At 74.2% G+C, this 55629-nt stretch carries 51 protein-coding genes (2 of these 51 running past the window's edge); 24 read left to right on the top strand and 27 right to left on the bottom strand.

The genetic code is table 11. The features are described 5' to 3' along the window. From ACIRRS_RS06690 to ACIRRS_RS06680, 3 genes are all read right to left on the bottom strand, one after another. Window positions 1-1076, bottom strand: partial view of a BTAD domain-containing putative transcriptional regulator gene (locus ACIRRS_RS06690; RefSeq protein ID WP_402966063.1) — the 5' end (the start) only. It extends 1774 nt beyond the left edge of the window; 1076 of the gene's 2850 nt are visible here — the first part of the coding sequence; the start codon lies at window positions 1074-1076; its stop codon lies off the left edge, out of view. A 95-nt stretch (window positions 1077-1171) separates the two neighbouring features. Beyond that, window positions 1172-2398 (bottom strand): glycosyltransferase, encoded by a 1227-nt coding sequence (locus ACIRRS_RS06685; protein WP_402966061.1) that lies wholly within the window; start codon window positions 2396-2398, stop codon window positions 1172-1174. 33 nt (window positions 2399-2431) lie between these two features. After that, on the bottom strand, window positions 2432-2950 hold the full coding sequence (locus tag ACIRRS_RS06680) for an SRPBCC family protein (RefSeq protein ID WP_402966059.1): 519 nt from the start codon (window positions 2948-2950) through the stop codon (window positions 2432-2434). Between the two features lie 109 nt (window positions 2951-3059). Here ACIRRS_RS06680 and ACIRRS_RS06675 point away from each other — a divergent pair, with 109 nt between their 5' ends. The 4 genes from ACIRRS_RS06675 to ACIRRS_RS06660 are packed head-to-tail and all read left to right on the top strand — an operon-like array spanning window position 3060 to window position 5496. Continuing rightward, a complete protein-coding gene (locus ACIRRS_RS06675) occupies window positions 3060-3476 on the top strand; it encodes a hypothetical protein (RefSeq protein ID WP_402966057.1) in 417 nt (138 codons plus the stop codon). A gap of 28 nt (window positions 3477-3504) precedes the next feature. Continuing rightward, the gene (locus tag ACIRRS_RS06670) at window positions 3505-4161 is read left to right on the top strand and encodes a formylglycine-generating enzyme family protein (RefSeq protein WP_402966055.1); all 657 of its coding nucleotides are present in this window, start codon (window positions 3505-3507) and stop codon (window positions 4159-4161) included. Next, complete coding sequence (locus ACIRRS_RS06665) at window positions 4158-4907, top strand: hypothetical protein (protein ID WP_402966053.1); 750 nt, start codon at window positions 4158-4160, stop codon at window positions 4905-4907. The genes ACIRRS_RS06670 and ACIRRS_RS06665 overlap by 4 nt, the downstream gene beginning before the upstream one ends. Before the next feature lie 40 nt (window positions 4908-4947). Then, complete coding sequence (locus tag ACIRRS_RS06660) at window positions 4948-5496, top strand: GNAT family N-acetyltransferase (RefSeq protein WP_402966051.1); 549 nt, start codon at window positions 4948-4950, stop codon at window positions 5494-5496. A 218-nt stretch (window positions 5497-5714) separates the two neighbouring features. Here the strand turns inward: ACIRRS_RS06660 and ACIRRS_RS06655 are convergent, their stop codons facing one another. Both ACIRRS_RS06655 and soxR read right to left on the bottom strand, forming a co-directional pair. Then, a complete protein-coding gene (locus ACIRRS_RS06655) occupies window positions 5715-6638 on the bottom strand; it encodes a phosphotransferase family protein (RefSeq protein ID WP_402966049.1) in 924 nt (307 codons plus the stop codon). Window positions 6639-7108: 470 nt separating this feature from the next. Then, on the bottom strand, window positions 7109-7651 hold the full coding sequence (soxR, locus tag ACIRRS_RS06650; RefSeq protein WP_402966047.1) for a redox-sensitive transcriptional activator SoxR: 543 nt from the start codon (window positions 7649-7651) through the stop codon (window positions 7109-7111). A 56-nt stretch (window positions 7652-7707) separates the two neighbouring features. Here soxR and ACIRRS_RS06645 point away from each other — a divergent pair, with 56 nt between their 5' ends. Next, on the top strand, window positions 7708-8409 hold the full coding sequence (locus ACIRRS_RS06645) for a transketolase (protein WP_402966045.1): 702 nt from the start codon (window positions 7708-7710) through the stop codon (window positions 8407-8409). 99 nt (window positions 8410-8508) lie between these two features. After that, window positions 8509-9423, top strand: coding sequence for a transketolase family protein (locus ACIRRS_RS06640; protein ID WP_402966043.1), 915 nt, complete (start codon window positions 8509-8511; stop codon window positions 9421-9423). On the opposite strand, the gene treZ is transcribed toward ACIRRS_RS06640, so the two are convergent. From treZ to glgX, 3 genes are all read right to left on the bottom strand, one after another. Then, a complete protein-coding gene (gene treZ, locus ACIRRS_RS06635) occupies window positions 9411-11174 on the bottom strand; it encodes a malto-oligosyltrehalose trehalohydrolase (RefSeq protein WP_402966041.1) in 1764 nt (587 codons plus the stop codon). The two genes, ACIRRS_RS06640 and treZ, sit on opposite strands and share 13 nt — an antisense overlap. 2 nt (window positions 11175-11176) lie before the next feature. Beyond that, window positions 11177-13582 carry a malto-oligosyltrehalose synthase gene (gene treY, locus ACIRRS_RS06630; RefSeq protein WP_402966039.1) on the bottom strand — a complete coding sequence of 802 codons (2406 nt, stop codon included), beginning with the start codon at window positions 13580-13582 and terminating at the stop codon, window positions 11177-11179. A 73-nt stretch (window positions 13583-13655) separates the two neighbouring features. Continuing rightward, window positions 13656-15809, bottom strand: coding sequence for a glycogen debranching protein GlgX (glgX, locus tag ACIRRS_RS06625; protein WP_402966037.1), 2154 nt, complete (start codon window positions 15807-15809; stop codon window positions 13656-13658). A 389-nt stretch (window positions 15810-16198) separates the two neighbouring features. Here glgX and ACIRRS_RS06620 point away from each other — a divergent pair, with 389 nt between their 5' ends. The 6 genes from ACIRRS_RS06620 (at window position 16199) to ACIRRS_RS06595 (ending at window position 22230) form a co-directional block, all read left to right on the top strand. Next, complete coding sequence (locus ACIRRS_RS06620) at window positions 16199-17473, top strand: SAV2148 family HEPN domain-containing protein (RefSeq protein WP_402966035.1); 1275 nt, start codon at window positions 16199-16201, stop codon at window positions 17471-17473. A gap of 43 nt (window positions 17474-17516) precedes the next feature. Beyond that, entirely contained in the window at window positions 17517-18041 is a 525-nt protein-coding gene (locus ACIRRS_RS06615; RefSeq protein ID WP_402966033.1) for a GNAT family N-acetyltransferase, read from the top strand. Between the two features lie 38 nt (window positions 18042-18079). Continuing rightward, entirely contained in the window at window positions 18080-18847 is a 768-nt protein-coding gene (locus ACIRRS_RS06610; RefSeq protein WP_402966031.1) for an ABC transporter ATP-binding protein, read from the top strand. Further along, the gene (locus ACIRRS_RS06605; protein WP_402966029.1) at window positions 18844-20769 is read left to right on the top strand and encodes an FtsX-like permease family protein; all 1926 of its coding nucleotides are present in this window, start codon (window positions 18844-18846) and stop codon (window positions 20767-20769) included. Before ACIRRS_RS06610 ends, ACIRRS_RS06605 begins: the two co-directional genes overlap by 4 nt. A 257-nt stretch (window positions 20770-21026) precedes the next feature. Further along, window positions 21027-21728 (top strand): exonuclease domain-containing protein, encoded by a 702-nt coding sequence (locus ACIRRS_RS06600; RefSeq protein WP_402966027.1) that lies wholly within the window; start codon window positions 21027-21029, stop codon window positions 21726-21728. A gap of 19 nt (window positions 21729-21747) precedes the next feature. Further along, entirely contained in the window at window positions 21748-22230 is a 483-nt protein-coding gene (locus ACIRRS_RS06595; RefSeq protein ID WP_402966025.1) for a GNAT family N-acetyltransferase, read from the top strand. On the opposite strand, the gene ACIRRS_RS06590 is transcribed toward ACIRRS_RS06595, so the two are convergent. The 4 genes from ACIRRS_RS06590 to ACIRRS_RS06575 all read right to left on the bottom strand — a co-directional run bounded on the left by ACIRRS_RS06590 (window position 22227) and on the right by ACIRRS_RS06575 (window position 27523). Then, window positions 22227-23093: a DUF3592 domain-containing protein gene (locus ACIRRS_RS06590; RefSeq protein ID WP_402966023.1), complete on the bottom strand. Its 867-nt coding sequence runs from the start codon at window positions 23091-23093 to the stop codon at window positions 22227-22229. The genes ACIRRS_RS06595 and ACIRRS_RS06590 overlap by 4 nt on opposite strands. A 104-nt stretch (window positions 23094-23197) precedes the next feature. Continuing rightward, a complete protein-coding gene (locus ACIRRS_RS06585) occupies window positions 23198-24136 on the bottom strand; it encodes a polysaccharide deacetylase family protein (protein ID WP_402966021.1) in 939 nt (312 codons plus the stop codon). A 157-nt stretch (window positions 24137-24293) separates the two neighbouring features. Further along, window positions 24294-25187, bottom strand: coding sequence for a phosphotransferase enzyme family protein (locus ACIRRS_RS06580; RefSeq protein WP_402966019.1), 894 nt, complete (start codon window positions 25185-25187; stop codon window positions 24294-24296). A 116-nt stretch (window positions 25188-25303) separates the two neighbouring features. Continuing rightward, window positions 25304-27523 (bottom strand): MMPL family transporter, encoded by a 2220-nt coding sequence (locus ACIRRS_RS06575; protein WP_402966376.1) that lies wholly within the window; start codon window positions 27521-27523, stop codon window positions 25304-25306. A 553-nt stretch (window positions 27524-28076) separates the two neighbouring features. Here ACIRRS_RS06575 and ACIRRS_RS06570 point away from each other — a divergent pair. From ACIRRS_RS06570 to ACIRRS_RS06550, 5 genes are all read left to right on the top strand, one after another. Then, complete coding sequence (locus tag ACIRRS_RS06570) at window positions 28077-30263, top strand: MMPL family transporter (protein WP_402966017.1); 2187 nt, start codon at window positions 28077-28079, stop codon at window positions 30261-30263. A 297-nt stretch (window positions 30264-30560) separates the two neighbouring features. Continuing rightward, complete coding sequence (locus tag ACIRRS_RS06565) at window positions 30561-30767, top strand: cold-shock protein (protein WP_402966015.1); 207 nt, start codon at window positions 30561-30563, stop codon at window positions 30765-30767. Window positions 30768-30934: 167 nt separating this feature from the next. Continuing rightward, entirely contained in the window at window positions 30935-32617 is a 1683-nt protein-coding gene (locus tag ACIRRS_RS06560) for a DEAD/DEAH box helicase (protein WP_402966013.1), read from the top strand. A gap of 129 nt (window positions 32618-32746) precedes the next feature. Beyond that, window positions 32747-32968, top strand: a complete 222-nt coding sequence (locus tag ACIRRS_RS06555) for a type II toxin-antitoxin system VapB family antitoxin (protein ID WP_402966011.1) — start codon at window positions 32747-32749, stop codon at window positions 32966-32968. Further along, window positions 32965-33375, top strand: a complete 411-nt coding sequence (locus ACIRRS_RS06550) for a PIN domain-containing protein (protein ID WP_402966009.1) — start codon at window positions 32965-32967, stop codon at window positions 33373-33375. Before ACIRRS_RS06555 ends, ACIRRS_RS06550 begins: the two co-directional genes overlap by 4 nt. Before the next feature lie 15 nt (window positions 33376-33390). Here ACIRRS_RS06550 and ACIRRS_RS06545 read toward each other — a convergent pair whose 3' ends face one another. The 11 genes from ACIRRS_RS06545 to ACIRRS_RS06495 all read right to left on the bottom strand — a co-directional run bounded on the left by ACIRRS_RS06545 (window position 33391) and on the right by ACIRRS_RS06495 (window position 43181). Then, window positions 33391-34116, bottom strand: coding sequence for a sirohydrochlorin chelatase (locus ACIRRS_RS06545; RefSeq protein WP_402966006.1), 726 nt, complete (start codon window positions 34114-34116; stop codon window positions 33391-33393). An 11-nt stretch (window positions 34117-34127) separates the two neighbouring features. Next, a complete protein-coding gene (locus ACIRRS_RS06540; protein ID WP_402966003.1) occupies window positions 34128-35021 on the bottom strand; it encodes an ABC transporter permease in 894 nt (297 codons plus the stop codon). Next, window positions 35008-35808 (bottom strand): ABC transporter ATP-binding protein, encoded by an 801-nt coding sequence (locus ACIRRS_RS06535; protein WP_402966000.1) that lies wholly within the window; start codon window positions 35806-35808, stop codon window positions 35008-35010. The genes ACIRRS_RS06540 and ACIRRS_RS06535 overlap by 14 nt, the downstream gene beginning before the upstream one ends. 109 nt (window positions 35809-35917) lie before the next feature. After that, the gene (locus ACIRRS_RS06530; RefSeq protein WP_402965997.1) at window positions 35918-37072 is read right to left on the bottom strand and encodes an aliphatic sulfonate ABC transporter substrate-binding protein; all 1155 of its coding nucleotides are present in this window, start codon (window positions 37070-37072) and stop codon (window positions 35918-35920) included. A 244-nt stretch (window positions 37073-37316) separates the two neighbouring features. Next, complete coding sequence (locus tag ACIRRS_RS06525; protein ID WP_402965994.1) at window positions 37317-38624, bottom strand: sulfate adenylyltransferase subunit 1; 1308 nt, start codon at window positions 38622-38624, stop codon at window positions 37317-37319. A gap of 2 nt (window positions 38625-38626) precedes the next feature. Further along, entirely contained in the window at window positions 38627-39565 is a 939-nt protein-coding gene (gene cysD / locus ACIRRS_RS06520) for a sulfate adenylyltransferase subunit CysD (RefSeq protein WP_402965991.1), read from the bottom strand. Then, window positions 39562-40143, bottom strand: a complete 582-nt coding sequence (cysC, locus tag ACIRRS_RS06515) for an adenylyl-sulfate kinase (protein WP_402966374.1) — start codon at window positions 40141-40143, stop codon at window positions 39562-39564. Before cysC ends, cysD begins: the two co-directional genes overlap by 4 nt. Window positions 40144-40190: 47 nt before the next feature. After that, window positions 40191-40892, bottom strand: a complete 702-nt coding sequence (locus ACIRRS_RS06510) for a phosphoadenylyl-sulfate reductase (RefSeq protein WP_402965988.1) — start codon at window positions 40890-40892, stop codon at window positions 40191-40193. Next, entirely contained in the window at window positions 40873-41052 is a 180-nt protein-coding gene (locus tag ACIRRS_RS06505; RefSeq protein ID WP_030281704.1) for a hypothetical protein, read from the bottom strand. The genes ACIRRS_RS06510 and ACIRRS_RS06505 overlap by 20 nt, the downstream gene beginning before the upstream one ends. A gap of 100 nt (window positions 41053-41152) precedes the next feature. Next, window positions 41153-42877, bottom strand: a complete 1725-nt coding sequence (locus tag ACIRRS_RS06500; protein WP_402965985.1) for a nitrite/sulfite reductase — start codon at window positions 42875-42877, stop codon at window positions 41153-41155. 220 nt (window positions 42878-43097) lie between these two features. Beyond that, complete coding sequence (locus ACIRRS_RS06495) at window positions 43098-43181, bottom strand: putative leader peptide (protein WP_373313697.1); 84 nt, start codon at window positions 43179-43181, stop codon at window positions 43098-43100. Window positions 43182-43382: 201 nt separating this feature from the next. On the opposite strand from ACIRRS_RS06495, the gene ACIRRS_RS06490 reads away from it, so the two are divergent. Beyond that, a complete protein-coding gene (locus ACIRRS_RS06490; protein ID WP_402965982.1) occupies window positions 43383-44693 on the top strand; it encodes a YihY/virulence factor BrkB family protein in 1311 nt (436 codons plus the stop codon). 64 nt (window positions 44694-44757) lie between these two features. Here the strand turns inward: ACIRRS_RS06490 and ACIRRS_RS06485 are convergent, their stop codons facing one another. Next, a complete protein-coding gene (locus ACIRRS_RS06485) occupies window positions 44758-46452 on the bottom strand; it encodes an FtsW/RodA/SpoVE family cell cycle protein (protein WP_402965979.1) in 1695 nt (564 codons plus the stop codon). 295 nt (window positions 46453-46747) lie between these two features. On the opposite strand from ACIRRS_RS06485, the gene ACIRRS_RS06480 reads away from it, so the two are divergent. Next, entirely contained in the window at window positions 46748-47740 is a 993-nt protein-coding gene (locus ACIRRS_RS06480) for a cytochrome c oxidase assembly protein (RefSeq protein WP_402965976.1), read from the top strand. Window positions 47741-48073: 333 nt separating this feature from the next. Continuing rightward, a complete protein-coding gene (gene rsgA / locus ACIRRS_RS06475) occupies window positions 48074-49192 on the top strand; it encodes a ribosome small subunit-dependent GTPase A (protein ID WP_402965973.1) in 1119 nt (372 codons plus the stop codon). Window positions 49193-49239: 47 nt separating this feature from the next. Here the strand turns inward: rsgA and ACIRRS_RS06470 are convergent, their stop codons facing one another. Beyond that, on the bottom strand, window positions 49240-49695 hold the full coding sequence (locus ACIRRS_RS06470) for an ASCH domain-containing protein (RefSeq protein ID WP_402965970.1): 456 nt from the start codon (window positions 49693-49695) through the stop codon (window positions 49240-49242). Window positions 49696-50008: 313 nt separating this feature from the next. Here ACIRRS_RS06470 and ACIRRS_RS06465 point away from each other — a divergent pair, with 313 nt between their 5' ends. The 3 genes from ACIRRS_RS06465 to ACIRRS_RS06455 all read left to right on the top strand — a co-directional run bounded on the left by ACIRRS_RS06465 (window position 50009) and on the right by ACIRRS_RS06455 (window position 52981). Then, the gene (locus ACIRRS_RS06465) at window positions 50009-50833 is read left to right on the top strand and encodes a (2Fe-2S)-binding protein (protein WP_402965967.1); all 825 of its coding nucleotides are present in this window, start codon (window positions 50009-50011) and stop codon (window positions 50831-50833) included. A 112-nt stretch (window positions 50834-50945) separates the two neighbouring features. After that, window positions 50946-52475, top strand: coding sequence for a DNA-3-methyladenine glycosylase 2 family protein (locus ACIRRS_RS06460; protein ID WP_402965964.1), 1530 nt, complete (start codon window positions 50946-50948; stop codon window positions 52473-52475). Then, window positions 52472-52981 carry a methylated-DNA--[protein]-cysteine S-methyltransferase gene (locus tag ACIRRS_RS06455; RefSeq protein WP_402965961.1) on the top strand — a complete coding sequence of 170 codons (510 nt, stop codon included), beginning with the start codon at window positions 52472-52474 and terminating at the stop codon, window positions 52979-52981. Before ACIRRS_RS06460 ends, ACIRRS_RS06455 begins: the two co-directional genes overlap by 4 nt. Here ACIRRS_RS06455 and ACIRRS_RS06450 read toward each other — a convergent pair. Then, the gene (locus tag ACIRRS_RS06450; protein WP_402965958.1) at window positions 52978-53490 is read right to left on the bottom strand and encodes a GNAT family N-acetyltransferase; all 513 of its coding nucleotides are present in this window, start codon (window positions 53488-53490) and stop codon (window positions 52978-52980) included. The genes ACIRRS_RS06455 and ACIRRS_RS06450 overlap by 4 nt on opposite strands. A gap of 57 nt (window positions 53491-53547) precedes the next feature. Further along, window positions 53548-54072: a MarR family winged helix-turn-helix transcriptional regulator gene (locus ACIRRS_RS06445; RefSeq protein ID WP_402965955.1), complete on the bottom strand. Its 525-nt coding sequence runs from the start codon at window positions 54070-54072 to the stop codon at window positions 53548-53550. 182 nt (window positions 54073-54254) lie between these two features. Here ACIRRS_RS06445 and ACIRRS_RS06440 point away from each other — a divergent pair, with 182 nt between their 5' ends. Further along, window positions 54255-55629: the 5' portion of an MFS transporter gene (locus ACIRRS_RS06440; RefSeq protein WP_402965952.1), read on the top strand. 137 nt of this gene lie beyond the right edge of the window; the window shows 1375 of its 1512 coding nt (coding positions 1-1375); the start codon lies at window positions 54255-54257; its stop codon lies beyond the right edge, outside the window.

Genomic DNA, 55629 nt, shown 5'->3' with positions numbered 1-55629 from the left:
AGGAGGGAGGCGAGCAGTTCGTGGGGCTCGCGGGCGGCTCCGGCGCCGAAGCCCCGCAGGTCGGCGTAGAGGCGGCCGTCGGGGAAGAGGTGCTTGGCGGCGTGGGCGGCCTGGAGGGCGAGGGCGGTCTTGCCGATGCCGCCCATGCCGGAGACGACGGCCAGGCGCGGGGCGTCGCCGTGGGCGGGCGGGGTGGTCAACAGGGCGGTGAGGGCGTCGAGTTCCGGTTGTCTGCCGGTGAAGTCGGTGACGGTGGCGGGGAGTTGGGACGGCGGGTCGGCTTCGGGCCGGACGGGCGGCGCATCGGTGGGCCGCGCATCGGTGGGCGGCGCCTCGTCGCGCGGTGCTTCGTCCTGGAGGAGCTGTTCGTGGAGCTGCTGGGCGGCCGGTCCGGGGTCGATGCCGAGCTCCTCGGCGAGGATGCGGCGCAGCCGCTGGTAGGCGGCCAGGGCCTCGGAGCGTCGGCCGAGGCCGTGCAGGGCGCGCATCAGCTGGGTGTGGAAGGGCTCGTGCAGCGGGTGCTCGGCCGTCAGGGTCGTCAACTCGGCGGCCAGGCCGTGGAGTCGGCCGAGGTGCAGGTCGGCCTCGATCCGCCACTCCAGCGCCTGGAGGTGCGCCTCCTGCCACTGCCGGCGCGGGGCCTCGGCCTCGGGGAGGTCGGGGAACTCGGCGAGGGGGACGCCGCGCCACGGGGCGAGGGCGGTGGCCGCCTCCTCCCGTACGGCCGTCCAGTCCTCGCGGAGCACGGCCTCGCGGGCGCGCTGGACACCCAGGGTGAGGACCCGGGCGTCCAGTTCGCCCTCGGCGACCTCCAGCAGGTAGCCGAGCGGGGTGGTGCGCAGGCGCTCGCCGCCGCCGAGCTGGGTGCGCAGCCGGGCGAGCATGTTGTGGAGCGAGGCGTTCGCCGAGGCCGGCGGGCGGTCGCCCCAGAGCGCGGCCTTGAGCCGGTCGGCCGTCACCGGCCGGCCCTCCGCCAGCAGGAGCACGGCGAGCAGGGCGCGGACCTTGGCGCCGCCGACCGTCCGTTCCCGGTGGCCGTCGCGGACGAGGAGCGGGCCGAGAAGGCTGTAGTGCATGATCGATCCCCCGGTCTGACCCACCGCGCGGGCTGTTCGGGCGCGGTGGTCATGCACACCGTAGGGGACGGGCGGGCCCGGCCCGCACGGGGGGTTCAGCCGGATCGTCGCCGGTCAGCGGCCTCCAGCAGCAGCCTCGCGGCCGTGGTCGTCCCGTCCGTGCGGATCGTGGCCGCCACCTCGCGCGCCCGGCGGGCCGTCGCGGGGGAGAGGGCGGCGGCGAGCGCGGCCGACAGGGAGGCGGCGGTGGGCACCGGGCCGTCGTGGGCCGCGCCGATGCCCAGCTCGGCGACGCGGGCCGCCCAGTGCGGCTGGTCCACGATCTGCGGGACGATCACCTGCGGCGCGCCCGCGAGGGCGGCCTTGGCGGTGGTGCCCGCGCCGCCGTGGTGCACGACGGCGGCGACCCGGCCGAACAGCGCCCGGTGGTCGACCTCGCCGACCACCAGGTGGTCGCCCCGGTCGTCCACCGCCGCCAGCCCCGCCCAGCCGCTGCCGAGCAGGACACGCCTGCCCCGGGCCCGTACGGCCTCCACGGCCACCCGGGCGAGGTCGGGCGCGGTGCGCATGGCCATGCTGCCGAAGCCCACGTACACCGGGGGCTCCCCGGCGGCCAGGAACGCCTCCAGCTCAGGCGGCAGCGGGCGCTCGTCGGGCAGGAACCAGGCGCCGGTCTGGACGAGGTCGTAGTCCGTCGCGTCCTGCCAGGGGCCCAGCACCGGGTCGGCCGCCAGCCACGGCCGCGCGGTGTACACGTGGTCGCGGACGTTCGTCACCGGGGCCAGGCCGAGCGCCGCCCGGTGGGTGTTCAGCGCCTCCCCGTACAGCGCGTCCACCCGCTCGGCGTCCTGGCGCCACAGCACCCGGTTGTCCGTCTCCCCGGCGGGCGAGGGCGTGCCCGGGCGGCGCTGCGGCAGGAAGCGCGGCGAGGGCAGCCCGAAGGGGTGGAAGCAGGCGAAGACGTACGGGACGCCCAGGCCCTCCGCCACCTCGCGCACCCCGGCGGGCATCAGCCCCGTCGCGAGGATCGCGTCGCAGCCCTTCGCCGCCTCCGCGAGGGCGCCGAACCGGCTCGCCACCAGCTCGGCGGCGAGCCGGAACGCGTCCTCCGTGGTCGGCGCCTTCGCGCCCGTCACGACGGAGCGCACGGACGGGCCGACCGGCGCCATCGGCACCCCGGCGCGGGCCAGCACCGCCGCGAACTCCTCGTCCGGCGGCGCGCACACCACCGCCTCCGCCCCCAGCTCCCGCAGGCGCGCCGCGAGGCCCGCCAGCGGTTCGACGTCCCCGCGCGATCCCCAGGTCGACAACAGCACACGCATGCCGCGAATCACCCCAACTCCGTAGGTTCCAGGTCAGGTCGGCCATTGTGAGGGCTCACGGGGGTCTTGCCGCAAGGGCGGGGGTGCGCTATAGCTTGGAAATGGAGGGGGACGCCCTTCCTGGCGTGCGAACCGCTCGCGCAGCGCGGCCAGCCCGGTGGTGAACACCCCCTGCACCAGCGCCGTCGACTCCTCGCGCTGCTGCGGGTCGACGTCGAAGACGGCGCTCCACTCGACGAAGCTCGCGCCCAGTTCGGTCACCGGGGCGAGGCGCAGGGTGGCGCGGTAGCCGACCAGCGCGAAGGTGCCGTCCGGGAACCCGTACGTGTGGCTGCGGCCCTCCGCGTCGTAGGCGAGCAGGGTCTCGCGCAGCACGACCCCGTTGAACTCGAACACCCGGATCGAGCCGATCGCGTTGCCGTGCAGCTCGTTGCCGGCCGTGCTCGGCGGCAGCCCCGGGTGCCACTCGCCGAGGCGGTGGAAGTCGCCGATCAGCGCCCAGACCTCCTCGGCCGGGGCCTGGACGAGCGTGCTGACGTACGTTCCCGCCATGGTGTGCCGCCTCTCTGATGATCCATCAGGGTCTTGGTCTCCATCCTGGGCCGCGTGCGCGCCCGATGCCAGAAGGCGCGGGCGCCGGGGCCTGTGGGACGATCGCCGCATGCTGTTGACGTGGATCGCCGAAGTGGCGGAGGAACCGCTCGCCCTGGAGCCGGACGACCGGCGGGTGGAATGGGAGACCAACACCTGGCTGCTGGGCGGAGAGGACGACGACCGGGGCGAGCTGGCCGCGCCCGAGGTCGTCGCCGCCTTCGAGCGGACGGCCGAGGGCCTGCGGGTGCGCATCCGCGACTCGGGCTACGCCGGGGTGGCGACGTTCTACGTGTGGCACGACGAGCAGGCGCGGCAACTGCGCTGCTCCACCGGCTCGGTGGGCCCCGACGACCTCCCCTTCGGCGGGGCGTACGTGCCGTCCGAGGACCTCGCGCCCGTCGTCGAGGACTTCCTGCGGGGCGTCGACCGCAACCGCTCGCCGTTCCCGGTGTGGGTCAGGGGCGTCGGAATTCCCTCGCGCTGATCGCGGCGGCCTGCCTAGGATCGCGATCATGGACGCGAGTACCCGCCTGATCGCCGTGCCGTTCGGGCACGTCACGTTGTCGGACCGCCGCACGCAGCGCCGCTGGGACGTCGAGGTCGGGCCGTACGAGCTGGCGCCCTGTCCCGTCACCCGCGAGCAGTACCAGGGCCTCGCGGGCGACCGGCGGCCCGCCGACGGCGTCTCCTGGCACGACGCGGTGCGGTACTGCAACGAACTCTCCCTGCGCGAGGGCCTCTTGCCCGCCTACCGGCTGTCCGGCGAGGACGTCACCTGGGACACCGGCGCGGACGGGTACCGCCTGCCCACCGAGGCCGAGTGGGAGCACGCCTGCCGCGCCGGGACGGACGGGCCGCGCTACGGGCCGCTCGACGAGATCGCCTGGTACCGGGGCAACTCCGGGGAACGGCCGCACGAGGTCGGTGAGTTGGCGCCCAACGCGCTCGGGTTCCACGACCTGCTCGGCAACGTGTGGGAGTGGTGCTGGGACGTGTACGACGCCGAGGTGTACGGGAGCTACCGGGTGCTGCGCGGCGGCGGCTGGTTCGACGAGCACTGGAGCTGCCGGGCCTCCGTGCGCCGCCGCAGCCACCCCACGCTGCGGATCGACGACGTCGGCTTCCGCCTCGCCCGCACGCCCCGGCGGCCGTCGGAGGTGCGGCGGTGAGCCCCATGCAGGTGGCGGCGGGACAGGACCCGCGGACGTGGGGCATCGTCCTCGACTTCGAGGACATGGAAGGCGTGGTCGGCGACCTGGTGCCGCCGCGCCAGGCGCCGATGCCGGTGATGAGCGCGCTGGACACCGCGCGCGAACTCCTGCGGCACTCCTTCCACCGCTACGAGTTCGGCACCGTCGCCGTGGTGCACTCGCTGCACGCCCTGGACCAGGTCCTCGCGGGCAACCCGGCGCCCCCGCAGGCGTTGCCCGTCGAGCTTCCGGTCGAGCTTCCCGCCGAACTCGCCGCCGAACTCGGCCGCGCCCGGGCGCTGCGCGAGGATGTCGCGAGCGGCAAGGACACCAGCGCCGCCATCACGCCCACGAGGGCGGTCCTCATGGTGCGCGCCGTCTTCGAGGCCGTCGCCCTGCTCCTGCCCCCGCCCGCCGACCCGCCGGAGGGCAGCGTCACCGGGCACTGGGAGGCGCACCTGGACGCCCGGTTCCCGCCGGGCTTCGTCGGCACGGAGATCGAGGGCGAGGACCTCCTCATGCTGGACTCCGGCGTCTCCAGCCTCGTCCACGCGGAGCTGAACCGCGGGCTCGACGAGATCGACATCGGCCGCCTCTGGACGTGCATCACCACCCTCGACAGGGTCGTGCCCGCCATCCAGGAGACCTACTGCGCAAGCTACTTCGCGCGGCTGCGCACACTCGCCGGGCTCGTCGCCGCCCGCTACGTCCCCGAGGCGACCTGACCTGCGGAACCGTGGAGGCGGCGCCGACGTTGGCGCGGGCATGAGCGAAGAAGAGATCACACTGCGCCCGATGGACGAGGAGGACCTCCGCTCCCTGACCGACCTGGTGGGGGACCCGGAGGCGCTGGGGGAGTTCCAGTGGTTCGGCTGGCGGAGCGCGGGCCGGTTCCGCCGGGAGTGGGCGGAGGACGGGCTGCTCTCCGAGGAGCGGGTCATGCTGGCCGTACGGGTCGGCGCCGGCGGCGGGGAGTTCGCCGGGTTCGTCGCCGCCCGCCGCACCGGGATGCGGCCGGTGGCGCCGCACTGGAACATCGGCATCCAGCTGGTGCCCGGGGTGCGCGGGCGCGGGATCGGGACGCGGGCGCAACTGCTCATCGCGGAGTACCTGTTCGCACACACGCCGACGATGCGGGTGGAGGCGGACACCGAGACGGGCAACCTCGCGGAGCAGCGCGCGCTGGAGAAGTCCGGCTTCCAGCGGGAGGGTGTGCAGCGGGCGCTGACCTTCCGGGACGGCGAGTGGCGCGACGTCGTCCGGTACTCGCGGCTGCGCACCGACCCCCGGCCGGCGGCGGTTGCGGCGTCTTGAGGCGCGCTTGTGCCCCTTGTGCCTTCGGCGCCCCTGCCCCCTGCCGATCGGCAGGGGGCAGGGGTGTTCTTGCTGCTCAGGATGTGCCGATCGGTACCTGTGGGATCGGGCCGGAACCGTCAACCTTGGTGACACCGGAGCGGAGGCCGTCGGGGTCTGCGCGGGAGGAGGTCGTCGTCATGGGGCGTTTCGTTCGACAGGTCGTTGCGTGGTGGCGCTCAGGCGGTGCCGAACCACTCCTGCGCCAGGTCGTCCAGGGTGGTCGCGGAGGGCTTCAACTCCCTCAGGTACCACGGCAGGTGGCTGTACACGTGCAGCAGGGTGTACGCCATCAGCAGGCGCGGGTCGGCGGGGCGGCCGTAGCCGTCCAGCAGCCGCCCGAACAGGGCCGGGTCGGCGCGGGTGGTGAACAGGCCGACCGCGACGAGGTCGTACGCAGGGTCGCCGATCATGGCGGGCTCGAAGTCGAACAGGCCGGTGAGGCGCCAGCCGTCGGCCGGGTCGACGAGCAGGTGCTCGCGCATGAACTCGGTGTGCAGCAGCGCGCGTTCCGGGGCGCGGGGGAGCGGCGCCGCCTCCAGGAACTCCGGGATCTGCTCCAGCCATGCCTGCGGCAGCCCGCGCTCACGCTGCCGCTCCACCGCGCCGGCCCGCTGCCGCGCCAGGAACGCGGCCCAGTCCCCGGGCCCGAGCACCGGCGCGAGCGGCTCCGGGTCGAGCCCGTGCAGCACGGCCAGCGCCTCGCCGCACTCCCGCGCGATCCGCCCCCGCTCGGCGTCCGGGACACGCGGCCAGGCCGTCGCCAGGCCCTCACCGGCCAGGCGGGACATCAGCACGTAGCGCCACCCGTTGACGTACTCCCCGGCGGCCTGGACCTCCGGCGTCGGAATCGGCAGCGCGCCGTGCAGCCGGGAGAGCACCCGCTCCTCCACGACCCCGTCCCGCGCACTCGGCGGCGGGAACAGCTTCAACACCAGCGCCCCGCCCACGGCGTACACCGGCACCGACCCCTCGGTGAACCGCTCCAACGGCACCCCGCCGAGCCCCAACCGCCCACAGAGGTCCTCGGCGCCCGCCCTCAGCACCGCCTCGTCCTCGGCGAGGACGTCCCACTGCTCTTCCGTCTCCACCACCGGCAACATGCCAGCACCGTAAGCACCCCGACGCCGGCCCCGCAAAACCCTTTCCACGAGAGGAGCACGATGGCCCCACCCACCCCAGGCACCCCACCCGCCTGCGGCCCCTCGCCTGCGGCCGGCCGCCCAACTGTCGCCACCTGCCTGCTTCCCCGTGCCACCTGCCTGCGGTCTGGCAGCATCCACCTGCCGCCCCCGCCACCCGCCTGCTGGCCGCCGGCGCGGACCGTCCCGCTTCCCGGGGTGTTCGTCAGCGCACCGCGCGGGCGGCCTCTGGGTGCTTGGGGGCGAGAGGGTGCCGTGTGCGCGAGTGCGCCGGCCGCCGCCCACTCCTCGGGGCGCTGTGGCCGCAGATCCCTGGCCGCCCGCGCTGTGACGTGCCCTCCGCCTCTGCGATCGCCACGGCCGCCCTGTCACTGCCTCCGCTGCCTCTGCACCTGCTGCTTCTACACCCGCGACGGCCGCCGCCCTGGTGGCTAGCGGGCGCCGCAGGGGGTGATGTCGGGGGTGGTGGGTTCGGGGCCGGTGGCGGGGTCGCGGGTGAGGAGGTAGCGGGCGCCGGGGCCGGATTCGCCTGCGCGGTCGGCCTGGTTGTAGAGGGCGCAGCGGGTCAGGGAGAGGCAGCCGCAGCCGATGCAGCCGGTGAGCTTGGCCTTGAGCCGTTCGAGTTCGGCGATCTGCTCGTCGATGCGGTTCTGCCAGGACGAGGCGACCTCGTCCCACTCCTCGCCGCTGGGCGCGGGCCGCTCCGGCAGGCGGTCGAGGGCGACGCGGGCCTCGTCGAGGGAGAGGCCGACGCGCTGGGCGGCGCGGACGAAGGCGATGCGGCGCAGGGTGGAGCGGGTGTAGCGGCGCTGGCCGCCGGTGGTGCGGGTGGCCTGGATGAGTCCGAGGCTCTCGTAGTAGCGCAGCGCCGAGGCCGCCAGCCCGCTGCGTCTGCCGAGCTGCCCGATGGTGAGCAGGTCGCTGTGGCGGGGGCCGGGTGCGCGGTCGGGGGCACGGTCGGGAGTCTCGGTCACGGGCACTCACTGTAGCCGCTTGACCTCAAGCTCGCTTGAGGTTGCACGATCGGGGCATGACGACGAACGCGGCAGCGGATGCACGCTTCGAGGACCTCCCGAAGCTGATGGCCCTGATGACCGGCGACGAGAAGCACGACCCCGCCGCCACCTCCACCCTGGACGCTCTCTGGGTGCTGTACGACCGGGTGCTGCGCGTCTCCCCGGCCACCGTCGGGGCCCAGGACCGCGACCGGTTCCTGCTCTCCAAGGGCCACGGCCCGATGGCGTACTACGCCGTCCTGGCGGCCAAGGGCTTCCTCGACCCCGAGGTGCTGCCGAGCTTCGGCGGCTACGACTCCCCGCTCGGCTACCACCCGGACCGGATGCTGCTGCCCGGGGTGGAGATCTCCTCCGGCTCGCTCGGCCACGGCCTGCCGCTGGCGGTCGGCACGGCGCTGGGCCTGCGGGCGCAGGGGCTGACGGACCCGGTGGTGTGGGTGCTGCTGGGCGACGCGGAGTTCGACGAGGGCTCCAACCACGAGGCGGTGGCCTTCGCCGGCGCGTACGGCCTGGAGCGGCTGCATGCGGTGGTGATCGACAACTCCTCGGCCACGCACGGCTGGCGGGGCGGCATCGCGCAGCGCTTCGCCGCCGAGGGCTGGTCCACGGCCACGGTGGACGGCCGCGACCACGAGGCCCTGCACCACGCCTACACCGCCGAGCACCCGGGCCGCCCGCACGTCGTGGTCGCCCGCGTCGAGCCCAAGAACTCCTGAGCCCGAGAACTCCTGAGCCCGAGAACTCCTGAGCCCAAGAACCACTGAACCCGCCACCCGCAGACCCGCAGCCGGAAGCACCAGAGAGGCACCCCACCCATGGACACCATGCGCGAACGCTTCATCGACGTCACCACCCGCCTCCTCGACGAGGACCCCCGCCTGGCCCTGGTGCTCGCGGACATCTCCGCCGCCGCCTTCGAGCCCGCCCAGGAGCGCCACCCGGACCGGGTGGTCAACGTCGGCATCCGCGAGCAGCTGCTGATCGGCGCGGCCGGCGGCCTGGCCCTGTCCGGGATGCGCCCGATCGCCCACACCTTCGCCAGCTTCCTGGTGGAACGCCCCTTCGAGCAGGTCAAGTTGAGCCTGGTCCACCAGGGCGTCGGTGCCGTCCTGGTGAGTGCGGGCGGCAGCTACGACAACCCTGCGGCCGGCCGCACCCACATGTCCCCGGGCGACGTCGCCCTCCTGGACACCCTGCCGGACTGGACGGTCCACGTCCCCGGCCACCCGGACGAGGCGGAGCGGCTGCTGCGCCACGCCTACGCGGACGGCGACCGCAATGTCTACGTCCGCCTGTCCAACCACCAGAACGCCGCCCCGATCGCCGTCGAGCCAGGCCGCTTCACCACCGTCCGCAGCGGCAGCCGCAGCGGTGGCGGCGCCGGCGGCGGCGTGGTGATCGCCGTCGGCCCGATGCTGGACGCGGTCCTCGCCGCCACCGAGGGCATGGACGTGACGGTGCTGTACGCGGCGACGGTGCGCCCCTTCGACACGGCGGCCCTGCGCGCCGCCGTCGGCGAGCGCCCGGACGTGGTGCTGGTGGAGCCGTACCTCGCGGGCACCTCCGCGAACGCCGTGCACGAGGCGCTGGCCGACTGCGCGCACCGGGTGCTGGCCCTGGGCGTGCCGCGCGCCGAGCACCGCCACTACGGCTCGATGGCGGAGCACGTGGCCGCGTACGGCCTGGACGCCGCCTCGCTGCGCGAGCGCATCGGCACCTACCTCTGGTAGCCGACCGAGCAGACCGAGCAGACCGAGATGATCGCCACCGAGTCCGCCCCCACCCGCACCCCGCCGCCCTCCAGCGCGGCCGCCCCGAAGGCCGCCACCACCTCCCGCCCCTCGCCCTCCAGCGGCAGCACGGCCTCCTCCGCCCCGAGGTTGACCGCGACCCGGTACGGCCCCCGGTGCACCACCACCCACCCCCGCTCCTCCGAGAAGTCGACCCGCACGGCCCCGAGGTCCGGGTCGCCCAGTTCCGGCCGCTCCCGCCGCAGCCGGATCAACGTCCGGTACCAGTCCAGCAGTTCGGCGTGCGGCGCCCGGTGCGGCTCGGTCCAGTCGAGGACGGAGCGCAGCACGGTGGCCGGCTCCTGAGGGTCGGGCACGGCCTCGGCGGCCCACCCGTGCTCGGCGAACTCCCGCCGCCGCCCCTGCCGGACGGCCTCGGCCAGCCCCGGGTCGGTGTGGTCGGTGAAGTACTGCCAGGGGGTGGCCGCGCCCCACTCCTCGCCCATGAACAGCATCGGGGTGAACGGTGAGGTGAGCACCAGCGCGGCCCCGCAGGCGAGCCGCCCGCCGCCGAGGCTGGTGGAGACGCGGTCGCCGAGGGCCCGGTTGCCGATCTGGTCGTGGGTCTGGAGGTAGCCGAGCAGCCGGTGCCCCTCGCCGAGCGGGCCGAAGGGCCGCCCGTGGCTCCGGCCCCGGAAGCCGGACCAGGTGCCGTCGTGGAAGAACCCGTGCCGCAGCGTCTTGGCGAGGGCGGCGAGCGGGGCGCGCGCGAAGTCGCCGTAGTAGCCGTGGGATTCGCCGGTGAGCGCGCAGTGCAGGGCGTGGTGGAAGTCGTCGCTCCACTGCGCGGCGAGGCCCTGCCCGCCGGCCTCGCGCGGGGCGGTGGTGCGCGGGGTGTTGAGGTCGGACTCGGCGACGAGGAACAGCGGGCGGTTGACGGCGACCGCCAACGTCTCGACGGCCAGCGCCAGTTCCTCCAGAACGTGCACGGCCCGGTGGTCGACGAGGGCGTGCACGGCGTCCAGCCGCAGCCCGTCGAGGCGGTAGTCGCGCAGCCAGGAAAGCGCGCTGCCGATCAGGTAGGCGCGCACCTCGTCGGAGCCGGGGGCGTCCAGATTGACGGCCGAGCCCCACGGGGTCTGGTGCCGGTCGGTGAAGTACGGCCCGTACGCCGGAAGGTAGTTGCCGGAGGGGCCGAGGTGGTTGTGCACCACGTCGAGGATCACGCCGAGCCCCCGCCCGTGCGCCGCGTCGACGAACCGCTTGAGCCCGGCCGGCCCGCCGTAGGGCTCGTGCACGGCCCACGGCGACACCCCGTCGTAGCCCCAGCCGTGCTTGCCGGGGAACGGGCAGACCGGCATCAGCTCGACGAAGTCGACGCCCAACCCGACCAGGTGGTCGAGGTGTTCGGCGGCCGCGTCGAAGGTGCCGCGCGCCGTGAACGTGCCGACGTGCAGCTCGTACACCACCGCGCCCGGCAGCGCCCGCCCGCGCCATCCGGCGGCGGACCAGCGGAAGGCCGCGTGGTCGACGGCCCGGCTGGGCCCGTCCGGCCCGTACGGCTGCCGGGGCGAGCGCGGGTCGGGCAGCGGGGGGCCGCCGTCGAGCCGGAAGGCGTAGTCGCCCTCGGGCGCCACGCCGCTCCACCACCCCTCCCGCTCCGGGCAGCGCGCCAACGCGTGCCGGAACCCGCCGACCTCGACCTCCACCCGGTCGCCCGCCGCCGGTGCCCACACCTCGTACACCGCCATGCTCAGCCCCTTCCGCCCTCTCTCGTCAGCAGCGCCACCGGGTACACGGCCAGCAGGTCCGCGACCGGCACCGGCCCCGCGGGGAAGCCCCGCTGCGTCAGCTCCTCCGTCCACGGCCCGCCCCCGGGCAGCTCCAGCACGGCGGAGCCCCAGCCGCCGGAGCGCTCCAGCCCGTACGGGAGCCGGGTGACGGCGGTGACGACGCCCTCGCCCCGGGCGAAGGCCAGCAGGTGCCCGGGCGCGGCCAGCGGCCGGTACGGGCCGAGCGGGCGCGCCCGGCGCAGGTGCAGGGCCGTGGCGGTCAGGTGCAGCTTCTCCCGGGCGAGGTCCCCGGGCCGCGCGGCGGCGGAGTCGGTGAGCCGCACGGCGAGCGCGCCGAGGTCGACGACGCCCCGGTTGTCGGGGTCGACGAGCGTGTACAGCGGCTCCTCGCCGCCCTGGTACACGTCCGGCACGCCGGGCACGGTCAGGTGCAGCAGCGCCGCCGCCAGCGTGTTCGAGCGGGCGTACGGGGCCAGGGCGCGCACCCGTTCCTCGATCCGGCCCAGCAGTGCGGGGGAGTCGTACACGGCCCGCGCCCGCCGCTCCAGCGCCCGCTCGTAGGAGGCGTCCGGCGCCGTCCAGGAGGTCCGCTCCTTGGCCTCGCGCGCCGCCTTGAGCAGCGCCGCGACCAGCCGGTCCGGCCCGATCGGCCAGGCCGCGACGAGGGTGTGCCACAGCACCCAGTCCGCCTCCGGATCCCATGGGTCCGCACCCGACCACCCGGCGAGCTCCGCCGCCCACTGCCCGGGCAGCTCCGCCAGCACCGCCAGCCGCGCCCGGGCGTCGGCGCTGCGCTTGGTGTCGTGCGTGGACAGCGCCGTCATGCTCCCCGGCCACGCCTGTTCCAGGTACGCGCACCACGCGTGGAACTCCTCCGGCGCGACCCCCGGCCGCCCGGGCTCGCCGCCGACCTCGTTCAGGCCCGGCAGCGCGTTCCACCGGTAGAAGGCGGTGTCCTCCACCCCCTTCGCGGCCACGGCCGCCGCCGTCTGGGCGAAGCGCACGCAGAACTCGTCCTCCTCCGCCCCGCGCCCCAGCAGCCCGAGCGCCAGCGCCGTCACCAGCCGCTCCGTCGGGCCCTCGGCCGTGTCCAGCAGCCCCTGGAGGTGCCGGTCCCCGCCCTCCTCCCCGGGCCGCACGTACGGCCGGTACACCGGGTACGCGGTGAGCAGCCGCCGCAGCGCCCCGTGCAGCTCCCAGGGCGCGTGGTCGGCGTACGCGGGGTCGGCGGCGCCGATCCGCAGCGCGATCCGCACCAGCCGGTCCACCTCGGCGGCCAGCTCGCCGCGCGGCGCCGTCATCTCCGCCCGCCCCCGCCGGGCCTGCTCCACCGGCCCCGCGCCGTCCCCCGACGGCAGGCCGGTGAACTCCCGGTACGCCGCCGCCAGGCGCCGCGCGCCCTCCCCGTCCAGGAGCACCCCGTCGATCCGGCGCAGCGCGTCGTACCCGGTGGTGCCCGCCACCGGCCAGTCGGCGGGCAGCCGCTCCTCGCCGGTGAGGATCTTCTCCACCACCACGTACGCCCCGCCGGTCGCCCCGGCCAGCCGCCGCAGGTACCCGCGCGGATCCGCCAGGCCGTCCGGGTGGTCGATCCGGAAGCCGTCCAGGACGCCCTCGCGGTGCAGCCGCAGCAGCACGGCGTGGGTCGCGGCGAACACCTCCTCGTCCTCCACGCGCAGCGCGATCAGCTCGTTGACGGTGAAGAACCGCCGGTAGTTGAGCTCGGTCCGGGCCAGGCGCCAGTGCGCGAGCCGGTACCACTGCCGGGCGAGCAGCTCCGCGAGCGGCAGCTCCTGCGTCCCGGGCCGCAGCGGCAGCTCGTGCGCGTGGTAGCGCAGCACCGGGCCGTCGACCGCCAGCTGGTCCAGCACCGCGCCGATCCGGTCGCCGAGCAGCGGCAGCAGCACCCGCCCGCGCCCGGGCGCGTCGGCGGGCCCGCGCTGCGCCGTCCAGTCGATGTCGAACCAGCGGGCGTACGGCGAGTCGGGCCCGTCGCGCAGCACCTCCCACAGCGGCCGGTTGAGCCGCTCGGGCACGGGCACGGCCATGTGGTTGGGCACCACGTCGGCGATCAGCCGCAGGCCGTGCCGCCGCGCCTCGGCGGCGAGGGCGCGCAGGGCGTCCTCGCCGCCGAGCTGCTCGCTGATCCGGGTGTGGTCGACGGTGTCGTAGCCGTGCGTGGAGCCGGGCGCGGCCTCCAGCAGCGGGGACAGGTGCAGGTGCGAGACGCCGAGGGCGGCCAGGTAGGGGACGGCCGAGGCGGCGTCGCGCAGGGTGAAGCCGGGCTGGAGCTGCAGCCGGTAGCTCGCGGTCGGCGGGTGGACGGCGTCCGGGCGGGCCTGTGCGGGCTCGGCGTCGGAGGTCATGCCTCCATAGGTACCCGTCCGGGCCCGGGGCCAAGACCCGCTGCTGGCCCGAACAGGTGACCGCCGGGGCCTGTCAGGCCGGCCGCTGGAGGACCATCATCGACCGGTCGGTCAGCCACAGCGCGTCCCCGGCCTTGACCGTCGCCCCCGTGCCCGGCGCCGGCAGCCGGGGCTGCGCCGTGTCCACCACGACCTGCCACTCCTGCCCGTGGTCGGCCGGCACGGTGAACTCCAGCGGCTCGAAGTGCGCGTTGAACATCAGCAGGAACGAGTCGTCGACGATCCGCCCGCCCCGCCGGTCCGGCTCCGAGATCGCGTACCCGTTGAGGAACACCGTCAGCGACTTGGCGTAGCCGACGCCCCAGTTGCGCTTGGTCATCTCCTCCCCGGCCGGGGTGAACCAGGCGATGTCGGTGAGGTCGTCGTAGGCGCCCGAGGCCGACACCGGCTGCCCCGACTGCGGGCGCCCCGACACCGGCCGCCCGTGGAAGAACCGCCGCCGCCGGAACACCGGGTGGTCGCGGCGCAGCCAGATCATCCCCTGGGTGAACTCCAGCATCCGCGCCTGCGGCCCGTCCCCCTGCGGCCAGTGCACCCAACTCAGCTCGTTGTCCTGGCAGTACGTGTTGTTGTTGCCCAGCTGGGTGCGGCCCAGCTCGTCCCCGTGCGAGAGCATCGGCGTGCCCTGGGAGAGCATCAGCGTGGCGATGAAGTTGCGCTGCTGGCGCGCCCGCAGCTCCTCCACCGCCGGGTCCTCGCCCGGGCCCTCGACGCCGTGGTTCCAGGAGCGGTTGAAGGACTCCCCGTCCCGGTTGTCCTCCCCGTTGGCCTCGTTGTGCTTCTCGTTGTACGAGACCAGGTCGCGCAGCGTGAAACCGTCGTGGCAGGTCACGAAGTTGATGGAGGCGATCGGGCGGCGGCCGTCGTCCTGGTACAGGTCGGAGGAGCCCGTCAGCCGGGAGCCGAATTCGGCCAGCGCCGCGTTCTCCCCGCGCCACAGGTCGCGCACCGTGTCCCGGTACATGCCGTTCCACTCCGTCCACAGCGGAGGGAAGTTGCCGACCTGGTAGCCGCCCTCGCCGAGGTCCCAGGGCTCGGCGATCAGCTTGGTCTGGGAGACCACCGGGTCCTGCTGGACGAGGTCGAAGAAGGAGGACAGCCGGTCCACCTCGTGGAACTGCCGGGCCAGGGTGGCGGCGAGGTCGAAGCGGAACCCGTCCACGTGCATCTCGGTGACCCAGTAGCGCAGCGAGTCCATGATCAGCTGGAGCACGTGCGGGCTGCGCATCAGCAGGCTGTTGCCGGTGCCGGTGGTGTCCTCGTAGAAGCGCTGGTCCCGGGCGAGGCGGTAGTACGAGACGTTGTCCAGGCCGCGCAGCGACAGCGTCGGCCCGAGGTGGTTGCCCTCGGCGGTGTGGTTGTAGACCACGTCGAGGATCACCTCGATACCGGCCGCGTGCAGCGCCTTCACCATCGACTTGAACTCCTGCACCTGCTGGCCCCGGTCGCCCGTGGAGGAGTAGGAGGAGTGCGGGGCGAAGAAGCCGATCGTGTTGTAGCCCCAGTAGTTGGCCAGCCCCAGGTCCCGCAGCCGGTGGTCCCGGACGAACTGGTGCACCGGCATCAGCTCGATCGCGGTGACGCCGAGCTTGGCCAGGTGCTCGATCACCGCCGGGTGCGCCAGGCCCGCGTAGGTGCCCCGGATCTCCTCCGGGATGCCCGGGTGCAGCCGGGTGAGGCCCTTGACGTGCGCCTCGTAGATGACGGTGCGGTGGTAGTCGGTGCGCGGCGGCCGGTCGGTGCCCCAGTCGAAGTACGGGTTGACGACCACCGAGTGCATCGTGTGCGGGGCCGAGTCGAGGTCGTTGCGGCGCTCGGGCGCGCCGAAGTGGTAGCCGTAGACGGACTCGTCCCAGTCGATGGTCCCGCTCATCGCCTTGGCGTACGGGTCCAGCAGCAGCTTGGCCGCGTTGTGCCGCAGGCCCAGGCCCGGGTTGTACGGGCCGTGCACGCGGAAGCCGTAGCGCTGCCCCGGCTGGACGCCCGGCAGGTAGGCGTGGCGGACGAAGGCGTCCGTCTCGCGCAGTTCGACGGCCGTCTCGGAGCCGTCCTCGTCGAGCAGGCACAGCTCGATCCGGTCGGCGCTCTCGGAGAACACCGCGAAGTTGGTGCCGGCCCCGTCGTAGGTGGCGCCGAGGGGGTAGGGCTTGCCCGGCCAGACCTGCATGAGTCCTCGACTTCCTGGGGGCGTGGGGTGAGCGTGGGGTGACCAAGGGGACGTGGGGTGACGAGGGGCGTGGGGTGACGAGGGGCGTGGGGTGACGAGGGGCGTGCGGTGACGACGAACCGGATGGCGAACCAGAGGGCATACTCCCCGAGCCTTCCCCCGACGGCCGGGACACGCGGCCCCGGTTCGCCCGAACGGGTGTCCGGCCCGGCATTCCTGTGAAGAGACGCCCAGGTGATCCCCGCGAGCCCCCCTCGACCATCCGGCTGCGGGCCGCTCACGCCGGGCAGTACCCTTGATCGTCCGGCCGCGCCGGCCGGTGGCGATCCGTCAGCGGCCCCCGTCCGCCGCCGGTTCCGCAACGAAGCAGCAAACCAGTGAGGTGGCGCATGGTGTTCCCCGCCGGCGGCCGGGGCTCCGGGCCGGGCGGCCCCGCCCGGGGCGGCGCCCGCAGCGAGGCCCCCACGGTGGTCATGCGCCCCACCCTGACCGGCCGCCCCCTGGTGCCCGCCCAGGCCGGCCCCGTCGAGATACCGGCCCTCGCCTGGTCCGCCGCCGAATGGGAGGACGCCTACCAGCGGGTCCGGCTCTCCGGGCGCGCCTACGTCTGGCTCAACCTCGTCGAGCAGCGGCTGCGCTCCCTCGTCGACGAGGTCCTCCACCCCATCTACGCCCCCGCCCACGGCGAGGACTGGGTCACCGCCGCCGCCGGCCCCGCCGGCGAGGAGTGGGCCCACCGCGCCGGCGCCGTACGGGAGGTCAGCCGCCGCAAGGGGTACCTGCTCGACCCGGCCGACGACGACCCGCTGGTCTTCCTCACCCTGCCGCAGCTGCGCGAACTGATGGTCCAGCACTGGCCCTGCTTCGAGCCCTACCTCGCCGACCGGCGCGAGATCGAACTCGCCCTGGACGAACTGGAGGTGGCCCGGCACGTCGTCTCCCGCAACCGCGTCCTCACCGGCACCGTCCTCGCCCAGACCGAACGCGCCGCCGCCCGCCTGCTCGCCGTCCTCGACGGCGGCGCCGGGGGAGTGCCCGCCGACGTCGTCGAGTCCCTCGTCGCCGGGCGCTACGCCGACGTCGTCGCCGTCCACGCCGACCGCGTACGCCTCCAGCGCGACCTGCCCGTCGAGGACCTCCTCGACGGCGCCCGGCGCCTCGACGCGCTCGGCATCGGCCTCGGCATGCTCTGCCAGAACTACACCGGCAAGCGCCTCGTGCGCCTCGCCGGGGACGGCTGCCGCGTCCGGCTGCTCTTCCTCAACCCCGCCAGCAGCGCCGTACGCCGCCGCGAACGCGAACTCGGCCTCGGGCGTGGCGAGTTGGCGCGATCCATCGAGATGAACATCATGCACGTGCGCCGCGTCCGCGCCCGGCTGCGCGACCAGGGCGGCTTCGAGATCCGCGTCTTCGACGAGACCCCCCGCTTCACCGCCTACCTCGTCGAGGGCCCCCGCCCCACCGGCCCCGTCGCCGGGCGCCGCCAGAGCCGCGACCTCGGCGTCGTCCAGCCCTACCTGCGCCGCGCCCGCGGCATGGAGTCCCCCGCGCTCGTCCTGCGCGGCGGCGCCGGCCAGCAGCCCGGCGGCACCGAGGCGGGCCTGCTGGAGGTCTACCGCGAGGAGTTCGAGGGCGCCTGGGACGACTCCCGTCCCGTCTCCTGAAACACGCTGGTCGGGCGGGGCCGCCTCTGCCACACTGCGCGCCGTGAACAGCCGCCCCGCCCCGACCACCAGTCCCGCCCCGACCCGCCGCCCCGCCTGGAGCCTGCGCCCCGCGACCCCCGCCGACGTCGAACCCGTCGCCGAACTGCGGGCCGTCGTCATGCGCCCCGACCTCGAACGCCTCGGCCGCTACGACGAGCAGCGGGTCCGCACCCGCCTGCGCGAGGGCTTCTCCACCACCCACACCTCCGTCCTGCTCGTCGACGGCGCCTTCGCCGGCTCCGTCACCGTCCGCCCCGCCGAGCAGGGCGTCCGCCTCCTCGAACACTTCTACCTCGACCCCGCCCACCACGGCCGCGGCATCGGCACCGCCGTCCTGCGCCGCCTCCTCGCCGAGGCCGACACCGCCGGGGAACCCGTCCGCCTCACCGTCCTCCAGGGCAGCCCCGCCCGCCGCCTCTACGAGCGCCACGGCTTCGCCCTCGACAGCGAGGACCCGGTCGACGCCCACCTCCTGCGCCCCGCACCGGACGGGGCCGGACCGGGGAACCGCCCGCCCCTGCCGTAACGATTCCTCAAAATGCCCTGGCCAGGCACGATGCCCGGATGGTACTCATGACCCCCGTGATGATCATGGGGGATGAGAGCGCCGCACTGCGCCTCGACGACGTACACCGCACCTACGGCACCGGCCCCGAGGCCGTCCGCGCGCTCAGGGGGGTCGACGTCGCCTTCGCCCGCGGCGGCTTCACCGCCGTCATGGGCCCCTCCGGCTCCGGCAAGAGCACCCTGCTCCAGTGCGCCGCCGGCCTCGACCGGCCCGACCGCGGCCGCGTCGTCCTCGACGGCACCGACCTCTCCGGCCTCGGCGAGAACCAGCTCACCGTCCTGCGCCGGGAGAAGCTCGGCTTCGTCTTCCAGGCCTTCAACCTCGTCGGCTCCCTCACCGCCGAACAGAACGTCGGCCTGCCGCTGCGCCTCGCCGGCCGCCGGCCCGACCGCGCCGAGATCCACCAGGCCCTCGCCGCCGTCGGCCTCGCCGAACGCGCCCGCCACCTGCCCTCCCAGCTCTCCGGAGGCCAGCAGCAGCGCGTCGCCGTCGCCCGCGCCCTCATCACCCGCCCCAAGATGCTCTTCGCCGACGAACCCACCGGCGCCCTCGACAGCACCAGCAGCCGCGACGTCCTGACACTCCTGCGCGACCTCGTCGACCGCGACGGCCAGAGCACCGTCATGGTCACCCACGACCCCGTCGCCGCCTCCTACGCCGACCGCGTCCTCTTCCTCGCCGACGGCACCGTCGTCGGCGACCTCGAACGCCCCAGCGCCCAGCAGATCGCCGAGCGGATGACCGCCCTGGAGACCGCGGCATGAGAACCCCCGCCACCCTCCTGCCCGTCGCCGCCGCCGGACTGCGCCACCGCAAGGCCGCCTTCGCCGGCTCCTACCTCGCCCTCGCCTTCGGCGTCACCCTCGTCGCCACCACCGGCAGCCTCCTCGCCGACACCGCCGGCGACGACTCCCCGCTCGGCGCCCCCTCCCTCCACAAGGTGCTGCTCTTCACCTCCGCGATGGCCGCCTTCGTCGCCGTCTTCGTCGTCGCCGGCACCTTCGCCTTCGCCGTCGCCCAGCGCCGCCGCGAGATCGCCATGCTGCGCGCCGTCGGCGCCACCCCCCGCCAGATCGTCGCGCTCATCACCGGCGAGGCCGCCGTCGTCGCCCTCGCGGCCGCCGTCACCGGCTGCCTGCTCTCCCTGCCCGGCGCCCCCGCCCTCGCCGCCTGGCTCGTCGCCCGCGGCGCCGCCCCCGCCGGATTCACCGCCCACCCCGCCGCCGGCCCCATGCTCCTCGCCGCCGCCACCGGCCTCGCCGTCGCCCTCCTCGGCGCCGTCACCGCCGCCGTGCGCGCCGGGCGCGTCCGCGCCGCCGAAGCCCTCGCCGACGCCGCCGCCGACCGCACCGTCATGACCCCGCTGCGCTGGGCCGCCGGCGCCGCCCACCTGCTCGCCCTCGCCGGCGCCCTCGGCTACTACCTCGCCGCCCCCACCCTGCCCGCAGCCCCCGGCGACCAGACCGGCGACCCGCAGTTCGCCTCCCAGTGGGTCATGGGCCTCGACCTGCTCACCATCACCGCCCTCGCCCTCCTCGCCCCCGTCCTCGTCCCCCCGCTCGTACGGCTGCTCACCGCGCCCCTCACCCGCGCCGTCGCCGCCGCCCCGCTCCTCGCCCGGCAGAACGCCCTCACCGCCGTACGCCGCACCGTCTCCACCGCCACCCCCGCCTTCCTCGCCATCGCGCTCACCGGCACCGTCGTCGGCTCCACCGCCGCCTTCGCCGACGCCATGACCGCCCAGAACCGCGCCACCACCGCAGCCCGCTACGTCCTGCGCCCCGGCGGCCAACCACTGCCCGCCGACGCCGCCCACCGGCTCACCGGCACCGCCACCACCCCCACCGTCGTCACCGGCCTCGGCGCCGACACCGCCGCCTTCGACGACCACGGCGAGGACTCGCCCGCCACCGTCCCCACCGCCGCCACCGTCGTCGACGGCGACCTCGCCGCCGCCTGGCACCTGCCCGCCGACCAGGGCACGCCCGCCGACCTGCACGGCCCCGCCTTCGCCGCCTCCACCGACCAGGCACGCGCCCACGGCTGGCACCTCGGCGACCAGGTCAACCTCCGCCTCGCCGACGGCACCGTCACCCACCTGCGCCTCGCCCTCGTCTACCGCACCCAGCTCGGCCTCGACGAGATCCTCCTCGCCGGCGACACCCTCACCCCCCACCTCGCCGGCGCCCGCCCCACCGCCGTCCACCTCGGCGACCGCCCCGCCGACCTCCTCGGCGGCACCCTCACCGACTCCCGCGACCCCGGGCCCGACCCCGGCGCCCACTACGCCTGGATCGCCACCACCACCATCCTCGGCCCCGCCCTGCTCTACGCCCTCATCGCCATCGTCAACACCATGGTCATGAGCGTCGCCGACCGCCGCCGCGACTTCGACGTGCTGCGCCTCACCGGGACACTGCGCCGCCAGATCCTCCACACCGTCGCCCTGGAGTCCGCCCTCGTCGTCGCCGTCGCGGCGGCCCTCGCCCTCGCCGTCACCGCCCTCACCCAGTGGGGCACCACCGCACTGCTCAACCACCGCATCCTCACCGGCCAGGCCACCATCCCCCTCCACCTCCCCTGGCCCGCCCTCACCGCCGGCACCGCCGTCTGCCTCACCCTCGCCACCACCGCCGCCCTCCTCCCCACCCGCCTCGCCCTGACGAGGCACACCCCGGCCCGCTGACGGGGAAACCGACGCCCCCGCCCGCAGAGAGCGGCCGGGGGCGTTCAGGAGTCCCAGGGATCGAACACGACTGCGGACGCAGTGCGGTCCAGCGCCGCCCGCCCCGACGGGGCGGGCGGCGAGTGCCTCCCGGGCCTCGAGCCGCGCTTGAGCAGGCGTCGAATCGGCCCGGCCCCACGCCCCCCGGGGCCGGGTTGTCGGTGGGGCGGGCGATGATAGGGGCTGTTTCGAGGAGCCGGACGGAAGGACACACCCCTATGAGCTGGTGGCAGCAGCCACTGGTCGGCTTCGACCTGGAGACCACGGGCACCGACCCGGCCGTGGACCGCATCGTCACGGCCGCGCTCGTGGACACGGTCGGCGCGGTCAGGGTGGGCGGCGCCAACTGGCTGCTGGACCCGGGCGTGCCGATCCCCGCCGAGGCCGAGGCGATCCACGGGATCGGGGACGACCTCGCACGCCGCAAGGGCCGGCCGGCCAAGGAGGCCGTGGAGGAGATAGCCGCGGCCCTGTGCGAGCGCCTCGCGGCCGGGCGGCCGGTCGTGGCGTTCAACGCCCCGTTCGACCTGTCCCTGCTGGACGCCGAGCTGCGCCGCCACGGCCTGCCCACGCTCGCCGACCGCCTCGGCGGGCCGGTCGGGCCGGTGCTGGACGCCCTGGTCATCGACCGCGCCGTGGACAAGTACCGCAAGGGCTCCCGCACCCTGCAGCGGGTCTGCGAGCTGTACGGCGTCGAGCTGACGGACGCCCACGAGGCGGGCAGCGACGCGCTGGCCGCCGTCCGGGTCGCCGTGGCCCTCGCCGAGCGGTACCGGGCGGAGGTCGGCGGGCTCAGCCCGGAGCAGCTGCACCGCCGCCAGATCGGCTGGTACCGGGAGTGGGCCGAGAGCCTCCAGGCCTGGCTGCGCCGCGGCAAGGACCCGCAGGCGGAGGTCGACTCGCGCTGGCCCGCCCGGTGAGCCCGGTGAGCCGTCGCACATGACCGTCACCGTCCGCCCGGCCCGCCCCGCCGACCTGCCGGGCTTCCTCGCCCTCGCCGCCGAGGTGGAGCACTGGTTCGGCCCGATGGTCGACGACCCGGGCTTCCACCGGGCCGTCGGCCGGAGCATCGAGCGGGGCCGGGCGAGCGTCGCGGTCGGCGAGGGCGGCGCGCTGCTCGGTGGTCTCCTGTACGGCAGCGAGGGCGCGCCCCCGGTCCACCACCTGCACTGGCTGGTGGTCGCCGAGCCCGCCCGGGGCACGGGCGCGGGCCGCGCCCTGGTCGAGGACGCGCTGCGCCGCCTCGGCGACGGCCCGGCCACGGTGGAGGTGGTCACCTTCGGCCCCGACCACCCCGGCGCGACGGCCGGTGGCGCCCGGGTCTTCTACGAACGCCTGGGCTTCACCCCGGCCGAGCCCGCGCCCCCGGGCCCGGAGGGCGGCTCCCGCCAGGTCTACCGCCTGTGGAGGGGGAGGGCCTAACCCCCCGCCAGCAGCCGCCGCCGGGCCTCCTCGTACTCCGTCCCGTCCAGCTCCCCGTCGCGGCGCCGCTCGGCGAGCCGCTCCAGCCGCACGGCCAGCGAGGGCCCCGCGTCCCGCACCGGCACGGGCCCGGGCAGCAGTTCGCCGAGCAGGGCGTCGCCCGGCGCGGAGGGGTCGTAGCGGACGGCCATCCGGTCGCCGACCCGGGGCCGGGCGGAGGCGGGGTGGAAGCGGATCTCGGTGCACCGGTGCTCGGAGCCGTCGCCGGCCGGGTAGCGCACGGTGACCATCAGCTCCGGGTCCCCGCGGTGGGTGCGGTCGGTGGGCTCGGCCACGACGACGACGCCGGTGCTGCTCACCCCGCGCGCGGCGACGGCCAGGCCGACGGTCCGGGCGGCGACGAACTCCCGCCGCCGGCGCCGCAGTCCGCGTTCGCCGAGCGCGGAGGCGGCCAGGGTGAGCACGGTGAGCACGCCGAGCCCGGGCAGCAGTTCGGGCGGCATGCGCAGGCCGAGGGCGGCGCCGGTGTAGCCGAGGAGGACGGCGCCGAGGACGATCGCGGTGGTCGGCAGCCGGTCCGGGGTGTTGCGGCCGAGGCCCGCCGCGAGCCCGGCGGCGGTGGTCAGGCCGAGGACCCAGACGAACAGGGCGGCGGCGCCGTAGCCCAGGGCGGCGGACCAGTCGTGGCAGGGCGTGGCGGGCTCGCAGGTCGCGGGGCCGAGGAAGCCGGTGACCGCGAGGTGGAGCAGCAGGCCGCTCGACAGGCAGGAGGCCGCGCACGCCACCAGGCCGATGATACGACCAGCACCCAATCGCGGGCCGCCGTACGGGACTTGGGCCTCGGGCAGGCTCATTGCGGTCATGCTCCGGATGCTAACCCCGGCCGCCGCAGCGCCCGGGGACGCCACCGCGTCCTCGGGCCGTCCATCGGGGGAACAGGGGGTGAACCGCCGGCCCCTCAACCCCGTTACGCCGCCGGGAAGTCGAAGGTGTACCCCTGGGCGACGAGCCAGGGCAGCAGCTGCTTGAGCGCGGCCACGGTCTGGCTGCGGTCGCCGCCGCCGTCGTGCATGAGGATCACGCCGCCGGGCTTCAGCTGGTGCTGCACGGTGGAGACGATCGAGGCGACCCCGGGGCGGGCCCAGTCGCGCGGGTCGACGGACCAGCCGAGGGAGGACATGCCGAGGCTCGCGGTGATGTGCTCGTTGTCGGCGTTGAACCCGCCGCCGGGGGCGCGGAACCAGCTCACCTTCGTCCCGGGCCCGCCGGCCTGGACGATCATGTCGCGGGCGGCGGTGATCTCGTACACGGCCCTGTCGTGGGGGAGCTTCGCGAAGGGCTGCGGGTGGTGGACGCTGTGGTCGCAGAGCCGGTGCCCCTCGGCCAGGACGCGCTTGACCAGGGCGGGGTTGGCGGCGGCGTTCTGCCCGATCTGGCAGAAGGTGGCCTTGACGCCGTACCGGTCGAGCAGGTCGAGGACCTGGCCGGTGGCGGGGCCGGGGCCGTCGTCGAAGGTGAGGGCGACGGTCCGGCCGCCGGAGGCGGTGGAGCCGATCACGGTGGTCGGCCCGGTGTGCCCGGGCGGCGGCGCGGGCGCGCCCGTCGGGGTGGAGGCGGGGGCGCCCGACGAGCCGGTGGCCCCTGACGGAGAAGAGGACGGGTGCGAGGGCGAGGCCGGCGGAGCCCCGTCCGCCCCCGGGCTCGGCGCGATGGTGGCGGGGGCGGTGGAGGGCGCGGTGGAGGCACTGCCGCTGCTGCTGGGCGCGGCCGTCGGCTGGAGCGCCCCGCTGGCGGTGCCGCAGGCGGCCAGGCCCAGGGCGGCCGCCACCGCGACGCATCCGGCGGTCAGCCGCCGGCGGGAGGTGGACGGGAGGGAGGAGGGGCGGCGGCGGACGGTCCTGGACATGGCGGCGGCTCCTGAGGCGCGGGACGGGTGCCGATCCCTCCGTCGGGAAGGTTCAGGATGGTTGTGTGATGGGACGCCGATCGTACGGTCCTCGGTTGCCTGCCGGACCGAAGCGCCGTAGGAGTCTTCTCACACCCGCCCGGATCGCGCCGCCCCGTCAGAAGGGGTACCAGCGCACCCCGGTGGCCCCGTCCCGCAGCGAGTCCACCCGGCGCCGGAACTCCGCCAGCGCGGCCGGGCTGCTCGCCGCCTGCTGCGCGACCCAGGAGGCGCTGGCCGTCTCGCGGGCCCCGCGCAGCACCGTGAAGCCGGGCCACTCCCGCACGTCCCAGCCGTACGCCTCGGTGAACGCCCGGTAGTCCTCGGCGGGCACCCCGTAGCGGTCCTGGCTGAGGGCGAGAACGACGAGGTCGTGCTCGCGCAGGTCGTCCGCGACGAACTCCAGGTCGAGCAGGACGGGCCCGTCCGGGCCGACGTGGACGTTGCGCGGCAGGGCGTCCCCGTGGATGACGCCGGGGTGCAGCCGCGGGGCGAGGTCCTCCAGCGCGGCCTCGAAGGCGGCGCGCCGGTGGCGCAGGAACGCGACGTCCGCCGGGTCGACGTGGCCCTCGGCGGAGGCCAGCCAGCGCTCGACCGGCGCCATCAGGTCCCGCCGGCCCAGCGGGACGGGCGGCAGCGGCAGCCGGTGCAGGGCGCGCAGCAGCGGCGCGAGGTCCGCCGTGCGCGCCGGGCGGACGGCGGGGGCGAGGCGGTGCCAGAAGGTGACGGGGTGCCCGTGGGAGAGCTGCGGCTCGGGCGCGACCGCGTCGTACGGGCGCACGACGGGGACGCCCTGCCCGGCCAGCCAGTGGGCGACGGTCAGTTCGCGGTGCGCCCGGTCGTACAGCTCGGGGCCGCGCCCGACCTTGGCGACCACGGCCGGGTCGCCGAGGTCGAAGACGGCGTTCTCCCCGAGCGCGAGCAGCCGGGCGTCGCCGGGGCCGGGCAGGCCGGCGGACTCGCAGGCGTGGGCGAGCAGCAGCCGGGCGCGCCCTTCGTCGAAGGGGATCATGGCTGGGCTCCGTTCCGCCGGCGTTCATCCGAAAGGCTCCCGGACGGTGATCATCATGACGCACGGACGCCGGGCCCCGCGCGCTGCGGGGCCCGGCGTCGGGTGGAGCGGGAGGGTCAGACCGAGACCCTGCGATGGCGTCCGGCCTCCGCGAGCTCGACGACGGGGGCGGGTCCGTCGGCGGGGACGGCCTCGCCGTGCGAGAGGTCCGGCAGCCAGCCGAGCCAGCGCGGCAGGTACCAGTTGCGCTCGCCCAGCAGGGTCATCAGCGAGGGCAGCAGCACCGCGCGGATCACCGTCGCGTCGATCAGGACGGCGACGGCCAGGCCGACGCCCATCTGCTTCATCGCCTGCATGGACAGGGTGCCGAAGACCCCGAACACCGCGACCATGATCACCGCGGCGCTGGTGACCACGCCGGCCGTGGAGCGGATGCCGTGGGCGATGGCGGCCCGGGTCGGCATCCCGCGGTCGCGGCCCTCCTTGATCCGGGAGACCACGAAGACGTGGTAGTCCATCGAGAGGCCGAAGAGGATCACGAAGAGGAACAGCGGCACCCAGGACTCGATCGCGCCGACCCCGGCGGTGCCCAGCAGCGAGGCGCCCACGCCGTGCTGGAAGACCAGGGTCAGCACCCCGTACGCGGCGCCCACCGACAGCAGGTTGAGCACGACGGCGGTGGCGGCGACGGCCAGCGAGCGGAAGGAGGTGAGCATCAGCACGAAGGCGAAGGCGACGACGAAGCCGAGGACCAGCGGCATCGAGCCGGTCATCTTGGCGTTGAAGTCGTGGGAGCCGGCGGTGCGTCCGGTCACGGGCGCCTCGGTCCCGGGCACCTTGAGGACGGTCGCGGGGACGAGGTCCTCGCGCAGGGTGCGCAGCGCCTCGTTGCTGACGGAGTCGTTGCCGGTGCCGTTGAGCGGGACGTCCACGACGGCCACGTTCTTGTCCGCGTGGACGGCGACGTCGATCGGGCCGTGCATCTTCCCGCTGGCCAGGGCCCTGGTCTTCAGGTCGGCGATGGCGGCGGTCATCGCGGGGGAGGAGATGTCGGTGGACCTGATCACCACGCCGGCGGGGGCGGGGCTGCCGGGGAAGGCGGCCTCGATCTTCTGCGAGGCGGCCACCAGCTGGTTCCCGGCGGGCAGTTGCTGCTGGAAGGTCAGGTTGGCGGTGTTCATGGTGAGCAGCGGCGCGGCCAGCCCGAGCAGGGCGGCCCCGGCGAGCAGGGTGGCGGCCAGCGGGCGGCGCAGCACGGGGGTGAGCACGGCGTTCCAGAAGCGCCCGCCGGTCTGCGCGGCGTCGGGGCGGCGCAGCTTGGCGACCAGCGGCACCCGGCCCTTGTCGACGCGGTCGCCGAGCATGGACAGCAGGGCGGGCAGCACGGTGAGCGAGCCGAGCACGGCGGTGATCACCACGACGATGGTGGCGTAGGCCATCGCCCGGAAGTCGGCGATCCCGGTGAGGAACATGCCGGCCATGGCGACGACGACGGTGACGCCGGAGACGAGGACGGCCCGGCCGCTGGTGGCGGCGGCGATGCTCAGCGCGGTGGCGGCGTCGCGCCCGGCGGCCCGCTCCTCGCGTTCGCGGCGCAGGTAGAAGAGGCAGTAGTCGACGCCGACGGCGAGCCCGACCAGCAGCATCACCGAGCTGGCGTCGTTGCTGGTGTGCAGCATCCCGCTGGAGAGCGCGACCAGCCCGCCGGCGGCGACGAAGGCGGTGAGCGCGAGGACGACGGGCAGCACGGCGGCGACCAGCGCGCCGAAGGCGATCAGCAGGATGCCCAGCGCCAGCGGCACGGCCGTCCACTCGGCCCGGGCGAAGTCGTTCGTGAACTGGTCCTGGATCCACTTGCCGGAGCTGGCGTCGCCGAGTTCGACGACGGTGAGGTCCGGGTGCTGCTTCTGCACGCCGGCCACCGCGTCCATCACGGACCGGACGTTGGCCATCGCCTCGTCGCCGGTGCCCTTGAGGGTCAGCAGCACGAGCGCGGAGTGCCCGTCGGCGGAGACGGCCTTGGTGTCGTACGGGGAGCGGACCTCGGCGACGTGGCCGGTGCCGTCGGCGGCGGTGACGACCTGGCCGACGGCGGCCTTGAACTCCGGGTCGTCGGCGCTGCGGGAGGCGCTCTGGACGAGGACGGTCTCGCTCGCGGGGCTCTTGAGCCCGGCCTCGTCCAGGATCTTCGCGGCGCGGGAGACCTGGCCGGGCATCGACTCGGCCTCGGTGACGGTGGTGCTGCCGTGCAGTCCGCCGAGCACGGCGGCGAGGATGACGAAGAGCAGCCAGCCGAAGACGGCCGTCTTGCGGTTCCGGGCGCTCCACGCGCCCATGGCCGCAGCCGTGCCGAGTCTGGTCTTCACGGAAGGTCCCCCCGGGGAGAGCGGCGAGCGTCGTCGTCGCCTGACGGATCGTCGGCGGCCCGTTCGCCCAGGTCGCCGCGGTGTTCGCCGGTTCGTCCGGCGTCGTCAACGACCTTAGGGAGAGGGGAGTTGAGCGGTAATCCGGCTGGCGGGTGAGTGCTCCCTGGGGCCCGCATCGGGGTGGGGGTGGGGTTATCCCCACCCCCGGACCCTGAGACCTCCTCCCCTGGGTAGGGGACGAACTCCACCCTGAGGGGGAGTCGTCTCCACCCGGAGCACGAGGTCAAGGGGCGTGCGCCTGGGGGAAACTGGGTCGGGGCCGATTTCGGGGCGGCCCTGTACGGGGGTTGTATTACGGGGGCTCCTTGCCGGGCGGCAAGCACGTGCTCGTAGGATGATGCCCACACTTACTTACCTGCCGACCGGTAAGGGAGCTGCCGACGCGCGCTCCGCCGGTCCCGCCGTCGCCCGGCGTCCCGTCCCCCAGGGCTGCGGTGAGCCATGCCCAGGAGGCATCACGAGCATGTTCCACCGACTTGGACACTTCGTCGTCCGCCGCGCCTGGTGGGTGATCGCGGCGTGGATCGTCGCCGCGATCGCCATCGTCGGGACGGCCGCGAGCGTCACCTCCAGCACGGACGAGTCGTCCTTCCTCCCCAAGAACTACGAGTCCATCCGGGCGTCGAAGCTCCAGGGAGAGGCGTTCCCGGCGGCCTTCAGCCCCTCCGCCCTGCTGCTCTTCGAGCGCAACGACGGCCAGCCGCTGAGCAGCGCCGACGACGCCTCCATAGACAAGGTCATCAAGGGCCTGACCGCGGAGAACATCCCGCTCGTCCAGCACATCCTGCCGGTCAACGCCGAGTCGAAGTCCAAGGACGGCAAGTACGCGCTGTCCTCGGTCGGCATGGACAAGACCAAGCGGCAGGACGCCGCGTTCGCCGACGCGGCCAAGACGATGCGCACCGACGGCACCAAGCTCGCCGACGGCACCGGCCTGAAGTTCCAGGTCGGCGGCGAGGCCGCGAGCGACCTGGACCAGAAGGACTCCTCCGGCGCCACCGACGTGATCGTGATGCTGGGCAGCCTCCTGCTCGTCATCCTGATCGTCGGCATCATCTTCCGCAGCATCCTGGCCGGCGTGCTGCCGGTCCTGCTCGCGCTGCTCGTCGCCATGCCGGTGGCGAACGGCCTGATCGCCGACGCGGTCGACGCCTTCGGCCTCAAGACGTCCACCATGACCTCGGCCATCCTGATCATCGTGGTCCTCGGCGTCGGCACGGACTACTTCCTCTTCCTGGCCTTCCGCTACCGCGAGCGGCTGCGGATGGGCGAGGACCGCAAGACGGCCGTGGCCAACGCCGTCGGCCGGGTCGGCGAGGCGATCGCCTCCGCGGCCGGTGCCGTCGCCGTCGCCTTCGCCGTCCTGGCCCTCTCCAGCCTCGGCATGTTCACCTCGCTCGGCCCGGCACTGGCCATCGCCGTCGTCGTGACCGCCCTGGTCTCGGTGACCCTCGGCCCCGCCGTGCTCGCGGTCATCCCGTCCAGGGGCGTGTTCTGGCCCGGCAAGAAGTGGATGCAGGAGCCCAAGGGCGCCCGCTTCGCCGCGCTCGGCCGGCTGACCGGCCGCAAGCCCGGCCTGGTCGCGCTGGTCTCCGGCGGCCTCCTGCTGGTCCTCGCCCTGGCCGGCGTCAACTACAGCGGCACCTACGACCTGGCCGGCGCCTCCATGCCGAAGGACAAGGAGTCGATCGTCGTCCAGGACAAGCTGATGACCGGCTACTCGGCCGGCGCCACCGACCCGAGCCACGTCTTCCTGACCAGCACCAACGGCACCAAGCTCAGCGAGACCGCCTTCAAGGACTTCGCCGACAAGCTGAAGGGCGTCGACGGAGTCGCCGAGGTCACCCTGCCGACCGCCGAGAGCAAGACGATCAGCCAGGACGGCACCACCGCCGACTTCACCGTCATGCTCAAGGACTCGCCGGTCTCCAACAAGGCCATCGACACCATCGACACCCTGCGCGGCAAGGCGCACGCGGCGGCTCCGGCGGACACCCAGGCCCTGGTCGGCGGCGTCACCGCGATCTACAAGGACATCAACATCGCGATGGCCCACGACTACAAGCTGGTCTTCCCCATCGCGGCCGTGATCATCATGCTCATCCTGGGCCTCCAGCTGCGCAGCGTGGTCGCACCGTGGTACCTGATGGCCTCCGTCGGGCTCGGCTTCGCCGCCACCCTGGGCGCCACCACCCTGCTGTTCCAGAACATCAAGGGCGAGCCCGGCCTGATGTTCATGCTGCCGATCTTCATCTACCTATTCGTGGTGGCGATCGGCACGGACTACAACATCCTGATCATCGCCCGCCTCCGGGAGGAGGCCCGCGAGGGCCGCAGCCCGCGCGAGGCGGCCGCCGAGGCCGTCAAGCACGGCGGCCCGACCGTCGGCGCGGCCGGCTTCATCCTGGCCGCCTCGTTCGCGACCTTCATGCTCGCGGGCAACGTGCTCTTCATGGAGCTCGGCTTCTCGCTGGCCTTCGGCATCGTGCTGGCGGCCTTCGTGATGTCGATGTTCTTCACCCCGGCGCTCACGGCCCTGCTCGGCCACCGCGCCTGGTGGCCCGGCCACGCCGACACCGGCGGCCACGGCCAGGGCCAGGTGCGGCCCGTCGGCGCCCACGGGGCACCGGAGCCGGCCGGACGGCACTGACCCGGACGGGTGATACGAAACAGGCGGCGCCCCGCTTCGGCGGGGCGCCGCCTGCCCCGTTGCAGACGCCTGCAAACGTGATCTTCCGGGCCGGAAATCCCCGGTCAACCGGGGTGTCGCCGTGCTACAGTCGAAGCAGTTGCAGTTTTGGTTCCCATGAACGTATGTGTGCGCCTGCTGGTACCAACCAACAGGCGCATTTGTTTTGTCCGGTGTTTCAGCCTCCGGATGGGGATCGCGGCTACGTGGGGATTCACGCGGTGTGAATTCCTGACGCCCCAGTTAGAGGAGACGGTTATGGCTACCGGCACCGTGAAGTGGTTCAACAGCGAAAAGGGCTTCGGCTTCATCGAGCAGGCCGAGGGCGGCCCGGACGTGTTCGCGCACTACTCGAACATCTCGGCTCAGGGCTTCCGTGAGCTGCTCGAGGGCCAGCAGGTCGAGTTCGACGTGACCCAGGGCCAGAAGGGCCCGCAGGCCGAGAACATCCGCGTGATCGGCTGACCTCAGCCGTCACGCTGACTCGCGAACGTCAGAGCTCGCGAATCTTGTGACGTGGGGGCCCGCACCAGCAGGTGCGGGCCCCCGCTCATGCCGCCGTACGGCCGGGGCGGCACCCTCCGGGACCACGGCCGACCCAGCCCCATCGACACCCGACGGGCTGACGACCGATGGACGGAGAACCCGTGACCACCCCTGCCCGCCCGCCGCGCGACCGCGCCGCCGGCTCCCGCACCGCCCGTACCTCCGGCGCCCCGCGCACCGGCGCCTCCGACCGCCCGCGCAAGCCGCGCGGCCGCACCGGCGCCCCCAAGGGCACCCGCGCCGCCGTGCCCGAGGCCGCCGAGTTCACCGTCGTCCAGGGCACCCCCGCGCGCCCGCCGGCGGAGACCTTCGCCGAGCTGGACCTGCCCAAGGCGATCCTGTCCACGCTCACCCGCGAGGGCGTCACCGCGCCGTTCCCGATCCAGGGCGCCACGCTGCCCGACTCCATCGCCGGGCGCGACGTGCTCGGCCGCGGGCGCACCGGCTCCGGCAAGACCCTCGCGTTCGGCCTGTCGCTGCTCGCCCGCACCGCCGGCAGCCGCGCCGTCGCCCGGTACCCGCTCGCGCTCGTGCTGGTGCCCACCCGCGAGCTCGCCCAGCAGGTCACCGAGGCGCTCACCCCGTACGCCACCGCCGTCAACCTGCGGATCACCACCGTCGTCGGCGGCATGTCGATCAACAAGCAGGCCAACGCGGTGCGCCGCGGCACCGAGGTGCTCGTCGCCACCCCCGGCCGCCTCGACGACCTCATCGGGCGCGGCGACGTCAACCTCTCCGACGTCGCGATCACCGTCCTCGACGAGGCCGACCAGATGGCCGACATGGGCTTCCTGCCCCAGGTCAGCAAGCTGCTGGAGCAGGTCGCCGAGGGCGGGCAGCGGATGCTGTTCTCCGCGACCCTGGACCGCAACGTCGACCGCCTCGTCAAGCGCTTCCTCACCGACCCGGTGACCCACTCCGTCGACCCCTCGGCCGGCGCCGTCACCACCATGGACCACCACGTCCTCCAGCTCGACGCGGCGGACAAGGCCTCCACGGCGGCGCACATCGCCTCCCGCGACGGCCGGGTGATCATGTTCGTGCACACCAAGCACGGCGCCGACCGGCTCGCCAAGCAGCTGCTCGCCAACGGCGTCAAGGCCGCGGCCCTGCACGGCGGCAAGTCGCAGCCGCAGCGCAACCGCGTCCTCGACCAGTTCCGCGACGGCAACGTCACCGCGCTGATCGCCACCAACGTCGCGGCGCGCGGCATCCACATCGACGGCCTGGACCTCGTCGTCAACGTCGACCCGCCCGTCGACCACAAGGACTACCTGCACCGCGGCGGCCGCACCGCCCGCGCGGGCGAGTCCGGCACGGTCGTCACCCTCGTGCTGCCCGAGCAGCGCCGCGAGGTCAACCGGCTGATGACGGTCGCCGGCATCCGGCCCACCGTCACCAAGGTCCGCCCCGGCGACGCCGACCTCGCCAAGATCACCGGCGCCCGCACCCCCAGCGGCGTCCCGGTCGCCCTCGCGGTGCCCGTCGTCGCCGCGCCGGCGGAGGCCAAGGCCGACAAGTCCGGCGCCCCGCGCCGCCGCCCCGGCAAGCGCTCCGCGCTGCCCGCCGACGTCGACATGAACGGCAACCCGCGCCGCCCCCGCCCCAAGCAGCGCCTCGGCGCCGCCGGCACCGGCCAGAACGGCAACGGCGGCCGCCCCCAGGCCGCCGGCTTCATCGGCCGCTCCTCCGGCCGCTCCAAGCCCGGCAGCGGCTCCAAGTCCGGCTCCAACTACGGCACCGGCCGCCAGCGCCGCGCAGTCGACTAGTCCTCCCCCCCCGGTTTCTCAGGCGCCGTCACCCTCAGGGGTGACGGCGCCTTGCGTTGCGCACCCTCGGCAATGTTGGCAATGTACAGTTTGATGGACATCACCAACATCGATCGGCGGAGGTGCCGGATGTCCGTGACACAGATCGACATCGACGACGAGGCGTTGGCGCGTGTGATGGCGCTCCCCGACGTGCGGACGAAGAGGGAGGCCGTCAACCGCGCGCTGCGCGAGCTCGCGGAGCGGCAGGAACGCGCTACGCGCATCGCCAGGCACTTCGAGCGGGCCCAGCGCTGGGGAGCGGTCGAGGAGGCCGAGCGGCTGCACCGGGCCGAGAAGGACGCGCGGTGATCTACCTGCTCGACACCTCCGCACTCTTCCGGCTCCTGCGCGAGCCGAAGCTCCAGGCCGCCTGGTACGACGCGATCGACGTCGGGGGGATCGCGTCGTGCTATCCGCAGCGCGCCGAGTTCCTCTACAGCGCGCGCGACGGCCGGGAGTACGACGAGGTCTCCGAGATGTTCGCGGACCTCTACCCGGACGTCTCGGTGCCGAAGGGCGCGGGGCGATGGATCGACTCGGTGCAGCGACGGATGGCGCACGCCGGGCAGCACCGCAGCGCTTCGGCGGTGGACCTCGTCATCGCGGCGACGGCCGCCCACCACGGCCTCACCGTGCTCCACGACGACGCGGACTACCGCACCGTGGCCAGGCATGCGGCGGACTTCGCCGAGCACAGCGTCCTCGACGTCATCTGAGCCGAGTCCCCCGGCTCAGGCGGCCAGGCGGGCCGCCGTCATGCCTGCCTCGTCGAGGCGGTGGAGGATCAGGGTCGCCAACTCCGGGGCGGGGCCCAGGGGACGGGCGAGGTGGTCGGCGGTGGTGGCGGCGGCCGCGATGCGGTCGGGGAGGAGGCCGGGGGCCAGGAGGTGGGGGGAGACGGCGGTGCGGGCGGCGCCGGCGGCGCGCAGGGCGGCGAGGGCGTCGGGGACGCGGGGGCCGGCGGCGGAGGCGTAGGCGACCTCGACGCCCGCCCAGCCGCGGCTGCGCCGCCAGTGGGCGGCCAGGGCGCGGGTGGCGGCGTCGGCGGCCGGGTCGGAGGAGCCGGCCGCGGCCAGGACGACGCCGGTGCGGGCCCGTACGGCGGCCGAGCCCACGTCCAGCCCGGCCTCGGCGAGGCGCCGCTCCAGCGCGGCGAGCAGCAGCGGCGACGGGCCCAGCACGTCCGCGACGGGCAGCGCCGAGCCGGCCGAGCGCAGGGCGGCGGGGATGTCGTGCTTGGCGTGGTAGGCCCTGCCCAGCAGCAGCGGGACGGCCACCGCCTCGCCGGGCCCGTAGCGGCCGAGGACCTGCGGCAGCCGGGGCGCGCAGTGGTCCAGGTAGGCGGTGGCGACCTCCAGGCCGGGCCGCTGGGCCCGCACCTCCTCGACGAGCGCGGCGACGCTCGCGGCGTGCCGGGGGTCCCGGCTGCCGTGCGCGATCAGGAGGAGGGCGGGCATGGCGGAGGGCCTCACTTGACGGTGGCCAGCAGACCGCGGTTGCGCAGCACCCGGCGCTCGACCGGGGTGAAGACCAGCAGTTCGATGGCGATGCCGACGAACAGGATGAGGAGGATGCCCAGCAGCACCCCGGACATGTCGGAGAACTCCCGCGAGTCCTCCAGGAACCGGCCCAGACCCCGGCCGAGGTCCGGCGAGGAGGCGACGAGCTCGGCGGCCATCAGCGAGCGCCAGGAGAACGCCCAGCCCTGCTTGAGCCCCGCCAGGTAGCCGGGCAGCGCCGCCGGGATCAGCACGTGCCGGGCGCCCGTCAGGCCGGTGGCGCCGATCGTCCGCCCGGCCCGCAGGAACAGCGGCGGCACCTGGTCGATGCCGGCCACCAGGCCGTTGGCGATGGAGGGGACGGCGCCGAGCAGGATCACCGCGTACATCATCGAGTCGTTGATGCCCAGCCAGATGACGGCCGCCGGCACCCAGGCGACGGAGGGCAGCGACTGCAGTCCCTGCAGCACCGGGCCGATCGCGGTGCGCACGGGCCGCACCCGGGCGACGACCAGGCCGATCGGGGTGCCGATCACCACGGCCAGCAGGAAGCCGGACAGGCCGCGCCACACGCTCGTCCAGACGATCGACAGCAGCGTGCCCTTGTACCAGAGGTCCTGCGCGGAGCGCAGCACGTCGGCCGGGCTGGGCAGCTTGTACGACGGGGCGAGGTGCAGGCTGTACGCGCCCTGCCACAGCGCGAGCACCACCAGCACGGCGATCAGCGGCGGCAGCGCCTTGGAGCGCAGCACCTCGCCGAGCGGGCGCCGTTGGGCGGCCACCGCGTCGAGCGCGTCCAGGCCGGCGCCGACCTCGGCGCTGTCGCCGGTCGCCTCGGCGGGCTTGGTCTCAGTGCTGGACATGGCGGCGGATCTCCCCACGCAGTTCTTCGGTGATCTCGATGGACAGGTCGGCCACCCCGGAGGACTCGATCCGGCGCGGCTGCGGCAGGTCGATCCGCCACTCGCGGGCCACCCGGCCGGGCCGGGAGGAGAGCAGCACCACGCGCTGGGCGAGCCGCACGGCCTCGCGCACGTTGTGGGTGACGAACAGGACGGTGAGCTGCCGCTCGGCCCAGATCCGGGTGATCTCGTCGTGCAGGACGTCGCGGGTGATGGCGTCGAGCGCGGCGAACGGCTCGTCCATCAGCAGCACCTTGCTGCCCTGGGCGAGGGCGCGGGCCATCGCGACGCGCTGGCGCATGCCGCCGGACAGCTCGTGCACCCGCTTGCCGTACGCGCCGGGGAGGCGGACGAGGTCGAGCAGCCGCTCGGCCTCGGGGCGGCGCTCGGGGCGGGGCGTGCCGGCGAGCTTGAGGGCGAGCTCGATGTTCCTGCCGGCGGTGAGCCAGGGGAACAGCGCGTGCTCCTGGAACATCAGCGCGGGGCGACCGCCGGGCACCCGGATCTCGCCGGAGCTCGGCTCGTCCAGGCCGGCGACGAGGTTGAGGAGGGTGGACTTGCCGCAGCCGGAGGCGCCGAGCAGGGTGACGAACTCGCCGGGCGCGACGTCGAGGGTGATGTCGTCCAGGACGTGGGTGGCGGAGCCGGCGCGGCCGAAGGACTTGTGGACGTGCGAGATGCGGACGGCGGGAGCGGCGTCGGAGTCGACGAGGGGGGCGTCGGCCGGGGTGGTCAGTACCGGGGTCATGAGGGCACCTCCTGCGTGCGTGGGAGAGTCGGAGCCGGGGTCCGGGCCCCGCCCGCGCCGGTGGGCATCGATCGGGGATCGACCGGGCGGGCGGGGCCGGACCGCGGAGTCACTTGGTGCCGAGTCCGGCGTCCGCCACGGCGGGAGCACCCTTGGCGCTGAGGACCTTGTTCAGCAGGCTCAGGTCGTAGATGCCGTTCAGGTTGGGCTTCTTGAGCAGCCCGGCGGTGACGGCGTGGTCGGCCTCGGACTGCAGGGTGCTGGCCAGCGGGTCGTCCAGGAAGTCGATGTCGGCCCAGGCCGGGTCGAGGATCGCCGGCTCCAGGGCGTTGCCGGCCTCCTTCTTGATGGCGTCGTTGGCGTCGGCCTTGGCCTTGTCCGGGTTGGCCTTGATGAAGGCGTTGGTGTTCACCGAGCCGCGCAGCACGGCCTCCACCACGTCCGGGTGCTCCTTGAGGAACTTCTGCGAGACGATGATGTTGGTGATCACAAACTTCTTGTCCGGCCAGACGTCCTTCTCGTTGAGCAGGACCTTGCCGCCGAGGGTGACGAGCTTGGAGGCCGTCGGCTCGGGCACCCAGGCGCCGTCGATGGAGCCCTGGCGGAACGCGTCCGGGGTGACCTTGTTGTCGGTGCGCACCACCGAGACGTCGCCCGCGCCGGAGGCCGCGTCGACCTTGAAGCCCTTGCCGGCCAGGTAGTTGAGCAGCGCCACGTCCTGGGTGTTGCCCAGCTGCGGGGTGGCTATCTTCTTGCCCTTGAGGTCGTCCAGCGAGGTGACCTTCTCGGGGTTGACGACCAGCTTGACGCCGCCGGAGGCCGAGCCGCCGATGATCTTCAGGGACTTGCCGTCCGACTTGGTGTAGCCGTTGATCGCGGGGGAGGGGCCGATCCAGCCGATGTCGATGGAGCCGGCGTTGAGCGCCTCGATCTCGGCCGGGCCCGCGTTGAAGACCTGGGTCTTGATCTGGGTGCCGCCCAGCTCCTTCTGGAACAGGCCTTCCTGGAGGCCGACCAGCGGGGTGCCGTGGGTGAGGTTGGCGAAGTAGCCGATCTTCACGGTGTCCGCGGAGAGCTTGGCGCCGGTGGCCGAACCGGCCGCGGTGGACGCGGTGTTGGCCTTGTCGTCGGACTTGGAGCCGTAGCCGCAGGCCGTCAGCAGGGCGGCGGCGGTCAGGCCGGCGACGGCGGCCGCGGCGGTGCGTCTGATCCGCCCGGCGTTCGGGCGTACGAGGGTATGCGAGGGCGACGGGCTGGGTGCCATGGTGGGTGTCCTGTTCGCGGACGGACCGTCAGGAGGCGGCCTCGGGTGGACGGTTGGAGGTGGCGCTGCGGCAGCGGTGTGCCGGGGCAAGCCGGGCGGCTGTGGGGGAGGACAGCCCGGTGACAGGGCGGTTGTCAGCCCTGTCGGCCCGCACATCGGGTCAGGCCGCCCTGGCCGCTGCCGAGGACGCCGCTGCCGATGCGGCCGCCTTCCTTGTCCATGCCCGAGAACGCCTCGCTGGGCATCAGACCCAGTCCTCCTCTGTGGGTTCGGTGGCGCGTACGGTGTCGAAGGCCTCGCCCGCCATGCCGGCGGTGAGGGTGGTGCCGTCGGCCGGGTCGATCAGGAGGAACGAGCCGGTGCGGCGGTTGTCCCCGTACGGGTCGAGGGCCAGCGGCTCGGCGGTGCGCAGCACCACGTGGCCGATGTCGTTGACGTTCAACCCCTCGGCGCCGGAGCGCTGTTCGAGGCTGTCGATGTCGATGCGGTAGGAGATCTCCTTGACCAGCGCCCGCACGGTGCGGGTGGTGTGCTTGAGCAGCACCTTGTCCCCGGCGCGCAGCGGCCGCTCGTTCAGGTGGCTGACCGTGGCCTCGATGTCCTTGGTGGGCACGGGAGTCGGGCCGGAGGCGATGAGGTCGCCGCGGGAGACGTCCAGGTCGTCGGCGAGGCGCACGGTCACCGACTGCGGCGCCCAGGCCACGTCCGCCCGGCGGCCGAGCACGTCGATCCCGGCGACGGTGGTGGTGAGCCCGGAGGGCAGCACGGTGACCGTGTCGCCGACGCGCAGCACGCCGGAGGCCAACTGGCCCGCGTAGCCGCGGTAGTCGGGGTGCTCCTCGGTCTGCGGGCGGATGACGTACTGGACGGGGAAGCGGGCGCTCTCGGCGCTCGGGTCGCTGCCGACCGGCACCGTCTCCAGGTGCTCCAGCAGCGTCGGGCCGCCGTACCAGTCCATGTGCGAGGACGGCTCGACGACGTTGTCCCCGGCGAGCGCGGAGATCGGCACGGCCAGCACGTCCTTGACGCCGAGCGAGGCGGCGTAGGCGGTGAACTCCTCGGCGATGGCCGCGAAGACGGGCTCCGCGTAGTCGACGAGGTCCATCTTGTTGACGGCCAGCACCACGTGCGGCACCCGCAGCAGCGCGGCGACGGCCGCGTGCCGGCGGGTCTGCTCGACCACGCCGTTGCGGGCGTCGACCAGCACGACGGCGAGCTCGGCGGTGGAGGCGCCGGTCACCATGTTGCGGGTGTACTGCACGTGCCCGGGGGTGTCGGCGAGGATGAACCGCCGCCGGGGGGTGGCGAAGTAGCGGTAGGCGACGTCGATGGTGATGCCCTGCTCGCGCTCGGCCCGCAGGCCGTCGGTGAGCAGCGCGAGGTCCGGCGCCTCCTTGCCGCGGCTGCGGGAGGCGTGCTCGACGGCCTCCAACTGGTCGGCGAGGACGGACTTGGAGTCGTGCAGCAGCCGCCCGACCAGGGTGGACTTGCCGTCGTCGACGGAACCGGCGGTGGCGAAACGAAGCAGCGAAGTGGCGGTCGCAGTGCTCATGTCTAGAAGTACCCCTCGCGCTTACGGTCTTCCATCGCGGCCTCGGACATCTTGTCGTCGGCGCGGGTGGCGCCGCGCTCGGTGAGGCGGCTGGCGGCGATCTCGGCGATCACGGCCTCGATGGTGGTGGCGTCCGAGTCGACGGCGCCGGTGCAGGACATGTCGCCCACGGTGCGGTAGCGGACCAGGCGGCGCTCGACCGGCTCGTCCTCGCGCGGGCCGCCCCACTCGCCGGCGGTCAGCCACATGCCGGAGCGGGCGAAGACGTCCCGCTCGTGCGCGTAGTAGATCTCCGGCAGCTCGATGCCCTCGCGCTCGATGTACTGCCAGACGTCCAGCTCCGTCCAGTTGGACAGCGGGAACACCCGGACGTGCTCGCCCACCGCGTGCCGGCCGTTGTACAGCGACCACAGCTCGGGGCGCTGGCGGCGCGGGTCCCAGGCGCCGAACTCGTCGCGCAGGGAGAAGACGCGCTCCTTGGCGCGGGCCTTCTCCTCGTCGCGGCGGCCGCCGCCGAAGACGGCGTCGAAGCGGTTGGACTCGATCGCGTCGAGCAGCGGGACGGTCTGCAGCGGGTTGCGGGTGCCGTCCGGGCGCTCGCGCAGCACGCCGCGGTCGATGAAGTCCTGGACGTGGGCGACGTGCAGGCGCAGGCCGTGCCGCTCCACCGCGCGGTCGCGGTAGGCGAGGACCTCGGGGAAGTTGTGCCCGGTGTCGACGTGCAGCAGCGAGAACGGCACCGGCGCCGGCGCGAAGGCCTTGAGCGCCAGGTGCAGCATGACGATGGAGTCCTTGCCGCCGGAGAAGAGGATCACCGGGCGCTCGAACTCCCCCGCGACCTCGCGGAAGACGTGCACCGACTCGGCCTCCAGCGCGTCCAGGTGGGACAGCGCGAAGGGGGTGTCGTCGGTGCGGACCGGGCTGTCGGTCACGGTGGTCATGCCAGGCCCCGTTCGGTCAGGAAGGCGTGCAGTTCGGCGGCGGACTCGGCGACCTCGCGGCCCCGGGTCTGCAGGCGCAGCTCCGGGCTCCCGGGCGCCTCGTACGGGTCGTCCACGCCGGTCAGGCCGCTGATCTCGCCGGCCGCCTGCTTGGCGTAGAGGCCCTTGACGTCCCGTTCGGCGCACAGCTCGACCGGGGTGGCGACGTGGATCTCCAGGAACTCGGTGCCGGCCGCCGCGTGCCGCTCGCGCACCGCGGCGCGGGAGTCGGCGAACGGGGCGATCACCGGGGCGAGCACCTTGACGCCGTTGGCGGCGAGCTTCTCCGCGACGAAGCCGATCCGGGTCACGTTGGTGTGGCGGTCCTCGCGGGAGAAGCCGAGGCCCTTGGACAGGAACTCGCGGATCTCGTCGCCGTCCAGCACCTCGACCTTGTGGCCCTCGGCGCGCAGCCGCTCGGCCAGGGCGAAGGCCAGCGTGGTCTTGCCCGCGCTCGGCAGCCCGGTCAGCCACACGGTGGCGCCGCGCTCGCAGGGGGCGGCCGCGGGGGCCGCCTCTGCGGCTCCGGCGGCGGCCAGGGTGTGAGCTGTCACGATGTCTTCCTTACGCGAGTGGTGAGTGGTGTTCAGAGGTGGATGCCGCACTCGGTCTTGCCCGAGCCGGACCAGCGGCCGGCGCGGGCCTCCTCGCCCTCGCCGGGCTTGCGGGTGCAGGACAGCGGCGAGCAGCCGACCGAGGTGTAGCCCTCCCACAGCAGCGGGTTGAGCAGCACGCCGTTGGCGGCGACGTAGGCGTCGACGTCCTCCTGCGTCCACCGGGCGATCGGGGCGAGCTTGACCTTGCGGCGCCTGGCGTCCCAGGCGACGACCGGGGTGTTCGCCCGGGTCGGGGACTCGTCGCGGCGCAGGCCCGTCGCCCAGGCGTCGTACGCGCCCAGGCCCCTGCCCAGCGGCTCGACCTTGCGCAGCGCGCAGCACAGGTCCGGGTCGCGGTCGTGCAGGTTCGGCCCGTACTCGGCGTCCTGCTCGGCGACGGTCTTCAGGGGCGTCAGCGTGATGACGTTGACCGGCATGGTCGCGGCCACCGCGTCCCGGGTGCCGATGGTCTCGGGGAAGTGGTAGCCGGTGTCCAGGAACACCACGTCCACGCCCGGGAACACCGAGGAGGCGAGGTGGGCGACCACCGCGTCCTCCATCGAGGAGGTGACGCAGAAGCGCTCGCCGAAGGTGTCGGCGGCCCAGCGCAGGATCTCCTGCGGCGTGGCCTCCTCCAGCTCGCGGCCGGCGCGCTCCGCCAGCTCCGCGTAGTCAGTCGCGGTGCTGCTCATGTGACGTACCCCCGTTGGTCGGTGACAGCAGGCCGAGGAACTTCAACTGGAAGGCCCGGCGGCAGCCGTGGCATTCCCAGGCGCCGTGTCCGGCCTCGGACGGGCGCAGGTCCTCGTCCCCGCAGTACGGGCAGAAGAAAGGGGCCGCACGCTCGCTCATTGCCCACCTCGCTGCGCTCGGCGTTCGCTTCGCGAACAACGCCCTGTTCGATTGGTTCTCCCCCAGCCTTCGGCCGGGGGGACCCCCATGCTCCGCTCGCTCACGACAGCTGCTCCTCGCTCGCGCGGGCCGTCCACTGGGCGAAGCGCTCGTCCTCGGTGCGGTCGGCCTCGTAGCGGGTCAGCACGCGCTCGATGTAGTCGGGCAGGCCCTCGCTGGTGACCTTGAGGCCGCGGACCTTGCGGCCGAAGCCGGCCTCCAGGCCCAGCGCGCCGCCCAGGTGCACCTGGTAGCCCTCGACCTGCTCGCCGTGCTCGTCGGTGACGAGCTGGCCCTTGAGGCCGATGTCGGCGACCTGGATGCGGGCGCAGGCGTTGGGGCAGCCGTTGATGTTGATGGTCAGCGGCTCCTCGAAGTCCGGCAGGCGGCGCTCGAGTTCGTCGATGAGCGTGCGGCCGCGCTCCTTGGTCTCGACGATGGCGAGCTTGCAGTACTCGATGCCGGTGCAGGCCATGGTGCCGCGGCGGAACGGCGAGGGGGTGACGCGCAGGTCGAGCGCCTCCAGCCCGGCGACGACGGACTCGACGTGCTCCTCGGCGATGTCGAGGATCAGCATCTTCTGCTCGGCGGTGGTGCGCAGCCGGTCGCTGCCGTGGGCGGCGGCGAGGTCGGCGACCTGGCCGAGCAGCTTGCCGTCGACGCGGCCGACGCGCGGGGCGAAGCCGATGTAGAAGAGGCCGTCCTTCTGCCGGTGGACGCCGACGTGGTCGCGCCAGCGGGAGACGGGCTCGACGGGCGCGGGGCCGTCGACCAGCTCGCGCCCCAGGTACTCGTCCTGGAGGACCTGGCGGAACTTCTCCACGCCCCAGTCGGCGACGAGGAACTTCAGGCGGGCGCGGTTGCGCAGGCGACGGTAGCCGTAGTCGCGGAAGATGCCGATGACGCCGCCGTAGACGTCCGCGACCTCCTCCAGCGGCACCCAGGCGCCCAGGCGCACGCCCAGCTTGGGGTTGGTGGACAGGCCGCCGCCGACCCACAGGTCGAAGCCGGGCCCGTGCTCGGGGTGGACGACGCCGACGAAGGAGACGTCGTTGATCTCGTGCGCCACGTCCAGCAGCGGGGAGCCGGAGACCGCGCTCTTGAACTTGCGCGGCAGGTTGGAGAACTCCGGGTTGCCGATGAAGCGGCGCTGGATCTCCTCGATGGCGGGGGTGCCGTCGATGATCTCGTTCTCGGCGACGCCGGCGACCGGCGAGCCGAGGATGACGCGCGGGGTGTCGCCGCAGGCCTCGGTGGTGGACAGGCCCACGGCCTCCAGCTTCTGCCAGATCGCCGGGACGTCCTCGATGCGGATCCAGTGGTACTGGATGTTCTGCCGGTCGGTCAGGTCGGCGGTGCCCCGGGCGTACTCCTCGGAGACCTCGGCGACGGCGCGCAGCTGGGCGACCGTCAGGCGGCCGCCGTCGATGCGCACGCGGAGCATGAAGTACTCGGCGTCCAGCTCGTGGGGCTCCAGGATCGCGGTCTTGCCGCCGTCGATGCCCTCCTTGCGCTGGGTGTACAGCCCCCACCAGCGCATCCGGCCGCGCAGGTCGGCGGGGTCGATGGAGTCGAAGCCCCGGTGCGCGTAGATCGTCTCAATGCGTGTCCGCACATTGAGACCGTCGTCGTCCTTCTTGAACTGCTCGTTGGCGTTCAGCGGGGTGAAGTGCCCCATGCCCCACTGGCCCTCGCCGCGGTGGCGGGTCGCCTTGCGCACCGCGGCGGGACGGCTCGCGGCCGAGCTGTCGGCGGCGGGCTCGGCGGTCTCGGGGGAGGTGGCCATGCTGGAGTCCTTCGGGGCAGGTGGCGCTGGCGCCGGGTGGGTCGCGGGGCGTGCTCAGCCGTGCGGTGCTGCAGTGACCTGCGGGTTTGCCGGGAATCTCCTGCTGGCGGAGGCAGGGAGGGCAGTGACCGAGGCGGCCGGGCGGGCGCCTGCGCATCCGCTTCGACGGGGATGGCGGTGGTGGAACGGCGCCGGGTGCGGTGGGGCGGCGGAGTTGAGCTCAGGTCACCGGACAGATGGCGCTGGACACGCGAAGGAGATCGACGTGAAGTCGACCTACTAGGGTGGTTCCGGCGCTACGCATGGCAAGAGATTCGCACGGCGCGGGACTCGCGGTCCACTAACATCCGAATGGTGGACTCTCTTGTTCCACCATCCGGGACGATGCCGGGTTCCCGCCGCTCCCCGCCCCGAGGGCGCCTGCGCCGCCCGTTCGACCCCCGGCCACCCGCCGGTACCCCCGGGGAGATCAAGCGGAGGAGGCGGGCCCGATACCGTTACCCCTGTGCAAGCAGCAGGCGATACCAGCAGACCGACCCCCGAACGGCCCTCCCGGCGCCGGGGCAAGGGCTCCCGGCGCGCGGCCAAACCGGTCACCTGGCGCCGCACCGCGTGGGACCTGGTCAAGGACACCACCAACACCTGCGTCGAGTACCGGGTCACCGGACTCGCCGCCGAGGCCGCGTTCTTCACCCTGCTGTCCATCCCGCCGCTGCTGCTCGGCCTCGCCGCCACCCTCGGCTACCTCGACGAGTTCCTCGGCGCCGGCACCATCGAGCGGCTCAAGCACGACATCGTCTCGGCCGCCGGGACGGCCCTGTCGGACACCTCCGTCAAGGAGGTCGTCGTGCCGCTGCTCAACCAGGTCTTCGACCACACCCGGCCCGACCTCGTCTCGATCGGCTTCCTGCTCTCCCTGTGGTCCGGCTCGCGGGCGCTCTACATCTTCATCGACACCATCACCGTCATGTACGGGCTCGACGGCAAGCGGGGCATCGTCAAGACCCGGCTGATGTCGCTCGGCCTCTACCTCGGGGCCCTGGTGATCGGCTCCCTCGTGCTGCCGCTGCTCATGGCCGGCCCCGGACTGGTGGAGAACGCCGTGCCCGGAGTCGCCGGACTCGTCGGCGCCGCCTACTGGCCCGTCGCCATCCTGCTGCTGATCGTCTCCCTCACCACGCTCTACCACCTGGCCGTCCCCGTCTCCACGCCCTGGCGCGAGGACCTCCCCGGCGCGCTCGTCGCCCTCGTGGTGCTCGTCTTCTGCAGCGTCGGCCTGCGCGTCTACCTCGTCAGCTCCGTCGAGGGCCCCTCCGTGTACGGCTCGCTGGCGGCGCCCGTCGCCGTCCTGCTGTGGATCTTCGTGGTCGCGCTCGCCGTGCTCATCGGCGCCGCCATGAACGCCGCCATAGACCGCCGCTGGCCCACCCTGGAGACCGCCGACGCCCGCGCCGAGAACGAGCGCGCCCACGAGGCCGCCGCGGCCGCCGTCGTCCGCGAGGTCGCCGCCCGACGGGCCGTCGAACGCGCCCGGCGGGCCCGCGAACTCGGCCTCGCCGAGGGCCACGAGGAGGAGTGGGGCGAGGACGAGGGCGACGACGTGGACGTACCCTCCGAGTACCCCGAGCGCTGGGCCGACGTGCTCGCCGCCGACAACGTCCGCGGGCGCCTCACCGCCCGCGGCGGGCCCCACCACCGCCCCGCCCCGCCGCCGCCCGACAGCGACCGGCCCACCGGGCCCCCGCCCGCCGCCGAGCCCGGCCCGGGCCCGCAGGCGCCCGGGTACCCGCCGCGGCCCCCGTGGGAGCAGCGCTGACGAACCGACAGGGCCTCCCCCGCGTGTGCGGGGGAGGCCCTGTCCCGTCCTGCGCCGGGCCCTCTCAGGCCCCCTGGCCGCCGTAGCCCTGGGTGGGCTGGTCCGGGGCCGGCGGATAGCCGTACGAGGGGCGCGGGGGCTCCGCGGCGGACGGCGGGTAGCCGTAGCCGGACTGCTGCGGCTCGGTGGGCGTGCGGCCGCCGCCGACGGCGGGGCGCAGCTCGGTGGGGGCCGCCGGATCGGCCTGCTGGGCCTGGTGCGCCTGCGCCTGCTGCCCCGGCGGCTCCTGGGCCGGCAGGGGCAGCGGCTCGCCCGGCCGGGCCGCCTCCGCGCGGGGCGTGGCCGCCTGGACCGGCAGCGGCTCGTCCAGCGGCGGCGCCGGCTCCAGGGCCGCCCGGCCCGAGGAGTCGCTCAGCTTGATCAGCAGCGCCACGATCAGCCAGTTCGCCATCAGCGAGGAACCGCCCGCCGCCAGGAACGGCAGCGCCTTGCCCGTCAGCGGCACCAGGCCGCTCACCCCGCCGACCACCACGAACACCTGCAGCGCCAGCGCCGAGGACAGACCCGCCGCCAGCAGCTTGCCGAACGGGTCCGTCAGCCCGATCGCCGTGCGCAGCCCGCGCTGGATCAGCAGCAGGTACACCATCAGCACCGCCGTCACCCCGGTCAGGCCCAGCTCCTCGCCGATGGTGGTGAAGACGAAGTCGCTGCGCCCGGCGAAGCCGATCAGCCACGGGCGGCCCGAGCCCAGGCCCGTCCCCGTCAGGTGGCCGGTGCCCAGGCTGAACAGGGCCTCGGCGGGCTGGTCCGAGATGATCGCCTTGTCGTGGTGCTCCTTGTAGTAGTCCAGCGGGTGCAGCCAGGCCAGCACGCGCCCGTGCACGTGCGGCTCCGCGGTGCCGACCACGGCCGCGCCGCCGACCGCCATCAGCAGGCCGAGCACCACCCAGCTGGTGCGTTCCGTCGCCACGTAGAGCATGACGATGAAGACGCCGAAGAAGATCAGCGAGGTGCCGAGGTCGCGCTCGAAGATCAGCACCAGCAGGCTGACCACCCAGATCGCCAGCACCGGGCCCGCGTGCCGACCGCGCGGCAGCGTCATGCCCCAGACCTTGCGGCCGGCCAGGGCCAGGGCGTCGCGGGAGGCCATCAGGTAGCCGGCGAAGAAGATCGTGATCGCGACCTTCACGAACTCGTCCGGCTCGAAGGACAGGCCGAAGAGGCGGATCCAGCGCTTGGCGCCGAAGTCCTCCGGGCGGCCCGGGAAGAACGCGGGGGCGGCGAGCAGGATCAGCGCGCCCGTCATCAGCAGGTAGACGTACCGCTGGAAGAAGCGGTGGTGCTTGACGAAGACGATCAGCGCCAGCGCCACCGCCACCGAGATGAACACCCACATCAGCTGCGAGGGCGCGGCCGGGATCTTCTGGTAGTCGCCCTTCTTGGCGTGCACCAGGGCGTACGAGATGTCCAGCCGGTCCAGCAGCATCAGGCCGAAGCCCGTCAGGAAGACGCCCAGCGGCAGGATCAGCGGGTCCGCGTACGGGGCGAACCGGCGCACCACCAGGTGCGCCACGCCCGCCAGGCCGCCCAGCAGGACGCCGTGCGCCAGCAGCCCCGGCGGCATCTTGCCGGTCAGCGCCAGGTCGGCGTCGATGTGCCCGGCCAGGCAGACGGCCACCGCGAGCGCCAGCAGGCCCAGCTCGATGTTGCGGTGGCGCCCGGCCAGCCGGCGGCCCTCGCCGCGTGCAGTGCTTCGCACCTCTTGTCGTCCCCTTGCTGTTCACCCACGTGGCCGGTATCGCCGACGGTGCATCCTGCCAGACGAACGTGGCCTCGCGCCGGTTGCGCTCTTGGGGCGCGCAAGGGCCGAACTTTGCCTTGGCAAAGCTTCTTCGGGGGTTTGGCAAAGCCTTGTTCAGGGCCGGGTATAGAGGCGGGACCCGGGCGCGGACGGGGCCGTCGGGGCCGGGAGGATGGCCGGGCGCCGCGGCCCTCGCCCGGCGGCCGGCCCCGGGTGGAGCCGGCGGACTCGGACACGCGAGGTGGGCGGACGGATGGACGGCGCTACGGGCCTCGCCTACAGCGGGCCGCCCGCGTGGCAGTGGTCGGACCTGGCCACCTCCTGGACCTTCGAGCCGGTGGTGACCGCCCTCTCGGTGCTCGCCGGCGCCTGGTACCTCGCGGCGGTGCGCACCGTCCGCCTCACCGGGGGCGGGCGCTGGCAGCCCACCCGCACGGCGGCCTTCCTCGGCGGGCTGCTGCTGTGGATCTGGTGCACCTGCTCCGGGCTCGGCGTCTACGACCGCATCCTGTTCACCGACCGGGCCGTGCAGGTCGTGCTGCTGCTCATGGTCGTCCCGCTGCTGCTGGCGCTCGGCGCGCCCGTCTCGCTGCTGGTCGCCGCCTCGCCCGAGGGGCGGCGCGAGCGCATCCTGCGGGCGCTGCGCAGCCGGCCGTCCAAGGTGCTGATGTTCCCGGCCGTGTCCACGGCGCTGCTGATGGCGCCGCCGTGGGTGCTGTACTTCACGCCCTGGTACGCGTGGTCGGTCTCCAGCGGGACCGGCAACATGGTGCTGCACCTGTCCCTGGTGCTGCTCGGGCTCGCCTACTTCTGGCCGCGGCTGCAGATCGACCCGGTCGGGCACGAGTACCCGCACCTGGTCGGGCTGTTCATCACCTTCGCCGAGGTCATCTTCGACGCCGGGCTCGGGCTGGTGCTGATCTACGGCGGGCACCTCGTCGCCGAGCACCACTACGTCGCGCTCGGACGGCCCTGGGGGCCGAGCCTGGCGCAGGACCAGACCTGGGGCGGCAACGCCTTCTGGGTGCTCGGGGACCTCGTCGGGCTGCCGTTCCTGGCCGCGCTGGTGCGGCGGATGGTGGTGCAGGGGCGGGAGGAGATCAAGGCGGTGGACGCCGAACTGGACGCCCGCTACGCGGCCGCCGCGGCGCAGGCGCGGGAGGAGGGGCGGCCCGAGGAGGAGGAGGCCGGGATGCGGCCCTGGTGGCTGGACGACCCCACCCTCAAGCACCGGTACGGCGGGTAGTTCCGGCGCTTTTCCCCGCCCTTTGTCGCCGGTCCCCGCCGCTACCCGCCGTCTCCCGTCGCGTTTCTGCCGCGGTTTCGCCGCGTTTCCGCAGGTCAAAAACCGGTTGGCACCAGCCGGTTGGTCCGCTAGCGTTTCTCCCGTCCGGTTCGGGCGCCGTTGGGCAGCCCGAGGAGTAGAGAGCAGGAGGTGAGTCCCGTGGTCGTTGTCGCCCCGATAGCTGCCCTGGGCAGCACGCGCGTTCACCTCCTTGTCCCGGCCGCAGGCTGACCGCTTCGCTTTCGCGTCAGCCGTAGCCCGCCGGGTCGTTCTCCTCCCGAAGGGCCCACTGCGTTGTTCAACGCCACCTCCATCTCCGGCTTTTCCTCCTCCGACTCGATCGAGTCCCCCCTGTCCGGCTACGGCTGGTCGTCCGAACTCGCCGAGGAGTTCGCCCCGTTGGCCGAGGCCGGGCTCGTCCCGGCCCGGATCGTCCGGGTCGACCGCGGCCAGTGCGACGCGGTGATCGCCGACCCGGAAACGGGCGAGGCGCGCACCGTCCGCCTCGACACCCGTCCCGTCGGCGATGCCGACATGATCAACTGCCCCTGCACGGGCGACTGGGCGGCGGCCGACCTGTACGCCCAGCCCATGGCGGCGGTCTCCGCGCTGCTGCCCCGCTCCACCGCGATCATCCGCAAGGTCGCCGGCAAGCGTTCCGACGGCCAGGTGCTGGCCGCCAACGTCGACACCGTGCTGATCGCCTCCTCGCTCGCCGCCGATCCCGACCTCGGCCGGATCGAACGCTTCCTCGCCCTCGCGTGGGAGTCCGGCGCCGAGCCGGTGGTCGTCCTCACCAAGGCCGACCTCGTCGACGACGCGGAGTTCATCCGCGCCGACGTCGAGGCGGTCGCCCCCGGGGTCACGGTGCTCGTGGTGAGCGCCGAGACGGGCGAGGGCATCGACGTCCTGCGGGCCTGCACCCCGGGCACGACGGCCGTGATCGGCCAGTCCGGCGTCGGCAAGTCCACGCTCACCAACGCCCTCGCGGGCACCACGGCCATGGCCGTCCAGGAGGCCCGCGAGGTCGACCAGAAGGGCCGGCACACCACTACCACCCGGGAGTTGATCCCGCTGCCCGGCGGCGGCGTGCTCATCGACACCCCCGGGCTGCGCGAGGTCGGCCTCTACGGTGGCGAGGGCGTCGACCTCGCCTTCGCCGACATAGCGGAGCTGGCCGAGGACTGCCGCTTCCACGACTGCGGGCACCGCAGCGAGCCCGGCTGCGCCGTCCAGGCGGCGCTGGAGGACGGCAGCCTGCCGCAGCGGCGGATGGACAGCTACCTCAAGCTCCAGCGTGAGAACGAGTGGATCGCCTCGCGCTCGGACGCCCGGCTGGCCACCGAGCGGCTGAAGAAGTGGAAGACGATCAACAAGTCGATGCGTGCGGCAGGAGGTTCGGTGAAGCGCTGACACCGGGGCGGCCGCTGGTCGGCCGACCACCGCCGGGCCGCGCGGGCTCAGCGGAGGTCGGCGACCAGCCGGAACCGCTCCAGCACGACGAGGGTGGAGTCGTCCACGGTGAATCCCGGGTCATCGAGGGCGGCGAGCAACTCCGGGCTGCTCCAGAACTCTTCGTGCGCCGCGCGCCAGCCGGCGAGGGTGCTGTAGTCCTCGCCCTCGTCGATGGCGTGCTGGAGGTCGACCTCCCTGAGCGGGACGACGCGAACCTCGGTGGTCTCGATCACGGCGACCGCGCGGCCGTCCGAATCGAGCACGGAGGCCGTCTTCCCGGCCTGCGGCAGGGGCTCGCCCTCGTGCTCGTAGTCGGCGACCAGGCCGGTGGTGCTGGTCTTGGCCCCGCTGAGCACGGCCGCGACCAGCTGGTCGCGTAGCGGGCCGGGGAACGCGAACTCACAAGGAGGCAGGGCGGCGACGCGCGGGTCGTCCGGGCCGGAGTAGGGCTGCTCGCTCATGCCGTGGAGCGTAGCCGCCGGGTGGACGAACGGCCCCCGAATATCGGGGCCGGGGCGAGGTGCGTGGGTGAGCGGGCGCGTGAGTGGGCGGGCGTGCGGGTGAGTTGGCGCGCGGGTTCGTTCGTGGGTGAGTGGGCGCGGGTGAGTGAGCGCGCAGATGAGTGGGTGCGCGGGTGCGCGGGGTCAGTGGGTGCGCCGCAGGTGGGTGCGTGAATGGGTGAGTGGGTGGTGGGCGGGCGGCGCCGGGTGGTGGGTGGCGGAGGGTGGGCGGGGGGAGGGGGAGGGGGAAGCCCCCGGGCGTAGGTTGAAACCCATGGTGACCGCCGAAACCCTCGCCCGGCTCGACGCCGTCAGCCCGTACTTCACGCTCGCGGTCGGGCCGCGCCCGGACGCGGACGCCTTCCGGCCGCTGGCCGACCTCCACCGTTCCCCGGCCGTGCTGGACGAGTACGTCGACGAGGTCGCCCGCAGCCTGGCCACCCGGCAGCGCCGGGTGGCCGCCTCGACGCTGCACCTGGGCGTGGCCGCGCGCCTGTGGTCCGTCGCCCTGGGCGTCCTGGCGTTCACCGGGCGGGTGCCCGACCTCGACCCGGAGCGCCTGCACTGGCGCCGGGTGGAGAGCGGCCCGCTCCCGCCGTGGCTGCCCGAGCAGCCCGGCGGGGAGCTCGCCCACACCACGCGAGCCGCCCCCACCACGCCGGCCGCCCCGAACCCAGCCCCCGCCCCCACCACGCGAGCCGCCCCGAACCCAGCCCCCGCCCCCACCACGCGAGCCGCCCCGAACCCAGCCCCCGCCCCCACCACGCCGGCAGCCGACGCCCTGGCCGCGACCGTCCTCGCCGCGACCCTCGACCCGCTCGGCGCCGCGATGCGCGCCCGCTACGGCCTGTCCGCCCACGTCCTGCGCGGCAACGCCGCCTCCGCCCTGGTCGGCGCCGCCCGTATGCTGCACACCCGCGCCGCCGGCGCCCCGCATCCCACCCTGCCCGCGGTCACCACCCTGCTCACCACCGGCCCGCTCGCCCAGGCCGGAGAGTTCACGCCCGCCCCGATCGCCTACCGCCGCCGCAACTGCTGCCTCTACTACCGCGTCCCGGGCGCGGGCATCTGCGGCGACTGCGTCCTCAGGCGTGCGTGACCCGTGCGCAACCCCACGCGTAACCCCGTGCGCGACTCCGTGCGTGACCCCCGGACGGTCGTGTCCGATTTCCGCCAGTCACCCCCGCCCCCGATCGCGCAGACTGGACAGCGTGATCGACGACGACATCCGGTACCGGGCCGTGGACAGCAGGGACTCCCGCTTCGACGGGGTCTTCTTCACGGCCGTGACCACCACCGGCATCTACTGCCGCCCGAGCTGCCCCGCCGTGACCCCCAAGCGCGTCAACTGCCGGTTCTACCCGAGCGCCGCCGCCGCCCAGGGCGCGGGCTTCCGCGCCTGCCGCCGCTGCCGCCCCGACTCGGTGCCCGGCTCGCCGGAGTGGAACCACCGGGCGGACCTCGTCGGCCGGGCCATGCGGCTGATCGGCGACGGCCTGGTGGACCGCGAGGGTGTCGCCGGCCTCGCCGACCGCCTCGGCTACAGCGCCCGCCAGTTGCAGCGCCAGCTCACCGCCGAACTCGGCGCCGGCCCCATCGCCCTGGCCCGCGCCCGCCGCGCCCAGACCGCCCGGCTGCTCCTGCAGACGACCGAACTCCCCGTCACCGACGTCGCGTTCGCCGCCGGCTTCGCCTCCGTCCGGCAGTTCAACGACACCGTCCGCGAGGTCTACGACCGCACCCCCAGCGGCCTGCGCGCCGAGGTCGCCGCCGGGCGCCGCACCTCGACCCCGGCCGGCGGCCTGCACCTGCGCCTCGCCTACCGGGGCGCGCTGGACTCCGACCACCTGATCGACTTCCTGGCCCTGCGCGCCGTCCCCGGCGTGGAGGAGGTCGTCCCCGGCGCGCGGCCGGGCGTGCGCACCTACCGCCGCACCCTCGCGCTCCCGTACGGCCACGGCATCGCCGAGGTCGACGGCCTGGCGCCCGGCGAGCCCCGCACCCGTGGCTGGCTCGACTGCCGTCTGCTGCTCGCCGACCTGCGCGACCTGCCGACCGCCGTCCAGCGCCTGCGCGTCCTGTTCGACCTGGACGCCGACCCGGACACCGTCGACGGGCAGCTCGGCGCCGACCCCGTCCTCGGGGCGCTGGTGCGCGAGCGCCCCGGGCTGCGCTCGCCCGGTCACGTCGACCCGCACGAGCTGGCCGTGCGCGCCGTCCTCGGCCAGCAGGTCACCGTGGTCGCCGCCCGCACCCTGGCGGGCCGGCTCGCCGAGAAGTACGGCGCCGCGCTGCCCGAGCCCAGCGGCGGCCTGCGCCTGCTCTTCCCGACGGCGGCCGCCCTGGCCGTCGCCGACCCGGAGGACTTCGCGATGCCCGTCGCCCGCCGCCGCGCCCTCACCGGCCTGTGCGCGGCCCTCGCCGAGGGCGCCGTCCGCCTGGACAGCGGCGTCGACCGCGAGGAGGCCGCCGCGCGGCTGCTGGCCCTGCCCGGCATCGGCCCGTGGACGGTCGGCTACCTGCGGATGCGTGCCCTCGGCGACCCCGACGTCTTCCTGCCGACGGACATCGGCGTCAAGCACGGCCTCCTGCGGCTCGGCGCCCCGGGCGACCCCAAGTCCGCCGCCCGCGCGGCCGAGGCCTGGGCCCCCTGGCGCTCCTACGCCGTCCACCGGCTCTGGGCCGGCCCCTCGAACGACCTGAACGCCACCCGTACGGAAACGGAGCACACCGCAGCATGAGCACCACCGTCTACACCACCATGGAGAGCCCCTTCGGCCGCCTGCTGCTGAGCGGCGTGCTGCCGGAGGGCGGCGGCCCGGCCGCGCTGGCCACCGTCACCGCGCCCGGCCAGAAGTACGCCCTGGCCGAGCCCGACGACGCCTGGGCGCTGGACCCGGAGGCGCTCGCCGAGCCCGTCGCCCAGCTGACCGCCTACTTCGCGGGCGAGCGCACGACCTTCGACCTGCCCCTCGCGCCGGTGGGCACCGAGTTCCGCCGCCGCATCTGGGCGGCCTTGGACGAGATCCCGTACGGCGCCACCGTCACCTACGGCGAACTCGCCGAACTGGCCGGCCAGGAGCCGCGCATGGTGCGCGCCGTCGGCGGGGCGGTGGGCGCCAACCCGCTGCTGATCGTGCGCCCCTGCCACCGGGTCCTCGGCGCCAACGGCGCCCTCACCGGCTTCGCGGCCGGAGTGGACCGCAAGCGGTGGCTGCTGGAGCTGGAGAGCGGCACGCTGTTCTAGTCGGCGCTGCTCAGGTCCACCCGCCAGTCGTGGCTGCGCATGAAGCGCCCGGGCGGGAACTCGAAGTCCGTCTCGCCGACCAGCGTGAACCCCGCCTTCGCGCACACCGCGTTGGAGGCGGGGTTGTCCACGGAGGGGAAGGCGTGCAGGTACCGGTGGGCGGCCTCCCGCCGGGCGGCGTCGACGGCGGCCCGGGTGGCGGCCACCGCGATGCCGCGCCCCTGGTACTCGGGCAGGACGTTCCAGCCCATCTCGTGCACCGTCCCGCCGAGCCACGTCCGGGTGCCGTAGCCGACCGTCCCGACGGCCTCGCCGCCGGGCAGCACGATCCGGTACATGCAGCCGAGGCCGGAGGGGACGAAGTCGAGGTAGCGCGCGTGCCGGACGAGCAGCTGCTTCTCGCTCTCCGGCCCGCCGACGTGCACCTTCATCGCGGGGGTGTTGACGCGGCGCAGCAGCGCGAGGTCGGCGTCGGTCCAGGGCTCGATGGTGATCTCCGCGAGGGTCATGCCCCTGGACGGTAGCCCCGTGGCCCCCCGTACGACCAGGGGGTTTTCCGCAGGGCCTCAGCCCTGCTCGGCGGGCTGGGCGAGGGCTTTGGCGAGCTGCTCCAGCGCCGGCAGGGCCTGGACGACGGCCGCGCGCTCGCCGGGTTCGAGGGCGTCGAGGGCGGTGGCGATGCGGCGTTCGTGGGCGTGCTGCCAGTCGTCGAGCTGGCGCCGCCCGGCGGGGGTGAGGGCGATGCGGGCGGTGCGGCGGTCGCCGGGGTCGGCCTGGCGGTCGACGAACCCGGCGTCGAGGAGCTTGCCGATCAGCCCGCTGACGGTGTTGGGGGCGAGGCGCTGGCGGGCGGCGAGTTCGCCGACGCGCAGCGGTGCGGCGGCGAGGGTCTGGAGGAGTTCGACCTGCGCCATCGGCAGGGACTCCCACGGGTAGTCGGTGCGGATGCTGCTGCGCAGGGCGCGGCGCAGCCGGGTGACGGTGTCGGTCAGCCGCCGGGCGTGCTCGACCGCCTGGTCCGCGGGTGGTTCCCCTGGCTCCCCGGCGGGATCTTCGGCGACGGGTTCGGGAACCTGTGGTGACGACGGCATGGCGGACAGCGTATCTCCTGGTACGGACGCTGCCGGGCGCGCGCCCACGCCTCGGACCGGCCCTTCGTGGACGCCCTCGCGGCGGCCGTCCGCGGTCACTCCTCGTCGTCGTGCGAACGCATTTTCGTCGCACCTCGATCTACTCGTAGAAAGAACATATCTGTATCCGATATATTCGTGTCATGGACGCCACCGCCTTCGCCGCGCGGCTGCTCGCCGAGCGGCCCCGACCCCGCGGCATCGCCGGCTGGCGGCACGCCCACTGGCTGGCCGTCGGCACGGTCTGCCTCGGCGCCTTCCTCGGGCAGCTCACCGCCAGCGTCACCGCGCTCGTCTTCCCCGCCCTCGGTCGCCACTTCGACGCGGGCTTCGCCGCCGTCGAGTGGGTCGCCCTCTCCTACCTGCTGGTGCTGGTCGCCCTGCTCGCCCCGGTCGGCTGGCTCTCCGACATCGTCGGCCGCAAGACCGTGTACCTGGGCGGCTTCGCCGTCTTCGCCCTCGCCTCCCTCGGTGCGGGACTGTCCGGCAGCCTCGGCCTGCTGGTCGCCTTCCGGGCCGTCCAGGCCGTCGGCGGCGCGATGATGCAGGCCAACAGCGTCGCCATCGTCGCCCGCAGCGTCCCCGAGCACGCGATGCGCCGGGCGCTCGGCATCCAGGCCGCCGCCCAGGGGCTCGGCCTCGCGCTCGGGCCCAGCCTCGGGGGGCTGCTGGTGGCGCACGCCTCCTGGCGGTGGGTGTTCTGGATCAATGTGCCGATCGGCGTGCTCGGCATCCTGGCGGGCTGGTTCCTGCTGCCGCGCACCCGGTGCCGGGACGGGGCGGCAGTGGTTCCACTCCCGCGCGCCCGGCGCCGGGACGGGGTGACGGTGGCGCAACTCCCGCGCGAGGAGGGGAGGTTCGACCTTCCCGGGCTCCTGCTGCTCACCGGCGCCACCACCGCGCTGCTGCTCGCCCTGTCCACCGCCTCCGGCCTGCCGCTGCCCGGCTGGGCCGTCGCCGTCCTCCTGCTCGCCTCCGCGGCCCTCACCCTCGCCCTGGTGCGCCAGGAGCGGCGGGCCGCCCGGCCGATCCTCGCGCCCGGGCTGGTCAACACCCCGGGCGTGCGCTCCGGGCTGCTGGTCGCGCTGATCGGGTACCTGCTGCTGTTCTGCCCGCTGGTGCTCGGGCCGGTGCTGCTCACCGGCGCGGGCGTGCCCGTCGCCCGGGCCGGGCTGGTGATCACCGCGCTGCCCGCCGCCTTCGCCGTCGCCGCGACCGTCGGCGGCGCCCTGCTGCCGCGCGGCTGGTCGGACGTGACGCGCTGCCGCGCCGGGGCCGTGCTCGCCGGGCTCGGACTGCTGCTCTTCGCCCTGCTCCCGGTGCACGGCGCCGGGCCGGCCACGGCGGGCCCGCTGCTGCTCGCCGGCTACGGGCTGGGCCTGCTGCTGCCCGCCAACAACGCGCTGGTGATGCGGGCGATACCGGCCGAGTGCGCGGCGGTCGGCGGCGGCATGGTCAACATGGCGCGCAGCCTCGGCACCGCGCTCGGCACGGCGCTGCCCTTCCTCGGTGTCCACC

The sequence above is a fragment of the Kitasatospora sp. NPDC101183 genome (genome assembly GCF_044767945.1).
In the GTDB taxonomy this organism is placed as follows: Bacteria; Actinomycetota; Actinomycetes; order Streptomycetales; family Streptomycetaceae; genus Kitasatospora.
Note: the sequence above shows the minus strand (reverse complement) of the source record. Positions and strands in the feature narration are given on the sequence as shown.

Coding starts and splice junctions, on each gene's coding strand:
- ACIRRS_RS06525 (WP_402965994.1), bottom strand. CDS start 38,624: ATGAGCACTGCGACCGCCACTTCGCTGCTTCGTTTCGCCACCGCCGGT.
- ACIRRS_RS06600 (WP_402966027.1), top strand. CDS start 21,027: ATGAGCTGGTGGCAGCAGCCACTGGTCGGCTTCGACCTGGAGACCACG.
- ACIRRS_RS06570 (WP_402966017.1), top strand. CDS start 28,077: ATGTTCCACCGACTTGGACACTTCGTCGTCCGCCGCGCCTGGTGGGTG.
- treZ (WP_402966041.1), bottom strand. CDS start 11,174: ATGGCGGTGTACGAGGTGTGGGCACCGGCGGCGGGCGACCGGGTGGAG.
- ACIRRS_RS06680 (WP_402966059.1), bottom strand. CDS start 2,950: ATGGCGGGAACGTACGTCAGCACGCTCGTCCAGGCCCCGGCCGAGGAG.
- ACIRRS_RS06455 (WP_402965961.1), top strand. CDS start 52,472: ATGAGCACCACCGTCTACACCACCATGGAGAGCCCCTTCGGCCGCCTG.
- cysD (WP_402965991.1), bottom strand. CDS start 39,565: ATGACCACCGTGACCGACAGCCCGGTCCGCACCGACGACACCCCCTTC.
- ACIRRS_RS06640 (WP_402966043.1), top strand. CDS start 8,509: ATGGACACCATGCGCGAACGCTTCATCGACGTCACCACCCGCCTCCTC.
- ACIRRS_RS06610 (WP_402966031.1), top strand. CDS start 18,080: ATGGTACTCATGACCCCCGTGATGATCATGGGGGATGAGAGCGCCGCA.
- ACIRRS_RS06470 (WP_402965970.1), bottom strand. CDS start 49,695: ATGAGCGAGCAGCCCTACTCCGGCCCGGACGACCCGCGCGTCGCCGCC.
- treY (WP_402966039.1), bottom strand. CDS start 13,582: ATGACCTCCGACGCCGAGCCCGCACAGGCCCGCCCGGACGCCGTCCAC.
- ACIRRS_RS06510 (WP_402965988.1), bottom strand. CDS start 40,892: ATGAGCAGCACCGCGACTGACTACGCGGAGCTGGCGGAGCGCGCCGGC.
- ACIRRS_RS06565 (WP_402966015.1), top strand. CDS start 30,561: ATGGCTACCGGCACCGTGAAGTGGTTCAACAGCGAAAAGGGCTTCGGC.
- ACIRRS_RS06655 (WP_402966049.1), bottom strand. CDS start 6,638: ATGTTGCCGGTGGTGGAGACGGAAGAGCAGTGGGACGTCCTCGCCGAG.
- ACIRRS_RS06500 (WP_402965985.1), bottom strand. CDS start 42,877: ATGGCCACCTCCCCCGAGACCGCCGAGCCCGCCGCCGACAGCTCGGCC.
- ACIRRS_RS06465 (WP_402965967.1), top strand. CDS start 50,009: ATGGTGACCGCCGAAACCCTCGCCCGGCTCGACGCCGTCAGCCCGTAC.
- ACIRRS_RS06560 (WP_402966013.1), top strand. CDS start 30,935: ATGGACGGAGAACCCGTGACCACCCCTGCCCGCCCGCCGCGCGACCGC.
- ACIRRS_RS06450 (WP_402965958.1), bottom strand. CDS start 53,490: ATGACCCTCGCGGAGATCACCATCGAGCCCTGGACCGACGCCGACCTC.
- ACIRRS_RS06445 (WP_402965955.1), bottom strand. CDS start 54,072: ATGCCGTCGTCACCACAGGTTCCCGAACCCGTCGCCGAAGATCCCGCC.
- ACIRRS_RS06670 (WP_402966055.1), top strand. CDS start 3,505: ATGGACGCGAGTACCCGCCTGATCGCCGTGCCGTTCGGGCACGTCACG.
- ACIRRS_RS06685 (WP_402966061.1), bottom strand. CDS start 2,398: ATGCGTGTGCTGTTGTCGACCTGGGGATCGCGCGGGGACGTCGAACCG.
- ACIRRS_RS06575 (WP_402966376.1), bottom strand. CDS start 27,523: ATGGGCGCGTGGAGCGCCCGGAACCGCAAGACGGCCGTCTTCGGCTGG.
- ACIRRS_RS06540 (WP_402966003.1), bottom strand. CDS start 35,021: ATGTCCAGCACTGAGACCAAGCCCGCCGAGGCGACCGGCGACAGCGCC.
- ACIRRS_RS06620 (WP_402966035.1), top strand. CDS start 16,199: ATGGTGTTCCCCGCCGGCGGCCGGGGCTCCGGGCCGGGCGGCCCCGCC.
- ACIRRS_RS06495 (WP_373313697.1), bottom strand. CDS start 43,181: ATGCGTAGCGCCGGAACCACCCTAGTAGGTCGACTTCACGTCGATCTC.
- ACIRRS_RS06590 (WP_402966023.1), bottom strand. CDS start 23,093: ATGACCGCAATGAGCCTGCCCGAGGCCCAAGTCCCGTACGGCGGCCCG.
- ACIRRS_RS06660 (WP_402966051.1), top strand. CDS start 4,948: ATGAGCGAAGAAGAGATCACACTGCGCCCGATGGACGAGGAGGACCTC.
- ACIRRS_RS06675 (WP_402966057.1), top strand. CDS start 3,060: ATGCTGTTGACGTGGATCGCCGAAGTGGCGGAGGAACCGCTCGCCCTG.
- ACIRRS_RS06595 (WP_402966025.1), top strand. CDS start 21,748: ATGACCGTCACCGTCCGCCCGGCCCGCCCCGCCGACCTGCCGGGCTTC.
- ACIRRS_RS06530 (WP_402965997.1), bottom strand. CDS start 37,072: ATGGCACCCAGCCCGTCGCCCTCGCATACCCTCGTACGCCCGAACGCC.
- ACIRRS_RS06545 (WP_402966006.1), bottom strand. CDS start 34,116: ATGCCCGCCCTCCTCCTGATCGCGCACGGCAGCCGGGACCCCCGGCAC.
- glgX (WP_402966037.1), bottom strand. CDS start 15,809: ATGCAGGTCTGGCCGGGCAAGCCCTACCCCCTCGGCGCCACCTACGAC.
- ACIRRS_RS06605 (WP_402966029.1), top strand. CDS start 18,844: ATGAGAACCCCCGCCACCCTCCTGCCCGTCGCCGCCGCCGGACTGCGC.
- ACIRRS_RS06505 (WP_030281704.1), bottom strand. CDS start 41,052: ATGAGCGAGCGTGCGGCCCCTTTCTTCTGCCCGTACTGCGGGGACGAG.
- ACIRRS_RS06580 (WP_402966019.1), bottom strand. CDS start 25,187: ATGATCCCCTTCGACGAAGGGCGCGCCCGGCTGCTGCTCGCCCACGCC.
- ACIRRS_RS06555 (WP_402966011.1), top strand. CDS start 32,747: ATGTCCGTGACACAGATCGACATCGACGACGAGGCGTTGGCGCGTGTG.
- ACIRRS_RS06645 (WP_402966045.1), top strand. CDS start 7,708: ATGACGACGAACGCGGCAGCGGATGCACGCTTCGAGGACCTCCCGAAG.
- ACIRRS_RS06480 (WP_402965976.1), top strand. CDS start 46,748: ATGGACGGCGCTACGGGCCTCGCCTACAGCGGGCCGCCCGCGTGGCAG.
- ACIRRS_RS06585 (WP_402966021.1), bottom strand. CDS start 24,136: ATGTCCAGGACCGTCCGCCGCCGCCCCTCCTCCCTCCCGTCCACCTCC.
- ACIRRS_RS06535 (WP_402966000.1), bottom strand. CDS start 35,808: ATGACCCCGGTACTGACCACCCCGGCCGACGCCCCCCTCGTCGACTCC.